Here is a 57,671-nt window from a genome sequence, read left to right as displayed (position 1 = left end):
TGGTCATTAAGACTGAGCAATATTTTTCTTTCTTCATCATCAGTTTTTTATATATACATTATATTTTTTTACACTTACTATGCTATCTTATTTCATTGATTCGTCTAACTTTTTCTATCAATTTAATGATCACTGATCGATGAAGATCGCCAAAGGCTTGTCCTACATCACAATTATTTTTCAACTTTTTTTTAAAAACAGAATTTGATTCATACAAATCAATATGTTCTCCACGAGTATCTAACATGTTGAGTTCATCAATAATTAAATTAACTGCTCTGAGATATTCATTTAACTCTTCAGCCCTCCATCGAATGGTTTCTTGCTTAAGCATTTCTGGATATTGTTTCAATACCTTGATATGCAATAAATATCTTTGAAACAGTAACGATTGCTTAAGTATCAAATCCGATTGAAGTTTAGCAACTTCATCCTGACTATGCATTAGGTAATTATCTACAATTACAGCACATCTGAATAATTGAACACTGGCCGCTTCTAAAGTTTTGCTCATAGGTAAATCGACAGGATTTTGAAGTAATTCATTACTCAGAAATTTAACTTGAATTTCAATATCCATGAGCGCTATCAACGCCTCTTTTCTATCCTTTTCTGCAAGCTCCTTTTTAGCTTGAGCCTTATGCGCAGACACAGTATAAAATGCAACACCTAGAGCAATTAAACCTGCAATCAATGATCCATGGCGATGAATACAATTTTCAATTTGCTGAACGCCAACGGATGGAAACAGAAACATACAAATTAAAAACACGACAATCAGCGCCAATATTATTCCATATATTTTATGACGCCAACATTTTTCACTTTTCATACACCACCGCTTAATTTAGTTATGATGATCAAAATCGCACTTAAGGTTGATTATTATCGATGGTTTGATCATTTAAAACTTTATGGTACTTAAGAAAAATATTAATGAGTACAGTAATGAGTATTTCTAAACGCTAAATATGCAAAAGCCCCATAAAATGGGGCTTTTAACAATCTAACTGGCGGAGAAGGAGGGATTCGAACCCTCGATACGCTATTAACGTATACGCCCTTAGCAGGGGCGCGCCTTCAGCCTCTCGGCCACTTCTCCGTAATCAGGAAGCATGTATTATAAGGGACTTTTTCAAAAAGTAAAGGCAAAAACTGATTAATTAATGATCGTTTTTGCCTTTTGCGCATTACTTCATCAATCGATTGAGACGATTGACGAATTCTGATGGATTTTCAAGCTGTGATCCCTCTAATAATAATGCCTCTTCATAGATCAGCATCGCCAAATCATCGGCAACCGCATTGTCTGTCTCTCTTGCGATGCGTTCAACGAGCGGATGCTTCACATTCACCTCTAACCAAGGTTTCATATTTGGCACATCATGCCCCGCTTCTTTGAGCATTTTCTCAAAGTGACTGCTCAATGCATATTCATTACGCACAAGCACAGAAGCTGAATTGGTCAAGCGTTTAGACACCTTCACTTTTTCCACATGGTTGCCTAACACATGAGTCAATTTATCAATGATGGCCTTCTCTTCATGATCTAATTGAGGTTCTTCATCCTCTTTTTTCTCATCATTGTCTAAATGCACATCACCTTTGGCGATATTGACGAATTTTTTACCTTCAAATTCAGATAAATAACCCATCATCCAATCATCGATCACATCCGTCATGAGGATCACTTCATAACCTTTTTCACGATAAATCTCTAAGTGCGGGCTATTTTTTGCTGTATTGAGATTATCGGTGGTGATGAAGTAAATGTTCTCCTGCCCTTCTTTCATGCGGCTGATGTAATCGGCAAAAGAAACCTGCTCTTCATCCGTTTGCGTGGAAGCAAAGCGCAATAAGCCGGCAATTTTCTCTTTATTGCTGTGATCTTCGCCAATGCCCTCTTTTAAAATGCGGCTGAAGGCTTGATAAAACTGCGTAAATTTCTCTTGCTCCGTATTTGCCAATGCTTCAATCATCGACAATACGCGACGCGTCACACCTTGCTTGATGGCATCTAAGGTTGAAGAGGATTGTAAAATCTCACGCGACACATTCAGCGGCAAATCTGCTGTATCCACCACACCTTTGACAAAGCGCAAATAACGGGGCAACAATTTTTCATTCGCATTCATAATGAACACGCGGCGCACATACAACTGTAAGCCATATTCACTGTTTTGTTCCCACATGTTCTGTGCAGAATGGCTTGGGATGTACAATAAAGATGTGTAAGAGACTTTCCCTTCCACCTTATTGCGTGACCATGTCAAAGGCTTGTCATAATCATGGCTGATGTGTTGATAAAATGCTTCATAATCCGCATCTGGCACATCTTTTTTATCACGCTGCCAAATGGATGTGGCAGAGTTCACTTGTTCAATGGCAACCGTTGTTGTGGTTGTGGGTTCTTCGCCCTCTTTTTCTGCGGGCACTGTTTCCACTTTTTCCACTTCCATCATCACAGGATAGGCAATGTGGTCAGAATATTTGGTGATGATCTGTTTTAAAGACCATTCATTCAATAAGTTACTGTGCTCATCGCGCATGTGTAACACAATCTCTGTCCCTGCGCGCGCTTTTGTGGTGGCTTCTAACGAGAACTCCCCTTCCCCAGCCGATGACCAAATCACCGCGCTGTTTTCAGGCTCGCCCGCTTTACGTGTGGTTAAAGTCACGTGATCGGCCACAATGAAGGCAGAATAAAAACCCACACCAAATTGACCAATCAATTGCGAAGCGTCTTTATCTTCATCGGTTAATTGCTCTAAAAAGGCTTTTGTGCCAGATTTTGCGATGGTGCCGATGTTTTCAATCACCTCATCACGCGTCATGCCAATGCCGTTATCGCTGATGGTTAAAGTTTTCTCGGCTTTATCCATCTGAATTAAAATCTCAGGGTTGCCTTGATTTTCGATCAATGCAGCATTGGTCAAGCCTTCAAAACGGCGCTTATCTAATGCATCGGAGGCATTTGAAATCAGTTCGCGCAAAAAAATCTCATGATTCGAATAAAGGGAATGGATCATGAGTTTGAGTAATTGATTGACTTCTGTTTGAAATTGTAAGGTCTCTTTTTGGCTCATAATGTCTCCAAGTGTCCAATAAATTGAATGTCGATAATTTAACGTCTATCAATATGGGTCGGCTTCTCTTTTTTTCAAGCGAAAAAATTATACATTATGGGCAAAATCCCGTTGCCATGCGCCTTTTGCCTTGTTATTTTTATAACTTTAAATTATATTGATAACTTCACAAGGAGAGTCTATATGCAAAACATTGCCGATCGCATCAATTTATTGATTGATGAACGTAAAATTTCTCAAGAAATTCTCGCCCATGATGTGGGAATTTCTCAAGCTGCCATCTCAAAAATTTGTCAAGGCAGAACAAAGCGCAGCCGCTATTTACCACAAATTGCCAACTATTTTAATGTGCCAGAACATTGGTTATTGTTTGGGGAAGAACAGTTTAGCAGCAAAGCCCCGACAGAAGATGATGACGATGTGCTCATTCCGTTTTATAAAGATGTGCAATTGTCCGCAGGACATGGTGCCACTGAACTTGATGATTATGAAGGGCGCACTATTCGCTTTTCTCGCAGCATGCTCAGAGAAGGTAATGTCTCGCCAAAAGATGCCATTTGCGTCACGGTCAAAGGTGATAGCATGGAGCCTGTGTTTAAAAATGGCTCGACGGTGGGCATTGATTTAACCCATCAAAAAATCATTGATGGCGATGTTTACGCCATTAACAATGACGGCTTATTACAAATGAAAAAACTCAAGCACAAAACCGGCAGCCTCATTACGGTTGAATCCTACAACCGCGAGGAATATCCCGCCTTTGATGTGCCGTTAGAGCAGATCACCGTCATTGGCCGCGTGTTTTGGTACGCGACATTGTTATAACATTCAGGACTCTCCATCCTATTCATTGCCCTCTCATCTCATTGATCAGAGGGTTTTTATTATGTGCTTTGTTGCAATTTTATTGACTTCCTCATAACCAAAGTTATAATTAAGTTATATTTTATAACCCATAAGCTCGAGGTGATTCGATGATTAAGCAAGAACGTTTTTATCAACTTTTTAACTCACTGCCTCAAACTGAGAAAGATAACATTGTGCGCACCGCCATTGAATTGAGTGTGCAATTTCAAAATAGCAGCGTGAGCGATCTCATGCGTGCTTGTCACTATCATGCCACAGAAGCAATGCGCACCTTTCGCTTGAAAAAACAGCGCATTCATCATGCCACACGTTATGCCGCACTGCGTTATGCCATGATGTCTCACCTATCTCGCACGCTGCATGCAGCATAAAATCAACCCCTCACAAAGGGCAATCTCTGCCCTTTTGCTTTTATCGCGCGCAATGCTTATCCCTTTGCCGGCATCGTGTTACAATATTCGGCTTTAACGATCAAATTCACAAGGATTTTCATGCGCTTTGTCCACCTCAATCTACATACGGAGTTCTCCATCAGCGATGGTTTGATCCGCATTAAACCATTATTTGGTCAGCTGAAAGAACAACATGTGGAGTGTGTTGCCTTAACGGACATGGGCAATGCCTTTGCCGCCATTAAGTTTTACGAAACGGCCCTTAAAAATGGCATCAAACCCATCATTGGCGCAGAGTGCCACCTCAAAAATGGGCATGAATACTTAGGACGCATGACGCTCCTTGCGCAAAACTATACAGGTTATTTGAATCTCTCTAAATTATTGAGTGAAGGCTATCGTCACGGGCAAGAGCGCGGCGTGCCTCACATTACCTATGAATGGCTCAATGAATTCAATGAAGGTTTAATCCTCATTGCGGGTAAAGAGAGCCCGATTGGCACAATGCTCCTCACCCTTAAAGAAGAAGATTGGGGCAAATCTTTAGCGCCCTTTGCCGCCTTTAAAGATCGTTTATATTTAGGCTTATCCCGCACTGAGCAAGACAATGATGAAGCCTTCATCCTTGCAGCAAAGCGCCTAGCAATCAGCCATCAATTGCCGCTTGTAGCCGTGAATAATGTGCGCTTTTTACATAAAAGTGACTTTGATGCACATGAAATCCGCACGTGTATCCAAGCTGGCAATGTCATCTCTGACAATAAACGCCCCCGTTTATACAGCCCTGAGCAATATTTAAAGTCCCCTGAAGAGATGATCGCGCTCTTTTCAGACATCCCTGAAGCCATTGAAAATACAGTGGAGATCGCCAAACGCTGCACCGTTGAGCTCTCTTTAGGGAAGCCTTGTTTGCCCAATTTCCCCGTGCCTGAAGGCATGACAATGGATGATTATTTCCGTCATCTTTCCTATGAAGGGCTTAAATACCGCATTGGGGAGAATCACCCACAACAAAAAGCCTATGAAGAGCGCCTTAAAATTGAGCTCGATGTGATCATCAACATGGGTTTCCCAGGTTACTTCTTAATCGTTGCGGACTTCATTCAATGGTCAAAAGATCATGACATTCCTGTGGGACCCGGCCGTGGTTCAGGTGCAGGCTCATTGGTGGCATGGGCACTGAAAATCACAGATTTAGATCCACTCCCTTATGATTTACTCTTTGAGCGTTTCTTGAATCCTGAACGTGTTTCAATGCCGGACTTTGACGTGGACTTTTGTATGGAAGGCCGCGACCGCGTGATTGAATATGTGGCAGAAAAATATGGCCGCGATGCCGTCTCCCAAATTGCCACGCATGGCACCATGGCAGCAAAAGCGGTGATTCGTGATGTGGGGCGCGCCCTTGGCCATCCTTATGGTTTTGTGGATCGCATTGCTAAACTCATTCCTTTTGATCTTGGCATCACTTTAGATAAGGCCTTAATGCAAGAGCCTGAACTCCATGATCTTTATGAAAAAGATGAAGAAGTTAAAGAACTCATTGATTATGCCAAACAATTAGAAGGCTTGACCAAATCCGTTGGGCGCCACGCCGGTGGCGTTGTGATTTCCCCCACCACCATCACTGACTTCTCACCTTTATACTGTGAAGAAGGCAGTGAAGCTTTGGTGGCACAATATGATAAAAGTGATGTGGAATCGGCTGGGCTTGTGAAGTTTGACTTCTTGGGATTACGTACGCTCACCATCATCAACTGGGCCATTCAGAACATCCAAAAAACTCATGGCCTTGAGATCAACATTCTCGACATTCCGCTGGATGATAAAGCGGCCTTTGATCTTTTAAAATCCTGTAAAACAACCGCCGTTTTCCAGCTAGAATCCCGCGGCATGAAGGATTTGATCCGTCGTTTACAGCCCGATACCTTTGAGGACATCATCGCTCTTGTGGCGCTCTTTAGACCGGGCCCGCTAGAATCTGGCATGGTGGAGGACTTCATCAACCGTAAACATGGTCGCGCAGAAATTGAATATCCCTTCCCTGAGCTTGAAACAGTCCTTGCGCCCACTTATGGCGTCATCGTGTATCAAGAGCAAGTGATGCAGATTTCCCAAGTCATCGGTAATTACACCTTAGGCGGCGCGGATTTATTGCGCCGTGCGATGGGTAAAAAATTGCCTGAAGAGATGGAAAAACAGCGTGGATTATTCATGCAAGGGGCAGAAGAATTGGGCTTTGATAAAGAAAAAGCCGGTGCCCTCTTTGATTTGATGGAAAAATTCGCAGGCTACGGCTTTAACAAATCCCACTCTGCTGCGTATGCGTTGGTCTCTTATCAAACGGCGTATCTCAAAGCCCATTATCCCGCTGAATTCATGGCGGCTGTTTTATCTTCTGACATGGACAACACCGAAAAAGTGGTGACCTTCATTGAAGAGTGCGAAGACATGGGGCTCAAAATTTTACCGCCAGATGTCAATCGCTCCCATTATAAATTCACCGTCAGCGACAAAGGCGAGATCATCTATGGCCTTGGCGCCATTAAGGGCGTCGGTGAAGCGGCTGCATTACAAGCCATTGATGAAAGACAAAACAATGGTCGCTTTGTGGATCTGTTTGATTTTTGTCGCCGCATTGATTTATCCAAAATGAATCGCCGCGTTGTGGAAACTTTGATCAAAGCAGGCGCATTAGATGGTTTAGATCCTGCCGTTCAATCAGTGGAGGCGCGCTGTCAATTCCGTGCCGATCTTTTAGAAACCTTGCCGGATGCCATTCATTCAGCAGAGCAGCATCACCGCAATCAAAATTCAGGGCAAGAAGATCTCTTTGGTTTATTTGGCGATGATGCAGGCAGTACTGTGACCATCACAACACCGCTCAAACGTGGTGATGCATGGTCTGAACGCATGTTACTCGAGCATGAAAGTGCCACCTTAGGCTTTTATCTCACCACACACCCCATCAACCGCTACCGCCATGAGATCAAAGCCATCACGAGCCACTCCATCGGTGAAGTGCTCACTATGACGCAGCCCGGTTACCGTGTCGCGCGCGCTGCTGAGCCTGAATGCACCATTGCTGGCATCGTGATTCAAATGCGCACAAAAATCAATCAAAAGGGTCAAAAGATGACATTTGTCACTTTAGATGACCGCACAGGACGCATGGAACTGCGTCTTTATGATGAGCATTTAGAAAATTTAAATGAGCCCTTATCGACAAAAAGCATCTTAGTGGTCAAAGGCTCTTTAATGTGGGATGAATTCAACAATGGCATGCGCACTCGCCCATTGAGCATCGAAACGATTGAAAGCACGAGAAATACAATGGCGCGCGCCTTGATTTTGCACAATAAAACCTCCATTGATGTGGCACGCATCGAACAACTGATCGAAACGGTGGCTAATTTTAGAGCGGCAGAAGGCAAACCCATTTATTTAAAATTTCAAAACCATGACGCCAATATCTTGATAAAATTAGGACCCTCTTGGACAGTGCGCCTCAGTGATGATTTATTGGAAAATGTCACCCGTGCGTTCCATGATGTCTCTGTTAAAGTTAAGTATTAAATAGGATCACGCGTCAATGATAGACCTCAACCAGCTATATTATTTTGCCAAAATCGTAGAACATGGCGGCATTAGCGAGGCGAGTAAACATTTGCGCGTGCCTAAGTCTAAACTCAGCCGTCATTTGGCTGCTTTAGAAGAGGAGTTAGGCGTGCGCCTCATTCATCGCACCACGCGCCATTTTTCTGTCACAGACATTGGGCAAACCTATTACGCCCACTGTCAATCGATGCTCGATAAAGCAGAAATTGCCCAAGCCTCCATCATGGAAGCCCAAGCAAAGCCACGCGGATTGATCCGCATCACCTGCCCCATCACATTGCTGCATCTTTCTGTGGAAGAGATGATCACAAGCTTTTTAAAGAACAATCCAGAAGTGGACATGATTGTCGATGCCACCAACCGACGCATTGATCTGGTACATGAAGGCATTGACATCGCTTTAAGGGTCTCAACCCCACCTTTTAAAGACAGTGAATATGTCATGAAGCGCTTAAGCATGCGCCAACAATTATTGGTGGCCAGCCCCGATCTCATCGAAGAGATCGGCGTGATCAACCACCCAAAAGATCTCTTTCGTTATCCATCAATGGTGCACAGTCAATATCGGGATCGCAATCAATGGGAACTGTTAGACAACCACAATGTTTCTACCCTCATTCCCTTCACGCCTAAATTCATGACCACAGATCTCTCTTTATTGAAAAAAGCCGCCGTCAATGGCATTGGTGCCGTCAAACTGCCTGCAATGATCATTCAAGAAGAGCTGGCGGCGGGTCAATTGGTGCAATTGTTGCCAAACTGGCGCTTTGAAGATGAAGTGGTGCATGCGGTGTATCCATCGCGCCGCGGTGTGATTCCAGCAGTGCGCAGTTTCCTAGACCATTTAGAAAATGAATTCACCGAGCTTGACAAAAACCAACACTGATGCAATTCAATCATTGATTTTAAATATTTTTTCTATATTTTTCAGTTAATTAATAAATAATTCACGCAATGTGTTATTTATTGTAAATTTGTATGTATAATGAAGTCATATATTATATTTATGTAAAGTTGATGAGTATGGCCATGCAAAAATTACACACACTGACACTGCCGGAAAAGATTATGATCGCGATGTTGATCACAATTGTGTGCCTATATGCCACAATTGCCCATCAAAATCGCGAACGCCATTCAGATTTTGAGCACATGATTCGCCAATTGTCCATCGAAGCGCGCGCCCATCATCATTGATCCATTAGGCAGGATAAATCGAGTACTGATAATTAAATGGCAGCGCCTGACAAATGCGCTGCCCATCCACATAAGGCGCTTTGCTCATCAAGCCATGATGTGCCTCTTCCGTAAACGTTGGCAATGGTAAGCGATGATCCACGGCAATGCGCGTATAATACTCATAACGTGTCGGATGAATTGGAGAGACCACATTATAAATGGCACGATTCGGCTCAGCCTCAATGATGGCACAAATGGCGGCAACGGCATCTTTGCGATCCACTAAATTGACACATTGATGCGGACGATCAAACGTATTTTTACGCGCCATCCATGCCATTGGCGTACGTTCACCGCCTAATAATCCCCCTAAACGCACAATGGTGACGGGAATTTTGACGGCCGCTAAAATGGCTTGCTCTGCCTTTAAAACAGCTTTGGCGGACTCTGTGATGGGTAATGTCATGGAAAATTCATTGACCACATCCATATATTGACCATACACAGATGTTGAGCTTGTAAAGATGATCTGTTTTGCGCCGCAATATTCAGCTGTTTTTGCCAAAGCTGCCATAATCATTGGATATTTTGCATGCCCATGATGCCCCGTTGGCGGCAACGTGAGCACGAGTGTATCAACACTGAAGAGAGATTTAACCTTAGGATTGCGCAATGAAAAATCAAGGGTTGTGTTGAACAATTGACACTCAACACCTTCACTTTGGGCCTGTTCTACCCCTTCACTTGAGCTCTTTGAACCTTGCACCTGATGCCCATTTGCCAATAATGCTTGCGCTAAGGGCAATCCTAACCAACCTAAACCCACCACAGAAATTTTTTTCATGCCATGTACTCATCAATTCAAAGGGCGAATTATACACAACTTCAACGCATGCCGTCCGGTGTATTGCGGATCAATTGCACAGTCAATCAGCAATTCGTATAAATTTCTCTCAATTGTCTATCGCAAAATCGGCGGGGGTATAGTACAATGCAATCCCTGATATATATACATTTTTATCCAAATCAGGAACTATTTCATGACTCGTTTTATCTTTGTGACTGGTGGTGTTGTTTCATCACTCGGTAAAGGCATTGCTGCTGCCTCTCTTGGCGCTATTTTAGAATCGCGCAAACTTAAAGTAACCATGATGAAATTGGATCCATACATCAACGTGGATCCTGGAACAATGAGCCCATTTCAACATGGTGAAGTTTATGTGACAGAAGATGGCGCAGAAACTGACTTAGACCTCGGTCACTATGAGCGCTTCATTCGCATGACTGCGACGCGCAAAAACAGTGTCAGTGCAGGTCGTGTGTATTTAAATGTGATCCAACGCGAACGCCGTGGTGACTACTTAGGTGGCACTGTGCAAGTGATTCCACACATCACCAACGAAATCAAAACCTGTATTCGTCAAGCGGCAGGTGATGCTGATATTGCCTTGATCGAAATTGGCGGCACCGTAGGTGACATCGAATCTTTACCTTTCTTAGAAGCGATTCGTCAATTGCGCTCTGAATTGGGTCGTGATCAATCCTTATTCATGCACTTAACATTGGTGCCTTATTTGCGTGCCTCTGGCGAGCTTAAAACTAAGCCCACACAACATTCTGTTAAAGAGCTGCGCTCCATTGGTATTCAACCAGACATTTTGATCTGTCGCTCTGAAGCCCCCATTCCTGAAGATGAAAGAAGCAAGATTGCCCTCTTTACGAACGTTTCTAAAGATGCCGTGATTCAATGTTTAGATGCGCGCACCATTTATGAATTGCCACGCATTTTGCATGAAGAAGGCTTAGATCGCATCGTTTTAGATTATTTAAAACTGTCTGCACCAGCGGCAGATTTATCTGAATGGGATCATGTGGTTGAGAAAATCTTGGCCCCAACGGCACAAATTAATGTGCTCATGGTGGGTAAATACATTGAATTGGCGGATGCTTATAAATCTGTCAATGAAGCATTGTTCCATGCAGGCATTCAAAACTCAGTCAAAGTCAACATTCAGTATTTAGACTCTGAAACATTAGAGACGGCTGAAAATGATGAGCAATTGGCACAATACTTTGAAAACATTGATGCCATCTTAGTGCCCGGCGGTTTTGGTTCACGCGGTACAGAAGGTAAGATCAAAGCTGTGCGTTATGCCCGTGAAAATAAAGTGCCTTATTTAGGCATCTGCTTAGGCATGCAAATGGCGGTGATTGAATATGCACGTAATGTGGCTGGTTTAACAGATGCAAACAGCACAGAAATCCGTTCAGATACGCCGCATCCTGTGATTGGTTTAATCACGGAATTCACCAATGCTGCTGGCCAAACTGAACACAGAACTGCTAAATCTGACATCGGTGGCACCATGCGTTTAGGTGCGCAAACGTGTGTGTTAGAGCAAGATTCAAAAGTGTACAGCATCTATCAAAAAGATGAGATCTCTGAGCGCCACAGACACCGTTATGAATTCAACAATGATTATCTCAATGTGTTAAAACAAGCAGGCCTTCGTTTTGCTGGTTGGTCTAAAGATAAAGAATTGGCTGAATTCATCGAGATCCCTGAGCATCCTTGGTTCATCGCATGTCAAGCACATCCTGAATTCAACTCAAGCCCACGTGATGGCCATCCATTGTTCAACAGCTTCATTGAAGCAGCTGTTAAGCATCACAATAAGGCATCACACTAATTCATAGGACTTTTTATGTTTAAACCCTTCGGAATCACACTGGCGATCATTTGTTTAGCGGGCTGTGCCACACAGAGTAAAGCACCGCCTTCTACAGTGGATTCCGAGGCCTTAAAAACCCTTTGGGAGATGGAAGGCCGTGGACCTGAATGGCACATCAGCATCAATGGTGAGCGTTTCCATGGCTCTTTTCCCGGGCGTTATGAAGGCCGTATGATGGGTTGGTCAGTCACTGAAAAAGGCCACAAAACCACTTTAGTATCTGACAATAAACAAGCAAGCATTGTCCTTAAAGAAGAAGCATGTACGGTTGCAGGTAAAGAGTTTACCCACACAGCCACCGCAAAAATCAATCAGCAAACCTATCGAGGTTGCGCAAAACATAAGTCATAATAATGAGTCGTTTATCCATCATTTTATTTGAGCCTGAGATTCCACCGAATACAGGCAACATCATCCGTTTGTGCGCCAATACTGGGGCAAAACTTCATTTAATTAAACCTTTAGGCTTTGAGCTTGAAGACAAAGCACTGCGCCGCGCGGGTCTTGATTACCATGAATGGGCAGATCTTAAAACATGGGACAGCTTAGATGAGTGCTTAGCCTTCATTCAGCCAAACAATGCTTATGCAATGACCACAAAAGGTACGCGTTCATTTTTTGATGTGAAGTTTTCAGACAATGACGCCTTAATCTTTGGCCCTGAAACCCGTGGCTTGCCCATGAGTTTTTTAGAGAGCCGTCCGCATGAAACCCTCTGCCGCTTACCGATGAGCGGCAATGGCAGAAGTCTCAATTTATCTAATAGCGTTGCCATCTCCATTTATGAAGCTTGGCGTCAGCTCGATTTTACTTCGTTGAGTTAAGACGCTTTTTGCGCTCTGCCCTAATCTTACGGGCTGTTTTCGGATCAATCTGCAATGGGCGATACACTTCAATGCGATCGCCTGCTTGCAGAACATAATCTAAATCCACGATCTGATTAAAAATCCCATACACTGGCGTTTCAATCAATGCTTTTGCCTTTTGATCTAATGCAAAATATGGCAAGGCGGCACCTAATGTCGTCCCTTCATTCAAGATTTGATACTCTTGCGACTGCATCTCTGGCAAAGCAAGCACATACTCAATTTTAATGCTCGCCATAAATCACCTTCGCACGATCTGAAAAGGCTTTAATCATCGAGCCATACATGTTTTCAAAAATGGGACTCAGCATCCCGGACAATAAGCCGATGGCTAAGGTAAAGTCGAGCTCAAATTCAATGCGGCACTCATTCTCATTGATCGAAACAAAGCGCCACTCACCATTGAGTTTTTTAAACGGCCCATTGAGCAATGACATCTCAATGCTTTCATGATCCACCATACGATTGCGCGTGGTGAAGGTTTTATTCACGGGCCCCATCAATACCCCCACAGAGACATCCATCTCTGTGGTTGCGTTGCGTAAAATCCGCACGGTTTTGCACCATGGCAGATATTCTGGGTATTTTTCCACATCATTGACCAGATCAAACATCTGTGCTGCTGAATATGGCACGACTTTACTTTTACGAATAATTGGCAAAGAAAACTCCTGTTACTTCTTCTGTTGTGCTGCCTGCACTGCGGTGATCGCAATTGTGTAGACAATATCTTCCACTAATGCACCACGAGAAAGATCATTCACAGGTTTTGCCAATCCTTGTAAAACAGGACCAATACTGATGAGATTTGCACTGCGCTGCACCGCTTTATAGGTGGTATTGCCCGTATTTAAATCAGGGAAAATAAACACCGTGGCGCGCCCTGCAACCGGACTGTTCGGTAACTTTTGTTTACCCACAGATGGCACATATGCTGCATCAAATTGGATCGGTCCGTCAATCATCAAATCGGGCGCTTGTGTTTGAGCGATTTTTGTGGCTTCTGCCACCGCTTCTACATCCACACCTGAGCCTGAGCTTCCCGTCGAGTACGAAATCATAGCAACCCGTGGCTCAATGTCAAAGGCTTTTGCAGAGTTTGCCGATTGAATGGCAATATTGGCCAACTGTTCAGGCGTTGGATTCGGGTTCACAGCACAATCGCCGTACACATGCGCACCTTCTGGCATCAGCATAAAAAAGATGCTCGAGACGATGGAGGAATTTTGATCTGTGCCCAACAATTGCAACGCAGGGCGAATGGTGTCCGCTGTTGTGTGTACAGCGCCAGAGACCAAACCATCGACATCATCGTTTGCCAACATTAGTGTGCCAAGCACCACGCTGTCTTTGACCTGCGCTTGTGCCTTCTCTTCGGTCATGCCTTTGTGCTGACGGAGCTTCACCAATGTATCCACATATTGATCACACACATTGAGTGGTTCAACAATCTCTAAGCCCTCTGGCAAGGTTAAACCTTCACTTGCTGCCACGGCCTCAATTTTTGCACGCTCGCCCAATAACACACATTGCGCCAATTGACGTTCATGACAAATCAAGGCCGCTTTTAATGTGCGCGGCTCATCACCTTCTGGTAATACAATACGTTGATTGGCTTCACGGGCTTTTTCCATGAGGCGATATTTGAAAAATGCCGGCGTTGTGATCGGATGCTCTACCATCTCATTTAAATGGGCAATCACAGAGTGTAATTGTAAATGTCCTTCAATGAAGCGCACCACATCTTTGACATCCGTGAGCACAGGATTCTCCTCAATCAAGCCAAGGCAAGCAATGCTTTGATCTGTGAGGATTTGGCACGCCATCTCTTCTGTGGTCAACACTTGATCCGCCATTTTGTTGGCGATGTAACCGGCAATCCAATTTTTCAGTGGCGCAAAGCGCTTAATGTAGAGATTCAAATACTCGCCGATTTCACATAAAGAATTGTGCCCAGCATTGCCTGCAAAAATCACACCCGATTGAAAGGTTGAGGCTAAATCTAAGTTGAGCTTTTCTGTAAATGGATTACGTGCATTGAATTCCACCCCTTCGATCACCACAACATCATGATTTTTCTGAGCATCCACCACAAGTTCAATGGACTTTTCTAAAATGGTGTCATAATCATCTTTTAAAATGAGGGCTTCCACCTCATTCATATTCAATGAAATGGGCGCTGTTTCATCAAAAACATATTTATACAACACGGCTGTGTCATGATGGGTTTGACTGATGGGCTTGATGTATCCGACTTTTAAACCTTCTGCCCGCAAAGCTTTGACCAAGGCAAAAGTGATGGGATATAAATGGGTGATTTGTCCAATTGGGCTTACAAATAAAGTTTTCATCAATCTATCCTCAAATCTTATGAATCATGGATCAAGCGACTTATAGGCACGCAATCACATCTAATGTGTCGCGCACAATCATTAATTCTTCATCGGTGCACAATACAAGGGCTTGACCGAATGTCTCACTGGTGGCGATTACGCCTTCAGCGCCGCCGACGGTGGCTTCGTTAGCCGCTTCATCTAGGTGATAACCTAAAAAGCCTAAATGTTCGATCACTTTTTTACGGCTCATAAAGTCATTTTGCCCAATGCCGCCTGTAAAGACCAAGGCATCTAAACGGCCAAGGGGCACGATGTAGGAAACAATTTTCTTCGCTAAACGGTAATTCATCATCTCTAATGCCACTTGCGCACCATGATGCCCTTCTTTAGCCGCCGCCCACAATGTGCGGCAATCATTTGATAATTCAGAGACGCCAAGCAACCCACTTTTGGTGTTTAAAATGTGATCAATCTCATAACTATCAATGTTTAAAATGGTGGAGAGATATTTGACAATCCCCGGATCCACATCACCTGAGCGCGTGCCCATCACCAAACCTTCTAACGGCGTAAAGCCCATGGTGGTGTCCATCGACTGACCATTTTTAATGGAGGCCAAAGATGAACCATTGCCTAAATGCGCACTGATGATGCAGTGATCATTTGGATCTAAACCCAATGTATCGATGGTTTTTTCGGCAATGAAACGGTGGCTTGTGCCATGAAAACCATAACGGCGCACATTGTGATCACGGTATAACTCCATCGGAATGGCATATAAATAGGCCGTCTCTGGCATTGTTTGATGGAATGCCGTGTCAAACACAGCCACTTGCGGTAAATGTGGAAATGCCATTTGTGCAGTTTTAATGCCGATTAAGTTTGCAGGGTTATGCAGTGGCGCTAAAGGCACACACGCTTCGATTTGATCTAACACTTCTTGATCAATCAAGGCTGATGATTTAAATTTATTGCCACCATGCACCACGCGGTGCCCAATGGCTTGGATTTGTTCTAAATAACCTTTCTCTTTTAAGAAGGCTAAAATGTATTCAACGGCTTCTTGATGTCCACTCCCATTGCCAAGAGACGCCACGATTTTATCACCATTGCATTTTGTGGTGATTTCCGCGCCATTGCCGCCTAAGCGTTCGGCTAAACCTGAGAGCTCTACTTTTTCACTGTCTGCATCCATCAATGAGAATTTGAGTGATGAACTGCCGCAGTTGAAAATCAGAATGTAGGACATAAAAACTCCTTTAAATTGTCATCATATTTATTGAATCATTCGTTATTAACATGATACTTAGCTGATTACCTGCGTCAGTATATCAAACCTAAATATCTTCCCCGTCATTTTGTGCAGCGAATGGGCTATAAATCAGAGTCATTTTTGACACACATCCATTATTTTGGGAAAAAGGGTTGTCCGCAACAGCCACTGTCAGCCAAATCCCCCAATCTCTGTCTGGCAATTGCCAAAAAATTTCCTCTTCAGAATCCTCTAGAGTCGGATGATTTAACTTTTTAGTCAAATATTTTTTGTAAGCATTTTGTTGTTTTTGACAATTTTCTGCCTTGCCTGAATAATAATTAAAGCTTGCATCATTGAGCATCCATTGATCAGACAGCTTTAAAAAGCTTGCATCTAACGTGTTTGGCTGACGATTCGCTTGCAATAAAAGCTCCTCATCATTTTCCATCATGATGACAAATTTTTCTGCCAAAATATTTTCATTTGCCATGATTTGTTGTGGTGATGTTGCCACTAATTGTTCATCTAATAAGTAATCGCTGATCTCTTTTAATGTCAACCCATGAGCGGTCATTGATAACCACATCACCCCAATCACACTCATTTGACTTGCGCTTTTTATCTGCATAACCGAACCTAAACTGTGCCATGAATCCTCAAAGTCACCATCTTAACAACAAAAACGCCGCCCTTCGAGTTTGATGCATTTATGAACAATATTTATTTTAAATAAAGCGTTTGGTTTTCGAAAATATATCGGTTATACTTGCTTTTCAGACTTTTTAGGAGCCAATCTCAATGAAGAATCATTCTCATATAAAAACAATCGGTCTCACAACATTGGTCGCTTTCTCTACGCTCTTTAGCACAGCGTTTGCTAAAGAACCATTTAAAGTGGCCACCACCTTCACCATCATTCAAGACATGGCGCAAAATGTGGCCGGCGATGCCGCAATTGTCGAATCCATCACCAAGCATGGCGCAGAAATTCATAATTATCAACCCACGCCAAAAGACATCATTCGCACACAATCGGCTGACCTCATTTTATGGAATGGCTTATATTTAGAAAATTGGTTCGAGCGCTTTTTTGAAAACATGAAAGATGTGCCCTCCGTTGTGGTGAGCGATGGCATTGAGCCTTTATCCATCACTGAAGGTGAATACAATGGCATGCCCAATCCACATGCGTGGATGAGCCCAACCAATGCCCTCATTTATGTGGACAATATCCGTGATGCTTTTGTCAAATATGATCCTGACAATGCGGACACCTACAAAAAAAATGCGGAAGATTATAAAGCAAAAATCAAAGCCCTTGATCAACCTTTGCGTGATCGCTTAGCCAATATTCCTGAAGATCAACGCTGGCTCGTTACGAGTGAAGGCGCATTTAGTTATCTTGCCAAAGATTATGACTTTAAAGAGCTCTATTTATGGGCCATCAATGCAGAACAACAAGGCACGCCGCAACAAGTGCGCAAAGTGATCGATACCGTTCGTGCGAACAACATTCCTGTGGTGTTCAGTGAAAGTACGGTGTCTGATAAACCTGCCAAACAAATCAGCAAAGAAACCAATGCCGATTATGGTGGCGTTTTGTATGTGGATTCCCTCTCTGAGCCCAATGGCCCTGTACCCACGTACATTGATCTATTGAATGTGACGGTGGAAACCATCGCTAAAGGGTTCAAACAATGAGTGAGCCCTTCTCTTTATGCGTTGAGAATCTAACGGTGACCTACAACAATGGTCATACCGCCATTCGCGATGTCAACTTCACCTTAAAAGGTGGCACCATTTGCGCCCTTGTGGGCGTCAATGGCGGCGGTAAATCCACGCTTTTTAAAAGCATCATGGGCATGGTTAAACCCACAAAAGGCTCTGTCACCATCAATGGTGAAAGCGTCAAAGCTGCATTAAAACAGAACATTGTGGCTTATGTCCCTCAAACTGAAGAGGTGGATTGGAGCTTTCCGGTTTTGGTGTCCGATGTGGTGATGATGGGTCGCTATGGCAAAATGAACTTTTTGCGCATCCCATCGACCCATGATAAACAAAAAGTGATCGAAGCCTTAACCCGCGTCAGCATGGAGAGTTTAGCCCATCGTCAAATCGGCGAGCTGTCCGGCGGGCAAAAAAAGCGCGTCTTTCTAGCCCGCGCATTGGCACAAGAGGGCAAAATCATTTTGCTCGATGAACCCTTTACGGGCGTGGATGTGAAAACAGAAAATGCCATTGTGGCACTGCTTCGCACCTTGCGAGAAGAGGGGCATTTGATTTTAGTGTCCACCCATAACTTAGGCAGCGTGCCTGAATTTTGTGATCAAACCCTATTCATCAATCGCACCATCATTGCTGCGGGCCCGACAGAAACCACCTTTAACCATCATAACTTAGAGAAAACCTTTGGCGGCGTATTGCGCCACATTCACATTGATGGCGATGAACTCCATGATGATGAAGATCCGCGCCGCGTGACTGTGCTCACCGATGATGAGCGCCCTGCCGTCTTCTACGGCACGCATAAAAATGAACCTGCGCGTAAAAGTAAAAGTTTGCCGTGCCAAAAGGAGCGTTATTGATATGTGGGAACTCTTAACTGAACCCTTCACCTATGAATACATGCGTAAAGCCATTTGGGTCAGCGGATTGGTGGGGGGAACCTGCGCATTTTTATCAGCGTATTTAATGCTCAAAGGTTGGTCCTTAATGGGCGATGCCCTTTCCCATTCGGTGGTGCCGGGCGTTGCTGGCGCATATGCGCTGGGCTTACCTTATTCGATTGGTGCGTTTTTCTCAGGTTTATTGGCGGCATTTTCCATCACCATCATTCGCCATTTTACGCGCCTAAAAGAGGATGCCATCATTGGCTTTATCTTCTCCACGTTCTTTGCCATTGGCTTATTCATCGTGTCACTCAATCCCACTTCTGTGGATGTGCAATCCATCATTTTTGGGAACATTTTGGCCATTGCCGACAGCGACATTTTACAAGTGAACATCATCATTGCCGTCTCACTTTTGGTGTTACTCGTGATCTGGAAAGATTTATTGGCCGTATTTTTTGATGAAACCCATGCACGTTCTGTGGGGCTATCACCTTTAAAACTTAAAATCATCTTTTTTACGCTCTTAAGTGCATGTACAATTGCCGCCCTACAAACGGTGGGCGCCATTTTAGTGATCGCAATGGTGATCACACCCGGCGCAACCGCCTATTTATTGAGTGATAAGTTTTCCCACATCATCATCATTTCCATGATCATTGGCACCGTGAGCAGCGTTGTCGGTGCTTGGCTCAGTTACTATTTAAATGGTGCAACAGGCGGCGTGATTGTCTCCCTACAAACGGCGCTTTTTTTACTTGCTTTTGTGTTTGCGCCAAAATATGGCTTCATCGCAACGCGCCTTAAAATCCGCAAAGGAGGTCAATGATGGACAGTTTCATCACCTTCTTCACTGAACCCTTTCAATTAGAATTGATGCGCCGCGCGCTGTATGCGGCCATTGTGATTGCCATCATCTGTGCGCTCTTTTCCTGCTTTTTGGTGTTAAAAGGTTGGTCTTTGATTGGCGATGCCATCTCACACGCCGTATTGCCGGGCGTTGTCATCTCATTCATCATTGGCATTCCCTTCATCGTTGGCGCTTTTTTCTCAGGCATTTTTTGTGCCTTTGCCACAGGATTCATTAAAAACAACTCCCGCATCAAGGAAGATACCGTCATGGGCATTCTCTTCTCGGGGATGTTTGCCATTGGTTTAGTGATGATCACAAAAGTGGAGAGCAACATTCATCTTTCCCACATTTTGTTTGGGAACATTTTGGGCATCACACACGCTGAATTTATTTTTACATTGGTGATGAGCGGCATCATTGGCATCATTTTGTTAATGAAGGTCAAAGATCTCATTCTCTTCTGCTTTGATCCGATTCAAGCAAAAGTTGTGGGTTTACCCGTAACATTGATGCATTATCTCCTATTATCCATGCTCTCTTTAACCATTGTCACCGCGCTACAAGCGGCAGGCATCGTGCTTGTGATTGCAATGTTGATTGCCCCTGGCATCACTGCATTTTTACTCACCAAACGTTTTGAGTATATGTTATTGATCGCGGTGATCGCCTCTGTCAGTGCTTCAGTGATTGGCACCATCATCAGTTACCATTTAGATGCGGATACAGGTCCATCAATTGTCATTGTGCAAGCCATTCTCTTTGCTTTAGCGTATGGCGTGAGTTTACTCCTTCGCCCTTCAGCAACAAAAACGCCGCATCAAGCTTGATGCGGCGCTGCCGTTGAATCTAGATTCATCCGTTAAACTAATGCTAGCCCACTTGCTCAGCCGCTTGCACTAAGAGATCACTCAAGAACCAATACGCAAATGAGAAGTAAATCACCACGCCTAAAAAGTCCATGATGGATGTGAGCATCGGTGAGCTCAATGTGGCTGGGTCAATGTTAAATCGTTTGGCAATGAAGGGCAGCAAAATACCGATCAAACCACCCACAAATGTCACAGTAATCATGGACAATGCCAAAATCATCAACACTTGAATGCTGATGCCATCTTTAAAGAAGTATGCCAAAATCACTTCCACCGTTGCCACCGTCACACCGAGCATCAAGGCGACCGGAATCTCTTTTTTGAAGATGAACCACACATCTTCCCATTTCAGCTTAATGTCACCGAGCGCCATTGAACGAATCACAAGCGTTGCCGATTGACTGCCCGTATTCCCGCCCATGTCCACAATCGGTGCTAAGAACGCTGCTAAAATGATCACTTCAGATAAAATTTCCTCTTGTTTGGCCACAAAGCTACTGGTGAAGACGCCAAAAATCGTCAAAATGATCAACCAGAAACCACGCACGGTGAGCATGCGCCAAAAACCTGAGTATTGATAATCCAGCTCTGGCCCACTCATCGGCACGTTGCCCCCAAGCTTGGCAAAGGAGTCCGCAGCGGATTCACGTAAGCGTTCCATCGCATCATCAACTGTGACAATCCCGATCAAATGCCCATAGTTATCCGTCACAGGTAATGCATCAAAGTCATAGCGCTCAATCAGTTCAACCGCCACCGTATCTTTATCTGAGGCGCGTGCTTGAATGATGTCGCTCACCATAATGTCCTTCATGCACACATCATCATCGCGCAGCAATAGATCCTGAAAGGAGAGTACGCCCACTAAATGGCGAAACTCATCGGTCACATAGATCATGGAGAGCGAATCTTTATTGCGCGCTTCACGGCGGATTTGTTGCCAAACATCGCTGACGGTGGCATTGGCCGAAACATTCACATAGTCGGCACTGGTCATCGCGCCCACCGTGCCTTCAGGATATGATGAAAGCTCTAAAATGGCATCGCGCTCACCTTTGTCTAACGATGGAATGATGGAGTTGCGCTGCACTTGGCTCAGCATCACAAATAGGCTCACCTGCTCATCTGATGGCAATGCCTCAAACAAGCGCTTTAACGCTGCGATGGACAGATGCGGCACAAAGCGCACCTTCTCTTCCTCTTCAAACTCCTCAAAAAGATAGGCTAAATTCTCGGCATCTAATTGTTCAAGGAGGGCGACGACATCTTCTGTGGCAAATGCTTCGACAGCATCCGCTAAGTCGATGGCTTTGGTATTTTGAATCAGTTCAATAAAACGCTCAACATCACGCGTTTGAATGATGGGCTCTAAATGAAAATAAAGATTAGATTTATGATAAACACTCATTAAGTTGCTCCCTTTTTTAATGATGAATTAGGAGAACCATGGTTTCAGACCATTGCAATCTTCAGCTGCCCTGAAGATTGTGGATTTCAGGACTCAGCTTATTGTATTGTGGTGTAAGATCGCCATATCGGCACGATCGAGTCATCATCCATGGAAAGTTTCCCTCTGTTAAAATTGTCGCCATTATACATGTTCAGTAAACAGTTGAATGTTAAATTATCTAAATGATTATTTTTGTCCTTTAAAAAATTGCTAACTTTTTAATTATTAAGCACTTTTTTATTTATGCATTTGATCATATAATGCCAAATCGCAGGAGAGTGAGTTTAATCTCTGCCGAAGGCGCAAACTCCCATAAACGCTCAGGCTCATGGACTGCGAACAACGATATTAATCGCCAACTGGAGAGAGAGATGTGAATCTCCACCGAAGGGGCAAGCAATTTAGGTTGCGTAAACTCTCAGGTAAAAAGGACAGAGGGAGTGGCAAAACTCAATCGATTAGGAGTTTTTGTGCTTTTTTACATCTATATTGTGGCCATTACGGCTGAAGCCATGTCTGGCGCGCTCGCAGCGGGACGCCGTAACATGGACATGTTTGGCGTGGCACTCATCGCCTTTTTAACAGCCCTTGGCGGCGGCACCATCCGCGATATCATTTTGGGGAATTATCCCATTTCTTGGACGCAGCATCCGACGTACATCTATCTCACCATTTCCGCAGGTTTATTGACCATGTTGGTGGCACGCTTCATGCACCGCTTAAATCGTATCTTTTTGATTTTAGATGCGATGGGGCTCATTGCATTTACCATCATTGGTTGCAATGTGGCGCTGCGTTTAGAGCCACAATTTCATTACAGCACCATTGTGGTGATCATGGCAGGCATGATTACAGGTGTGGGCGGCGGCATTTTACGCGATGTGCTCTGTAATCGCACGCCACAAGTTTTGCGCCATGAGCTCTATGCCAGTGTCTCTTTATTGGTCGCCCTGCTCTATTTAGGGTTAAAATACTTTCATGTGGATGAAAACATCAATATGAGCCTCTCCTTTGTGGTGGGTTTGAGCATTCGCTTAGCCGCCATTCATTGGAATTTGTCTTTGCCTGTTTTCTCCTATTCACCCAATAAATGGAAATGATCCCATGAATAAGGAGTTATTATGATCCGTTCGTTGATACTCTCAACCCTCTTACTGCTGCCAAGCGCTGCGTTTGCTGTGAATGCACAATCTTCTGACCGCTGCGTCCTGCTTGAAGATGGCGCAGAGTTGTGTTTAAAATCCCCCAAACAATCCACAGATGCTAAACCTAATCCCAAAGTGGTGGCAGAAGCCTTAACGCAATTATTGGCCTTGCCTTCGGATTATGAGCCTTCCCTACAAGCGGGCTTAAATTTATTGTCTAAAAAAGATCCCTCTGAAATCGATGTGGTGACGCTTGTGAATCAACTGCTCACAGCAAACGATGTGCCAAGCGAAATTGGCAATACATTGCAAAGTTACGTCAGCATGATTACGCAAGATTCCCCAGAAGCTGAGGATCAATTTTTAAAAGCGGGCACAGGACTATTAAAACTCATCATTCAAGCTTCTAAAGATACGGATGAGGAATAAAAAAGCGCCCTAGGGCGCTTTTTCATCTTAATTACGGCGTGACTTCTGCGGCTTTCGCGCCGCCTTCATCCGGCAGCGTCACAAAGCCAATGTTGCCAAGCCCTACTTTACTCAATGCGGTGATGGTTTTCGCCACCACTTCATAAGGCACCTTCACATCCACATGCAATTGCACCAGCGGATTGTGTTCAGGATTATTTGCTGTGGCATCTGCCTTTAATTTTTCAAGGGTTGCGAGCACCTCTTCATCATTGGGCATCAAGGCTTCATTGATGTGCACCTCTGATTGCTCATTGATGGCAATGATGATGGGCTGATTTTCCATCTGATCTTGCTTCGGCTGCTCTTTAATGTCCACCGCTTCTGGCAATTTCAACTTCACCGATTGCGTGACTAAAGGCGCCGTGAGGATGAAAATCACCAGCAGCACCAACATCACATCGATGAGTGGCACCATATTAATCTCTGCCCGAGCCCGAGAATTTGTCCCACGTAAACGTCCAAAGGCCATGCTTATGCTCCCTGTTTTTTCGCTTTATCGTGGCAATCGTTGTTGCAGCCTGAGCAATCGCCGCCCAATAAGTTCAATAATTCAAAGGCAAAAGAGTCAAGTGCACCCATGGTCACTTGATTGCGACGTGTCACCCAGCTGTGTGCTAAAACCGCAGGAATCGCCACGGCTAAACCCACGCCCGTCATGATCAAAGCTTCACCCACAGGACCGGCCACTTTATCAATGGTGCCTGCGCCTGTTGAACCAATTTCAATCAATGCATGATAAATACCCCAAACGGTTCCAAATAAACCCACAAATGGCGCAGTTGCTGACACTGCGGCCAATGCAGTGACGCCATTTTCACAGCGCAAATGGATTTCATCCAATTTCGTGCTCAAAGCACGCGTGATCACTTCACTGAGTGAGCCACTGTCACGCAATGAATTGCCATGTGTTTTTTGATAGCGCTGCACGGCATGAACACCCGCATCTGTTAAAATTTCATGATAATTGTTTGGCGTGTGCTCGGCTAAATAGCCATCAATGTCTTCAACGGATTTCGCGCTCCAAAACATTTTTAAGAATTTTTTCGTGCGCACGCGCTCTGATAAACCTTGCAGCGCTTTTAAAATGATGATGAGCCAAGACACCACAGACATTAAAATCAAGATGCAAAAGAGCACCTTACTCACCATGTCGGCTTGCCCAATAAAATGTTCAAATCCCATACTCGAAACTTCTGGTTGCATTGTCTTTCCTTTTCTTAATTGAGGCTTAAAATTTTAATTGATATGGGATGCGAACGGAAAAGCTTTGTGCTTGTCCATTGACCATATACGGCTTGAGGCGAACTTTATAGCCAGCTTTTTCAGCGGCTTTGTCGATCTGTTCATTGCCTGAGGATTTTTCAATCTTAACGGACATTGCATGCCCTTTTTCATTAATTTTGATGAGCAATACGGTTGTGCCACCAACACGGCGCATGATGACAGAACGCGGATATTGTGGTGAAGGTTTTGCGAGCACAGACACTTCCTGCATATTGAGCACACGATGATCAATGCGCTTAGATTGACGTTTATTTTCGGGTTTAGCCTCTTGCTTCTTAGGTTGAGGCTTTGGCTTTTTCACCTCTTTTTTCGGCTGCTGAATTTTTGGCGCATCAGGCGTTGGCTTTTTCACCGCAACAATCTCTTCTTTAGGCGGCTCAATGACAGGCTCAGGCTCAACCACTGGTTCTTCGATTTTTTCTGGCGTCTCCTCAATCGGCTCAGATTGCTCCACCACAGCTTCAACCGCTTCAGAGGGCTGATCCTCATCATCGTGTTGATTCGTCACCTCTTTTGCGGTATCGACCCCGGCTAAGGTGATCTGACTCATGGTCATGGTGGGCTCAACAAACTCAATGTGCATCTCTTGGCCGCGCCCTGCATATGTAATGGCGTAAATCAGGCCACCATGAAGTAAAAACACCCCGATCAATGCAGTCACAAAGATCATAAAATTTGTTTTGTCATGCAATAATGGCACAGCGCTTTCCCAATTGATTGATGTGTAAATAAAAGATGTACGGAGCAGTGACCGTCAACAGCGGCCTTCTTCCTTGGAATTATTCCTATTTCCGGTTGAAATGTCAATACAAATGCTATTTATTCTCATTTGATAAATTTAAGCAAATGCTTGTGACTCGGGTTAAGCTGATCTTTATCCACAAAAAAAGAGAGCCGAAGCTCTCTTTTTGATGCATGATCAATGATGATTAATGACCTGCCGTTCCTGCCCCACGACTCGATTCATACAAGAACCAAGTGCGACGTTCCGCTTGATCGATCCATTCATCTAACAAACTTGTGGTGGCAAAATCATCGTACTCATCACAAACTGTATGAACGGCACGCAATTCTCTCACTAATTGCTTATTGTCTTCCACCAACTCAGCAAGCATATCTGCGGCTTCCACATAATCGGCAGTGTTTTCAGCCAAACGGGATTTTGCGGCAATCTCACCAATTGAACGCAAGGTCGTGTGACCCAGTTTACGCACACGCTCCGCGCAATCATCCACCATGGTCAATAGCTCTGTGGCTTGTTCATCTAATAATAAGTGATAATCACGAAAATGTGGGCCACTGACATGCCAATGGAAGTTTTTCGTTTTCATATATAGGGTAAAAATGTCTGCCAATAAGGCATTCATACCGCCGGCAATCTCGGCTGCACCTTTCGCATCAATGTCTGTAGGGGTTAATAAAGCGCTTTTACGGATTTCTTTAATTTTAGCTGGCATAATGAACTCCTTTGCATATTTATGCATTTAGTGTGTTGATTTCATAGAATATTTCCAAACAACACATTCATTATAGCAACTCTATTTTTAAAATCCATTGAATCCTAGTTATGTGGATCATTGTGAATTTTTATGGCATCCATCTTTGAATTGCGCAATTTGAATGCACATTAAATTACCAAAAGTAACATTTATTACAAAAAGGCGTTATAATGAATGTCTCCTACTACTGTTGTTTCACATTTGTTGAATTTTATTAATTGAGGAACTCAAAATGACTGATTACAAATTAGCCGCAAAGCAACTCAAAGAAGAACGCGCATTTTTAATGAAAGAGAATAAAGCCATTGGCCAATCAATGTATGCATTGCACACAACGGCCATTAAAGACGGCGTGATTTCTGCTAAAAATAAAGAATTGATTGCCCTTGGCATTGCCATCAGCACTCAGTGCGAAGGCTGCATGCTTGCACACATTGAAGGTTTGATCTCTATGGGCGCAACCTTAGAAGAGATCTCAGAAACTGTGGACGTGGCCATTTTAATGGGCGGCGGTCCGGCAGTGACGTATGGCGGTAAAGCCATCGCAATGTATAAAGCTCTAAGCGCATAATTCACCCTCCCCCGAATTTATGCCAATAAAAAACCCTCTCATTTGAGAGGGTTTTTACTGTTTGTATCAGTCAATCTATAAGCCGGGTTCTGTCGAGAATTATCATTCATCTAGGAGTGGAATCACTTCCACCCTCAAGCAACCTACCCGAACACAGCGCGGATCACGCTATCAGTGTTCCTATTTGGTCTTGCTCCAAGTGGGGTTTACCTCAGCTACACGAAGTCACCTTGTGTACGGTGCGCTCTTACCGCACCTTCTCACCCTTACCGAGACTTGCGTCTTTAGGCGGTTTAATTTCTTCAGCACTTTCCATCGGCTCGCGCCGTCTAGACGTTATCTAGCACTTTGATCCGTGGAGCCCGGACTTTCCTCGAATGATTACTCACTCGCGATAATCCAATCAACTGATGCATGGATTATCCCGATTTTAAGAAAAATAACAAGCTTTTTCGTGAATTTCTTTATAAGAAGAAAATCAAAGTGAGCAGAATATACACCGGCACTAAAATCAGCACAGACCACTTCATATAACCAAAGAAGCTTGGCATATTCACACCTGCTTGCGTTGCAATGCTTTTAACCATAAAGTTTGGTGCATTCCCGATGTACGTCATCGCACCCATGAACACAGAACCCATGGAGATTGCCAATAACGTCGGACTTAAATCACCCATTAAATGGTGCGCATCGCCTGAGGCTAAGTTAAAGAAGACCAAATAAGTCGGTGCATTGTCTAAGAAGGCAGAAAGTGCACCGGTCATCCAAAAGTACATGGCATTAATCGGTGCGCCTTGTGTGTCATGCACCATCGTCACAACGCCAGACATTGAGCCCATTGAGCCTGCTTTTAAAATCTCTAGCACAGGCGCAATTGTAATGAAAATACCGGCAAAGAGTTTGGCCACTTCTAACACAGGATCCCAACCGAATTCATTTTTCTGATGAATCTCTTTAGCTGTCACTTTTAAAGATAAAAATGCCATCACCAATAAAATCACATCACGCACAATGTTTTGTAACTCAACTGGCGTGCCTAAAACGGTAAAGGAGATGCCAGGCTTCCAGAAACCTGAAATCAATACGCCCACAATGATGCCGGCTAAGAAGATAAAGTTCACCTTGCCATCAATGCGAAACGGTACTTTTTCTTCGCTGGCATCCACTGTAATGCCCTCTTTTTTATAGCAATAGCTGTCTAACACAAAGAAAATACCAAGCACGATCACCGTTGTGATGAGCAAAGGCAATAACATGTGTTTCATGGTCCAGAAGAAATCTACACCTTTTAAGAAGCCCAAGAATAAGGGTGGATCACCCAATGGCGTTAAACTGCCGCCAACGTTGGCCACTAAGAAGATAAAGAAAATCACAATGTGCACGCGAGATTTACGGTTTTCATTCGCACGCAATAGCGGACGAATGAGGAGCATTGCCGCCCCCGTTGTGCCCATAAAGGAGGCTAAAAACGTCCCGATCAATAAAATGGTGGTGTTGAGTAACGGCGTACCTTTTAAGCTACCTTCTAGATAAATCCCGCCTGAAACGGTGAACAGGGAGAAAATCAACACAATGAACGGAATGTATTCTAACAGCATCGCATGGGCGATCACTTCTGTCATCTCACCGATGCCAAAGACGATGATGAATGGGATCATGAATCCTAAGCACCACAGCGCGGTGATCTTACCAAAATGATGGTGCCAGATGTTCACGGCCACCAGTGGAAAAATGGCGATGGACAATAAAATCCCTGCAAAAGGAATGATCCACAGTAAACTTGCATTAGCGCCATCAAAACCAGCGGAAAAAGCTGCTGACGATAGACTCAGCGCCACTAGCAATAAAGATGTTAACTTCTTCATATCTACTCTTTAAGTTTATTCAAACAAGGATAGATACTACAATAATCAAATGGCCAAAGCTACAAAAAATCTACCTCTTTGCCCATTTTTCCTTGAGTTTATGCCCATAAAAAAGCCAAATTTCCTGAAAAATTTGGCTGGATGTTCCACTAAAGTACTGTACTACGATCGTATTTAAGCACCAAAGACTCTAAAACGCTCACTGTCTAACATATGCGCTTTTTCTGCCGGCATTCCCTCAATGGAACCAAAAGGCATTTGTCCAAGCAATTGCCATGACTCAGGCAATTGCCACGCTTGTTGCACGGCTTCATTGATGAGGGGATTGTAATGCTGAATGCTTGCGCCAAGGTTGTGTTCTGTCAACATGAGCCACACTGCATATTGTGCAATTGCCGTGGATTCTTGTGCCCATTTCGGAAAATTATCCGCATACAACGCAAAGCGTTCTTGCAGTTCTTTGACCACATTTTGATCTTCAAAGAATAAAATGGTGCCAAATGCCGCCCGAAAACCATCTAAACGCTGTTGTGTGGCAGCAAATTGTTCCGCGGGCACGATTTGACGCAAAGCGTCTTCGGCAATCGACCACACACGCTGATGGGCTTGACCATAAAGCACCACAACGCGCGAGCTTTGTGAATGGAAGGCAGAAGGCGCTTCTCTCACGGCATGCTGAATCATCTCTGTTAAAGTGTCTGTATCGATCGCCACTTGATTGCCCAATTGATAAATGCTGCGACGCTTTGCCAATAATGCTTGAATTTGACTCATAAAATCCTCGATTCATTCGATAAAATGGATGGTGTGTGAAGAATTATAAGGACTTATTGGCCAAATGCGAATGATTTTCCTTTAACAAACTATTCTAAAAATAGAACAATAAAAGCATTGAAATAAAAAATTTAGAACAATTGTAACTCCGTGTGATTTCTCCCACCATTTTCAGTATAATGTGCGGACCATTTCTCCAACATTCATTTAAGGAATTAAAATGTCATCAATTGAGCAAAAAAGCGCCAATGCCATTCGTTTTTTAAGCATGGACGCGGTACAAAAAGCGAACTCAGGTCACCCGGGTGCACCGATGGGTATGGCCGAGATGGCTTATGCGCTCTGGCACAACCATTTATCTCATAACCCAAGCAATCCTAACTTCTTTAACCGTGATCGTTTCATCTTATCGAACGGCCATGCGTCTATGTTGTTGTATTCATTGCTTCATTTAACCGGTTATGATGTATCGATTGATGATTTGAAAAACTTCCGTCAATTGCACTCAAAAACAGCCGGTCACCCTGAACATGGCTACATTGCCGGCATTGAAACCACCACAGGTCCATTAGGTCAAGGCATCAGCAATGCGGTGGGTTTTGCATTGGCAGAAAAAATGTTGGCCGCGCAATTTAACAAAGATGATTTAGCGATTGTGGATCACCACACGTATGCATTTTTAGGCGATGGCTGCATGATGGAAGGCGTTTCTCATGAAGCCTGTTCATTGGCAGGTACGTTAAAACTCAATAAATTGATCGCATTGTATGATGACAATGAAATCTCCATCGATGGCAATGTCACCGGTTGGTTCACTGACAATACTAAACAACGCTTTGAAGCGTATCAATGGAATGTGATTGGCCCAATTGATGGCCATGACATTGATGCAGTCTCTCAAGCGATTGCAGATGCAAAAGCGCAAACTGAAAAACCAACATTGATCATCTGTAAAACTAAAATTGGTAAAGGTTCTGTGTCTAAAGAAGGCTCAGAAGCCACACATGGCTCACCACTTGGCCATGACGAAATTGCAGCCATCCGTGAAAAAATGGGTTGGACTGCAGCTGCATTTGAAGTGCCTGAAGATGTGGCAAGCCATTGGGATGCCAAAGCAAAAGGTTTGACCACAGAACAAAACTGGTCTGCCCTTTTTGCACAATATGAAAGCAAATATCCTCAATTGGCTAAAGAATTCTTACGCCGCATGCATGGTGATTTACCACAAAACTTTGATGAAATCATCAAAGCTGCCATGACAGACGTTGTGGCCAAAGGTGAAAGCATTGCAACGCGCGTTGCCAGTAAAAATGCCTTAGATGCATTGGCATCCCATTTACCTGAAATCGTGGGCGGTTCTGCGGATTTAACGCCATCAAACAACACATTCTTTAAAGCAAGTGTTGATTTAAACATCACCACAGGCGAAGGCAACTATGTACATTATGGCGTGCGTGAATTTGGCATGAGCGCCATCATGAATGGTTTAGCATTACATGGCGGTTTCATTCCTTATGGCGCAACATTCTTAGTGTTCAGTGATTATGCACGCAACGCGATCCGCATGAGTGCATTGATGGAACAAAAAGTGATCTACGTGATGACGCATGACTCCATCGGCTTAGGTGAAGATGGCCCAACCCATCAACCTGTTGAACACGTTGAATCATTACGCTTGATTCCTAACTTACGCGTATGGCGCCCTGCCGATACGGTGGAAACCATGGCAGCATGGGCAGCGGGTTTAACCTCTAGCAAAAACCCAACATTGTTGGCATTGTCTCGTCAAAAACTCCCGTTCTTAACCCGTGATGAAGCAACGGTTGCTGACATCAATAAAGGTGGTTATGTATTGAAAGAAAATGACAATGCAAAAGTGACATTGATCGCCACCGGTTCAGAAGTTGAATTGGCGATGAAAGTGGCCGCAACACGTGATGATGTACGTGTTGTCTCCATGCCTTGCGTTGAAATCTTCCGTGAAAATGACAAAGCTTATAAAAATGGCGTATTAGGTGATGCACCTGTATTGGCCATTGAAGCGGGCACAACACGCGGTTGGTATGAATTTGCAGATGACGTTGTGGGCATTAACACCTTTGGTGCTTCTGCGCCTGCGGAACAATTATTTGTTGAATTTGGCTTCACTGTGGACAATGTGAATCAACACATTGAGCAATTAATTCAAAAATAATGCAAAATTAGTGCTTCAGTGCGATTGAATTTTGAACATTCAGTCGCATTATGAGATAACATCTTTTTATTTTGGAGTTACAAATGTTAAGAACTTTACTTTTATCCTTGGCAGCAATCACTTCTTTATCTGTGGCAAATGCACAGGCTCAACCTGCAGCAGGCGGCGACATGACAAGTACATTCATCTTGATTGCCATTATGGGTGCAATGATGTATTTCATGATCATTCGTCCACAAAAGAAACGTCAAAAAGAGCATCAACAATTGATGGCTTCATTAAAAATTGGCACAGAAGTGATCTCAACTGCAGGCATCGTGGGTAAAGTGACTAAATTAGAAGACAACTTTGTACACGTTGAAATTGCCCCAAATGTTGTGATCAAATTCCAACGCGCAGCCATTGTCAACATGGTACCTAAAGGCACCATCCAAGACGGCAGCGACAAAAAGGGTAAGAAAGACGACAAAAAAGACGACGTTGTCAAAACTGAAGGTTAATCCCGCACACTTTATGTAACGAAATCGATGGCAAGTGATTCACTTGCCTTTTCGCTTTTCATCAACAACGAAGAAATAATTATGCTAAATCGTTATCCACTCTGGAAAAACTTACTGATCATTTTGGTGTTGGCGATCTGTACATTATTAGCGCTGCCCAATTTATATGGTGAGGATCCTTCTGTTCAAATCTCCCCGACACGCACAACGCAAGTGGATGATCAACTCATCAATAATCTTGAAGGTTTGCTCAAAGAACAGAACGTGCCCTATAAGCGCATCGAGCGCCTAGATGATCAAGTGTTGGTGCGTTTCAACGATACCGAAACACAATTAAAAGCCAAGGATCTCATCGCGCGCGATCTTGGCAATGGCTATATGACCGCCTTAAACTTAGCGCCAGATATGCCACAATGGTTAGAAGACCTTGGCATTCGCCCCATGTATTTAGGGCTTGATTTACGTGGTGGCGTGCATTTCTTATTAGAAATCGACATGCAGTCACTCATCACGCAGCTCACAGAAAGTTATGCCGATGAAATCAAAGCGGCTTTGAGCGAACACAAAACACCGTATCAATCTGTCACTGTCAATGGCGAAACCATTGAAGTGCGCTTTAAAACCGATGCTGAAGCGGCCAATGCCCGCAACTCCATCACCATCAACAAACCGAATTTGATGCAGCTTAACTGGAGCATCAACGGCAATCAATTGATCGCAAAACTGTCATCTTCTGAAATCACTGAACGTAAAAACAATGTGGTGGCACAAAACATCGTCACATTGCGTAACCGTGTCAATGAGCTAGGCGTCGCTGAACCTGTGATCCAACGCCAAGGTGCTGAACGCATCGTGGTGCAATTGCCAGGCGTGCAAGACACCGCACAAGCCAAAGAAATTTTAGGCACAACCGCCACATTAGAGTTCCACATCGTTTATGAAAACAGCGCGATGGAAGCACCTCAAGTGGCACAAGGCTTGAAAAAAGCGCCCCTTGGCACAAAACTCTATCATTGGCGTGACTCTGATCAACCGATTCTCTTAAAGCGTCAAGTGATGCTAACGGGTGAATCGATTGTCAATGCTGTGGCGCAAATTGACCCAGAAAATCGCCGTCCTTTAGTGGCCATCACGTTAGATTCACAAGGTGCGGATAAGTTCTCTGTGGCCACAAAAGCCAACGTTGGCAAACCAATGGCGACAGTGTTCATTGAGCATAAAACTGAAACCGTCATGGAAAATGGCAAAGAAGTGAAGCGCAACATTGTGACCGAAGAAGTGGCCAATGCAGCCACGATTCAACAGCAGCTCTTTAAGAACTTCGTCATCACCGGTTTAGATTCATTGGATGAAGCCAATAAATTGGCCATCACATTACGCTCAGGCGCCCTAGCCGCTCCGATCCAAATCATTGAAGAGCGCACCATTGGCCCAAGCGCAGGTAAAGACAACATCCAAAAAGGGATGAATGCTGCCCTTTATGGCTTAATCGCTGTGATGGCATTCATGCTCATTCGCTACAGTGCTTTTGGTTTGATTGCCAACATTGCATTGTTTGCGAACTTAGTGCTCATCATTGCCTGTTTATCTTTATTGCAAGCCACTTTAACATTGCCGGGGATTGCCGGGATTGTGCTCTCCCTTGGGATGAGTGTGGATGCGAACGTCTTGATCAATGAGCGCATTCGTGAGCTCTTACGTAAAGGCGTGAGCCCGCAAAATGCCATCAATGATGGTTTTAACCGCGCATTTGCCACCATTATGGATGCGAACTTAACGAGCTTATTTGCAGCTGTGGTGCTCTTCCTTATTGGTTCAGGTGCCATCAAAGGCTTTGCGGTGACATTGACCATCGGGATCATCACTTCTGTCTTTACCGCGGTCTTTATGAACCGTGCAATTGTGAATGCCATTTGGGGCGGCCGTCGCCTTAAATCGATTCCGATTGGTGGCAAAGAATTGCTCCATATTTTCAGTGGTGACACCACCTATGACTTTATGAAGTATGCCAAAGCATGGGTAATTTTCTGTGTGTTTGTGATTGTGGCTGCCATTGGTTCTGTGGGTGTGTTTGGCTTTAAATATGGTCTAGACTTCACAGGCGGTACAGAAGTGGAAGCGGTGTATCAAAACAGCATCGAAACAGATGATGTGCGTAGCGCCATTGAACACGCGGGCCTTAAAGATGCAGAAGTGCAACACTTTGGCTCAAGCCGTAATGTGCTCATCACTTTGCCGATCATTGAAGGCCTGAATGAAGCTTCAATTTCCACCAATGTTCTCAATGCGTTAGAAACCTTAGATCCCAATGTGGAAATCAAACGCGTGGACTTTATTGGCTCAAAAGTGGGCGATGAATTGGTCACCGGCGGTGTTCTTGCCTCCGCGATTGCCATTTTGATGATTCTTGCTTACATCTGGATGCGCTTTGAGTGGAAATTGGCCGTCAGCACCATTTTATCCACCTTACATGATGCGGCATTTATCCTAGCGGTCTTTGCCATTTTAGGCATGTATGGACACCTGCAATTTGATCTGACCTCACTGGCCGCGATTTTAGCCGTCATCGGTTACTCGGTGAATGATACGGTGGTTGTGCTCGATCGCATCCGTGAGAACTTCCGCGCATCTCGCACCGGCACGCCAAAAGAGATCATTGATCAAGCCATCAATCAAACACTGTCTCGTACCATCATGACATCGGTGACCACATTGTTGGCCTGTTTATCCTTGTACTTATTTGGCGGTGAAGCCATTCACACCTTCTCTTTCATCATGTTGATCGGTATTTTAGTGGGCACATACTCTTCGATTTTCATTGCCTCCTCATGCGCATTGTTGCTTGGCCTCAAGCGCGAAGACCTCTTACCTCCTAAAAAAGAGAAAGAAGATCAACCTGAACAAGAGTCCATGACTTATTTCTAAATAGTCAAAGGTAATCAACTCTCTACAAGCCCCACTTCCCGTGGGGCTTTTTAGATTTTGCGGTTTATGTGATAATATCATCTCCCTCGTTGATCAGATTTTAGGTATAACATTTTGAAACAAGCCATTCGCAGGCAGCCTATCGAAAACATTACGCAAGATGCGCCGCATAAAGTCACCTCTATGATTCACTTAGTGATCGTGGGTGTTGTCGTTTTTATTGCATTGTTGATGCTCTTAAGCTTAGTCTCTCATCATCCGGATGATGCCGCATGGAGTAAAACCATGGGAGATTTGCACGTCAATAACTGGCTCGGTGCAAAGGGTGCATATTTTTCTGACATTTTATTCAATGCCATTGGTCGCGCAGCGTGGTTATTACCGCCCGCGATGGTTGCTTATGCATATGTCACCTTGATCAAAAGCGATTGCACCACCATTGACATCGAAAACTTTGCCTTTAAAGCGTTGGGCGTCATCGTTTTTTTAATGGCCGCAGCGACCTTGTTAAACTTTTATCACCCCGATGCCAGCATCCTAAAACGTGGCGGTGTGATTGGGCAAACATTGGCCTCACTTCTCAATGCCACCTTAACCTATTTGCCGGGCATTGAAGCAAGTTCTGCCCTTTGCACCACGCTCAGTAAAGGCATTTTGCTCACATTACTGGTGATCACTGGCAGCTTAGCCACAGGCACAAGCCCCCTTTCATGGATTGATGGCTTAGGTGCCATGATTCTTTCAGTCATTGGACGTGCTCGCGGTTTTTTCTTCAATCGCGATGAGGACCAAATTGCCCCACAAGCCGTAGAATCTGAGCTTGCTTCTGTGGCACATTTGATGGAGCCCGATCCGCGTGACAAAGATCCTCGTCCGAATCTTTTATCCATGATTAAGGATAAATTGACAACCTTACGCAGCGAAGTATTCGCGAAAAAAAGCGAACCTAACATTGATGCCACCGCTGATGAATACTACTTCAACGAGCAACCTGATCTCATTGAAGCGCTCGACACCGATGCACACATCGAACCCACTTTTGAGCCTAAACCTAAAAAAATCGCCAAAAGTGATGAGAAAATTGAGCCTTCCTTGACGCTCCCACCCATTTCGGACATTGCGCCATTCACCACACCGAAAGCAGCCCCGATTGACACTGCGCCAAAAGCCGTTGCACCTAAAGCTACATCTTCTGAAACGCGCATTGAGCCTGCGTTTGAAGAAGCCGTCAATCCTCATGCGCCCATTCATGGACAAAATGGCGAAATGCTGACGCCAAAATTTGAACCAAAATTTGATAAAAATGGGCAGCTGAAAATCCCCACCATCTTCAGAAAACCCTCCACAAAAATGTTGCCCACCGATGATGAAGACAATGTCATTGATGACAGCATTGAAAAGCTCAAAGCCTGGGTCAATGAAGATGCTGCCTTAACGCCACAAGCGGCCAACATCGTCAATCCTGTCATCAATGCCATCAAAGCACCGATGGCAGCAGCAAAAGAAGATGCGAAGGCAGCTGTCAGCTCCCTCTTTCACAGTGAACCTGTCACCGCAGGCAGTGAGGCTACCCTAAAAGCAGAGGCAACAGAAGATTATGATGCATTGATCGAAACATTAGAAAAATACAATGCACCGAAATACTCCATTGATGCATTGCCCACCGCCCTTTCAGAGGCTGTCACAACAGCCACAGAATCGGCAAGTGAAGCCATAGAGAGTGTCAAAGAAGCGGTCAGAGAGGTCATTGAGCCCATCGAAGATCCTTTTGTGAACCTGCCGAAAGTTGAAATCCTCAGCGAGCCCATGCTCCCTGAGATTGAAAGCATTGCGCCAGAACCTATGATGGCTGCACCTGTTGTGGCAACGCCTGCCATCGAGGCACCCATCATTGAAGCGCCCAGCATTGAAACACCCACTTGGCAATGGGTGCCAGACCCGACACCTGAACCTGTCATCATTCCAAAGACGCCTGAGGTTCATATTGAACCGGCACCGGTTGAAGCAATTGCGCCAGTCATGCCCAGCATGCCAACTGAACCCGCTGTTCCGATCGAGCCTGCCCTAACATATGATGATTTTGAGGACAATGCCCCTGAGATTCTCCCGCCGGATGATCTCATTGTACCAACACCCAACATCATCATGCCAAAAGTGGCCGTGCCAGAAGAAGATCCGAATCGCCGCGCAGAACTCTTAAAACATTTCCCGATGGCTGGACAATTGCCAAGCTTAGACCTCCTAGCCGATCCCCCCACCGTGGTGGATCAATACAATGATGAAGAGCTCGATTACCTTGCCCTATTGATTGAAGAACAACTCAGCCATTTCTCCATTAAAGTTGCCGTGGCAAACATTGAACCGGGCCCCGTCATTACGCGCTTCTCATTAGAGTTGGCGCCCGGCGTTAAAGTCTCTCAAATCAATAATTTAGAGAAAGACATTGCCCGCGGATTATCCGTCACCAGCGTGCGCGTGGTGGAGATCATTCCTGGCACTAGCTATGTGGGGCTTGAAATTCCGAACCGTAAGCGCGAAATCGTTTACTTTAAATCTGGCTTAGAGTCTCAAGAATACCAAGACGAGGCGCATCCATTGACGCTGATCCTCGGGAAAGACATCTCCGGCAATACAGTCACCGCTAATCTTGGCAAAATGCCCCATGTATTGGTGGCAGGGACGACAGGTTCTGGTAAATCTGTGGGCGTCAACACCATGCTTTTGAGCATGCTCTTTAAAGCGCTGCCTGAAGATTTACGCCTCATCTTAATTGATCCGAAAATGCTCGAACTTTCGGTTTATAACGACATCCCGCATCTATTAACCCCTGTGGTGACGGACATGAAAGAGTCCGCAAATGCCCTGCGCTGGTGCGTTGCGGAAATGGAACGCCGCTATCAGCTCATGAGTCAATTAAAAGTGCGCAACATTGCAGGCTTTAACCAAAAGATTGAAGAAGCCATTGCAGCCGGTGAACCCATCATTGATCCTTTATGGCGAAGAAGTGCGCATGTTTCAGATACAGAGCGCCCACCTTTATTAGAAAAATTACCCTTCATTGTGGTGGTGATTGATGAATTTGCCGACATGATGATGCTCGTGGGTAAAAAATGTGAAGAACTCATTGCCCGCCTTGCCCAAAAAGCGCGAGCTTCGGGGATTCACTTAATTTTAGCCACGCAGCGCCCATCGGTTGATGTCATCACTGGCCTCATCAAAGCCAACATTCCAACGCGCATCGCTTTTCAGGTGTCGAGTAAAATTGACTCACGCACCATCATTGATCAACAAGGGGCGGAAACCCTCTTAGGCCATGGCGACATGCTCTATATGCCACCTGGCAATGGTTTACCAATCCGTGTGCACGGCGCATTTGTGGAAGATGCAGAAGTCAATAAAGTGGTGGAATTTTTAAAACTCACAGGTGAACCTGATTATGTGGAAGACATTTTGCATGAACCCACCGAAGCCATCCCAGGCTTAACGCCAGAAGCCGCCGGCGTAGCCGCCACACCTGCTGAAGAACAAGACCCATTATTTGATGAAGCAGTGAAAATTGTCGTAGAATCTAGACGAGCAAGCATCTCCTACATTCAACGAAAATTGCGTGTTGGCTATCAAAGGGCAGCGCGCTTAATGGAAGAGATGGAAGAGTTACGCATCGTCACGCCGCCTCAAGCGAATGGCAACCGAGAGGTGATCCTCGCGGCTGACAAAGACGATTATTGATGATTCACAAAGGAGAACAACATATGATTCATGAATTACTGATCAACGCCCCGGCCTCTGTGAAAACTGTGCCGATCTATTTGTATCATCAGTTGTCTGACGTGGATTTGACACCCTTTGAACACAATTGGGTGCATCAAGCCGCCAGTCGCCAACCCGATGTCTTGCCCATTCCTGATGAAACAGGCGCCCTCAGTAAAGTACTCGTGCGCTTTGATGCACATGAAGAGATGTTCTCCCTTGGCAGTTTTTACACCACAGCCCCGCAAGGCATTTATTACATCGCCAATGATGATCTATCCGATGAAGCGATCTATCAATTATTGCTAGGTTTTGCTTTAGGGGCTTATCAATACAATGAGTTCAAAGCATCCACGGCGCCAAATGTGCAATTGCTCTTCCCTAAAACCCTCGATCGTCAAAAGCTACTCAACGAAATTGAAGCCCATTACATCACGCGCACCTTGATCAATCGCCCACCGAATCATTTGAATCCTGTGGGTTTAACGCAATACATTCAAACGCTGTTTGACAATCAACCGGTCACTGTTAAAGTGATCGAGGGTGATGATTTATTAACAGAAAATTTCCCATTGATTCATCATGTTGGCAATGGCAGTGACGCTGCACCACGTTTAGTGGAGATCACCTATGGCGATCCGATGCATAAAAGCTTAACGCTCATCGGTAAAGGCGTGACGTTTGACAGTGGCGGCCTTGATTTAAAACCCGCGAGCGGCATGCGTTTGATGAAAAAAGACATGGGGGGTGCCGCACATGCCATTGCACTGGCCCAATGGATCATTAAATCAAAATGGCACATCCATTTACGTGTGTTGTTGCCGATTGTGGAAAACTCTGTTTCAAGCACAGCAATGCGCCCAGGTGATGTCATCAAAGCGCGCAATGGCTTGACTGTAGAAATTGACAACACAGATGCAGAAGGCCGCCTAATTTTAGCCGATGCCATCAGCTACGCAAGCGAAGTGCCCACCGATGCCATCGTCAACTTTGCCACCTTAACGGGTGCGGCACGCGTTGCCCTTGGCCCTGAAGTGCCTGCCTTATTTGCCACAGATGATCCGTTAGCAAATGCCATTTTAGAAGATGGGCAAACGCATGATGATGCCCTTTGGCGCATGCCTTTGCACACGCCATACAATGAGTGGATTGAATCGAAATATGCTGATATCTTAAACTCATCAACACAACCCTACGGTGGATCAATTACGGCGGCTCTTTTCTTAACGCACTTTTTAAGTGATAATGTGCCGTTTGCTCACATTGATGTAATGGCATGGAATGTTCGTAATCGCAAAGGTCGCCCGATGGGTGGTGAAGCTATGGGACTGCGCGCAACCTACTATGGGTTAGCGCATCACTTTGGAATGAATGTATGACTATGATACAAAAAATTATGATGTTGGTAATGCTCTCGATCCTCGCAAGCATCGGTGGCGCTGCCTTTGCATACACAGGCTTTTCCGCATTGGTCATTGAACCAAAAACGGGAAAAGTGATCTATGAGCACAATGCCACAGAGCGTCGCTACCCGGCTTCATTGACAAAAATCATGACGCTGTACATTCTCTTTGAAGATCTCTCTAAAGGGAAAATCAAGATGAATCAACGCATGCCGATTTCTCAGCGTGCGGTTAAAGCTGAATGCTCTTGCCTACGCCCAAAGGCTGGCACATCCATTACCGTGGAAACGGCTGTTAAAGCATTGATTGTACAGTCAGCGAATGACGTTTCCATCGCGGTGGCTGAATTCATTAGCGGCACGGAAGCAAAATTTGTGGAGCGCATGAATAAAACTGCTAAACGTTTAGGCATGACCAATACACATTTTGTGAATCCCAATGGTTTGCCAAATGACAATCAATACACAACCGCACGTGACATGGCAACCCTCGGCGTCGCCATTTACAACCATTTCCCCAAATATTATCCGCTCTTTCAAACGGAGAGCTTTTACTTCGATGGCAGACTGATCAAAGGTCATAACCGCGTCAACAGCATGCTTGCAGGTGCTGATGGCATCAAAACCGGTTATATCCGTAAATCAGGTTCGAACTTAGTGACCAGCGCCCAGCGCGGGAACACCCGTTTGTTTGGCGTCGTGATTGGCGGTCGCAACACCCAATCTCGCGATAATATTATGGTGGACATCATGGAGCAATCTTTTGAAGCATTGCAGCGCAATCATCGCAATCCTTCAATTTCGCCCATCATCACAGAAGATTTGCTGGTGGGTTATGACCCTCAGAAAAACCCTAAACCCAAGCAAATTGTTGCCACTAACCACAAAAACAAAGTCAACATTGTCTCTAATGACGCGCCTCAAACCATTCCAACCATTAAACTCATTTCTAATCATAAAACCATTGCCAGCACAACGAATTCTAAAAAAGCCGCGGCAATACAAGTGGGCGCCTATAAAAGTCGCAAATCTGCACAAGACAGAGCGCGCATGGCACATCGTAAATTACAACAAGGCAAAATTGATGTCGTCTTAATCGACAACTTATACCGCGCGCGTTTATCAGGCTTTAGCTACGAAAAAGCAACCTTAGCCTGTCATCAGTTAAAACAAAGCGGCAATGACTGTATTGTGATTGCTAAATAAGACGCGTGTTTTCTAAAACAAACCGATTAAACCGCGCAAAGCCACGTGATGCAGTGGCTTGCGCGCTTAATTTAAGGAGATTATGGGGGTTATTACTAATTTAAAAAATGACGTTTTTTACACACCATTTTTACGGTAACTGTTTGGAGTGATTAACCCTTTTGCGTTAAGCACATGTTTGATGCGTCAAACATTCCAAATAATCGTGTTATCATTGAAGCAATTTTTCTGCTCAGCAGATCAATTTTGTAATAATCAAAATCAACAATTATTACGATCACATTATTTCAAATAGGTGAAAATATGAGCGATTTAAATACTATTCAAGATATCGATCCAATCGAAACCCAAGATTGGATTGCCTCCATTGAAAGTGTCATCAAAACTGAAGGCAAGGAACGTGCGCGTTATTTGCTTGAACGTGTCATTGAGCGTACTCATCGCGATGGCATCGAAGTGCCTTTCTCTGGTACAACGGAATACATCAATACCATTCCTGTTCACGAACAACCGCCATACCCTGGCAACTCCGATATCGAACATAGAATCCGTGCATATAACCGCTGGAATGCCATGGCAATGATTGTGAAAACCAATCTAGCAGACTCATCCCTCGGCGGCCATATCGCAAGTTATGCCTCCCTTGCCACGATGTGGGAAGTGGGCTTTAACCATTTTTGGCATGGCCCTGATGGTGATGACCATGGCGGCGACTTAGTTTTCTTCCAAGGCCATTCAAGCCCAGGCATTTACGCGCGTGCATTTTTAGAAGGCCGCATCACAGAAGAACAAATGCTCAACTTCCGTCGTGAAGTGGATGGCAAAGGTTTGCCATCGTATCCACATCCTTGGTTACAAAATGACTTCTGGCAATTCCCAACGGTATCGATGGGCTTAGGTCCAATGCAAGCCATTTACCAAGCGCGTTTCTTAAAATATTTACATGCGCGTGGTTTAGCAGACACCTCTAAACGTAAAGTTTGGTGTTTCTGTGGGGATGGCGAGATGGATGAACCAGAATCTTTAGGTGCCATCTCTTTAGCGGGTCGTGAAAAACTCGACAACTTGATCTTCATCGTCAACTGTAACTTACAGCGCTTAGACGGTCCGGTGCGCGGTAACGGCAAAATCATCCAAGAATTAGAATCGAATTTCCGTGGTAACCACTGGAATGTGATCAAATTGATCTGGGGCAATGGTTGGGATGCACTCTTAGCACAAGATCACAACGGCATTTTACGTAAGCGCATGATGGAAGCGATTGATGGTGATTATCAAACCTATAAATCGAAAAATGGCGCGTATGTGCGTGAACACTTCTTCAACACGCCTGAATTGCGTCAAATGGTGGCTCATTTATCTGACAATGATATTTGGCGCCTCAACCGCGGTGGCCATGATGAAAACAAAATCTACGCCGCTTACGATGCTGCCGTTAAGCATGAAGGTCAACCTTCTGTGCTCTTGGTTAAAACCATCAAAGGTTACGGCATGGGTCAAGAAGGTGAAGCACAAAACACCTCTCACCAACAGAAGAAAATCAGTATTGATGCCCTTCGTCAATTCCGTGATCGCTTTGAAGTGCCTGTCACAGATGAAGAGATTGAAGAGTTGAAATTCATTCGCCCAGCGGAAGATTCACCTGAGATGAAATATCTCCGTGAACGCCGCGAAGCATTGCATGGCTATTTACCAAAACGCCGCCTTAAAACGGACAATCCATTGCCAGCACCGCAATTAGATGCCTTTAAAGCACAATTGTCTGCCACGCAAGAAGGCCGTGAAATCTCCACAACCATGGCATTTGTGCGCATGCTCAATACAATCTTAAAAGATAAAGCCATTGGTAAAAATGTGGTGCCAATCGTGGTGGATGAATCCCGTACATTTGGTATGGAAGGTTTATTCAGACAATTGGGCATTTGGTCACAAGCGGGACAAAACTACATCCCACAAGATGCTGATCAATTGATGTACTACAAAGAAGCAAAAGATGGCCAAGTGTTACAAGAAGGCATCAATGAAGCCGGTGCTGTGAGTTCGTGGATTGCTGCGGCAACTTCTTACTCTGTGAGCAACGTGCCGATGATTCCATTCTTCGTGTGCTACTCCATGTTCCAATTGCAACGTTGTCTTGACTTAGTGTGGGCAGCAGGCGATCAACGCGCACGTGGTTTCTTAATGGGTGGGACCGCCGGTCGCACAACATTGAACGGCGAAGGCTTACAACATGAAGATGGCCACAGCCACATCTTAGCGCAAGTGATTCCAAACTGTGTCTCGTATGACCCAACGTTCCAATATGAATTGGCCGTGATCATGCAAGATGGTTTAAAACGCATGTATCAAGATCAAGAAGATGTGTTCTACTACATCACCATCATGAACGAAAACTACAGCCATCCTCAAATGCCTGTGGGCGCAGAAAAAGACATCCTTAAAGGCATGTACTTGTTCCAAAAAGGTGAGAATGCAGAATCTAAAAAACGTGTACGTTTATTGGGTTCAGGCACCATCTTCCGCGAAGTGATTGCAGCGGCTGATCTATTGAAAGAAGATTGGGGCGTGGATGCAGACATCTACGGTTGCCCAAGCTTTAACATCTTAGCGCGCGATGTTCAGGACACTGAACGCCACAACATGCTTCATCCACTTGAAAAACCACGTGTGTCTCATGTGGCAGAATTGCTCAATGATTCTGAAGCGCCTGTGGTTGCTGCAAGTGACTACATCCGTTTATTTGGTGATCAAATCCGTGCCGCCATTAAAGCCCCTTACAAAGTATTGGGAACCGATGGTTTTGGTCGTTCAGATACCCGCGGTAAATTGCGTGAATTCTTTGAAGTGAACCGTTATTACGTCACTGTGGCAGCTTTAAAAGAGCTTGCTGATCAAGGCGTGATTGAACCAAGTGTTGTTGTGGACGCCATCAACAAATATGGCATCGATGTACACAAGAAAAACCCCATCACACTTTAATTTTGACTGAATAAAGAAAGGATAAAAGATTATGGCATTGACAGATATTAAACTGCCTGACATCGGAAACTTTGATGAAGTGGATGTGATTGACATTGCTGTAGCGGTCGGTGATACCGTCGCTAAGGATGACTCTTTGATGACCCTTGAGTCAGACAAAGCCTCCATGGATGTGCCTGCCGAAATGGCAGGTGTGATCAAAGAAATTTTGGTTAAAGTCGGCGATAAAGTAAAAGAAGGCGATTTGGTCTTTCGCATCGAAGCTTCTGATGCAGCACCTGCTGCTCCAAAAGCACCTGAACCCAAAGCAGAAGAAAAACCTGTAGGCGCACCTAAAGCGGAAGCCCCAAAAGCAGCACCTACACCAGCACCTGCTCAGCCTGTGCCCGTTGCCAATACAGCCAATCAAGCGGCATTGGATTTTTCAGGTGCACACGCTTCCCCATCTGTGCGCGCATTTGCCCGTGAATTAGGCGCTGACCTCAATCAAGTGAAAGGTTCTGGCCCTAAATTACGCATCATGCGTGAAGACGTTGTGGCTTATGTCAAAGGCATGATGACAGGCGCTGGTAGCGTCGGTGCAGTCGGCACCACCAATGGTGGCGGCTTGAGCTTATTGCCTTGGCCAAAAGTGGATTTTGCCAAATTTGGTGAGATCACACGTGAGCCAATGTCCCGCATTAAGAAAATCTCTGGGGCAAACTTAGCGCGCAACTGGGCGATGATTCCTCATGTGACTCAATTTGATGAAAGTGATGTCACAGAGCTTGAAGCATTCCGTAAGCAGCTCAATAAAGAGAATGAGAAATCTGGTCAAAAAGTGACCATGCTCGCATTTTTAGTCAAAGCGTGTGTGCATGCACTGAAAAAATTCCCAGAGTTCAACAGCTCATTAGATGGCGATGATTTGATCCTCAAAAATTACTACCACATCGGCTTTGCGGCAGATACGCCCAATGGCCTTGTGGTGCCTGTGATTCGTGATTGTGATCAAAAAAGTGTATTGGAAATTGCTGCAGAAATGGGCGAGCTTGCCAAATTAGCGCGTGAAGGCAAATTAAAGCCCGATCAAATGCAAGGCGGCTGCTTTACCATCTCCTCATTAGGTGGCATTGGCGGCACAGCCTTCACGCCGATCATCAATGCCCCTGAAGTTGCGATTTTAGGCGTGTCTCGCACAGACATGAAACCTGTGTGGAATGGTTCAAGTTTTGAGCCGCGCTTAATGTTGCCACTGTCATTGTCCTACGATCACCGCGTGATCGATGGCGCAGCCGGTGCACGCTTCATTGTGCATTTGAATCAGTGTTTAACGGATATGCGTCGCATTTTAGTGTAAGGAGAATTCATGGCGATTGAAATAAAAATTCCCAACATTGGTAATTTTGACGCCGTTGATGTCATTGACGTTCTTGTGAACGTCGGTGACGTTGTCAGCGTTGATCAAAACCTTTTGACCTTAGAGTCTGATAAAGCCTCGATGGATGTGCCTTCGGATCAAGCCGGTAAAATCACTGAAATCCTCGTGAAAGTGGGCGATCAAGTGAAAGAAGGTGACACCATTGCAATGATTGAGCCTGAGGCTTCTACAGAGGCACCAAAAGCTCAAGACACTGCAGCATCTGCCGCACAAGAAGTTGCACCAAGCACTTCCACAAACGTGATTGACATCATCATTCCTAACATCGGTAACTTTGAAGCTGTCGATGTGATTGATGTGGCCATTAACGTGGGGGATGCCATTCACAAAGATCAAAACTTAGTGACGTTAGAGTCTGATAAAGCCTCGATGGATGTACCTTCTGAAATTGATGGCACCATCACAGAAGTGTTGATCAAAGTCGGTGATCAAGTCAAAGAAGGCGTGGTGATTGCCAGAGCTCAAGTGGGCGCAGCGCCAACAACAGCACAAGCGGCACCGAAAGCTGAACCTAAGGCCGAAACCATCGTTGAACCTGCCACAGCAACGGCTGCGCCAAGCAATGTGGATTGCGATGTTGTGGTCATTGGTGCAGGTCCTGGCGGTTATTCTGCAGCCTTTAGAGCGGCAGATCTTGGCTTGAAAGTTGCATTGATTGAACGCTATTCGACCCTTGGCGGCGTGTGTTTGAACGTGGGTTGTATCCCATCAAAAGCGCTCTTACACGTGGTTAAGGCAAAAGAAGAAGCAGAAAAGCATTTAAAACATGCCGGCATCTACTTTGATGCACCGCGCATTGAATTGGATGAAATCCGCAATTACAAATCCTCTGTGGTGAGTAAATTAACGGGCGGATTAGCAGCGATGGCAAAAATGCGTAAAGTGGACGTGATTCAAGGCGTGGCAACGTTTAAAGATGATCACCATTTAACCATTCAATTGAGTGAAGGCGGCGAGCGCACTTTATCTTTTGATAAAGCGATCATTGCCGCCGGTTCACGCGCCATTCATTTGCCATTTATGCCAGAAGATCCACGCATCATTGATTCAACCGGTGCTTTAGAGCTTCGCGAAATCCCTAAACGCATGTTGGTGATTGGCGGCGGCATCATTGGTTTAGAGATGGCAACGGTTTACTCTAACCTTGGCGCAAATGTGGAAATCGTTGAATTTACTGAAGGCTTCATTCCAGGGGCGGATCGTGATTTAACGAAAATCTTTGAAAAATATAACAAAGATCGCTTCACAAAAACCATGTTCAAAACCAAAGTGGTGGGTGCAGAAGCATTACCAGAAGGCATTAAAGTGAGCTTTGAAGGTGACAATGCCCCAAGCGAACCACAAGTGTATGACTATGTGCTCGTCGCCATTGGCCGTGCACCAAATGGTTTGACGCTCAATGCTGAAAATGCTGGCGTAAATGTGACAGACCGCGGCTTTATTAATGTTGATAAGCAAATGCGCACCAATGTTGGCAATATTTTTGCCATCGGTGACATTGTCGGTCAGCCAATGCTTGCCCACAAAGCGGTGCATGAAGCCCATGTGGCTGCTGAAGTGTGTGCGGGTCACAAACGCTTCTTTGACATCAAGCAAATCCCATCTGTGGCATACACAGACCCTGAAATTTCATGGGCGGGCTTGACGGAAACGGAAGCGAAAGCACAAGGCATTGCGTATGAAAAAGCTGTCTTCCCATGGAGTGCAAGTGGTAAAGCCCTTGCAAGTTCACGTGAAGAAGGCATGACGAAGCTCATCTTTGATCCTGAAAGTAAAACCATTTTAGGGGGTGCTGTTGTGGGGATCAATGCCGGTGACTTAATTGGCGAAATTGCCTTAGCGGTTGAAATGTGTGCAGATGTGACAGACATCGCCCACACCATTCACCCACATCCGACTTTAATTGAGTCTGTGGGCATGGCGGCAGAAGTGGCGGAAGGTGCCTGTACCGATTTGCCTCCTGCTAAGAAAAAATAGATCATTCATCTTGATTCAATGAGCAGCCTTCGGGCTGCTTTTTTATGCGGGTCATTTAGGCAATCGATGTTAAGTATCAGATCCCATTGAAGATATGATTCGGCACTCGTCAAAAGGCTTTGATCATGCTAGAATTCCGTAGTTTATCGATAAGTTTTATCTACAAAGGGATACCATGTCAGAAGAAGTGATTCGTACCAACTTTATTCGTCAAATTATTGACAATGACTTAAGTACAGGTAAGTACAAAAGCCCATCAGATGTCCACACTCGCTTCCCACCCGAACCGAATGGTTATCTGCACATTGGGCACGCTAAGTCCATCTGTTTAAACTTTGGTATCGCAAGAGATTATCAGGGCAAATGTAACTTACGCTTTGACGATACGAATCCATGCAAAGAAGAACAAGAATTCGTTTCTGCCATCAAAGCTGACGTTGAATGGTTAGGTTTTGAGTGGAATGAAGAGTGCTATGCCTCTGACTATTTCCAACGTTTTTATGAATGCGCTGTGTTGTTGATCAAAAAAGGCTTAGCGTATGTTGATGATTCCACCGCAGAAGAGATCCGTGCGATGCGTGGCTCTTTAACAGAAGCCGGTCAAAACTCCCCATATCGTGCGCGCTCAATTGAAGAGAACTTAGCACTGTTTGAACGCATGAAAAATGGCGAATTTGGCGATGGTGAAAAAATCCTGCGTGCAAAAATCGACATGGCATCCCCAAACATGAACTTACGTGATCCTGCCCTTTATCGCATTCGTCACGTTGAACACCATCAAACGGGGAATGAATGGTGCATTTACCCAATGTATGACTTTGCGCATGCCTTAGGTGATGCATTTGAAGGCATCACGCATTCCATTTGTACATTAGAATTTGAAGATCACCGCCCATTGTATGATTGGTGCGTTGAGCATTGCGGCATTGAACAAAAACCGCATCAATATGAATTCTCTCGCTTAAGCTTACAATACGCCATCACCTCTAAGCGTAAATTAACGCAATTGGTGACCTCTGGCACAGTCACAGGCTGGGATGATCCACGCATGCCCACCATTTCAGGCTTGCGCCGCCGTGGTTGCCCACCTGAAGCATTGCATCTATTCTGTGAACGCATTGGCGTGACAAAATCAGAAAACTCCATCGAAATGGAGCAATTTGATCAATGCATGCGCGATGTGTTAGATGATAAAGCGTCTCGCCGTATGGCAGTGCTTGATCCAATTTTAGTGACCCTCACAAACTTTGATGAGCGCGTTGAATTAGAATTGCCAAATCATCCAAAAAATGAAGACGCTGGCAAACGCATTGTGCCCTTTGCAAAAGCACTCTACATTGATCGCAATGACTTTGTATTAAGCACAGAAGATAAAAAATTCAAGCGTTTAATCTTAGGCAATTATGTGCGTTTACGCGGTGCATACATCATCAAAGCAACAGATTATAAAGCGGACAATGATGGCAACATCACAGAAGTGATTGCAGAAATCGTGCCTGATACTTTAGGCAAAAATGCAGAAGGCATCAAAGCAAAAGGCGTGATTCACTGGGTTGCGGCAAAAGATGCCGTGGATGCACAAGTCAATTGCTATGAGCGTTTATTCACAGTGCCTCATCCTGATCGTGAAGAGGGTGAAATTTTTGACTACGTCAATCCTGATTCCCTCACCATCAAACAGGCGAAAGTGGAACCTGCTCTTCTCGATGCCCCTGCTGAAGTGGCGTATCAATTTGAGCGTGAAGGTTACTTCGCCCGTGATCGCAAAGAAGATGGCTTAGTCTTCAATCGTGTTGTAACTTTAAAAGACAGCTTCGGAAAGTAACCCATGTCATTTTTTAATGCAGTTGCAGAGCAGTTCGATTTAGTACTGCTCTATAAAAACATATTGTGGGATGGCTTTATGCTCACAATTGAACTGGGGTTATGCTCGTTGATGGTGGCCATTGTTTTGGGCACCTTCGCGGCGTTAGGCTCTTTTAGTGAATCTAGATTTGTGCGTGGCACGGTGACCGCGTACACCACCATCATTCGCGGCATTCCAGACATTGTGCTCATCTTTTTGTTCTACTACGGGATGCAAACCCTACTGAACAAAACGATGGAAGCCATGGGGCTTGAGATCTATCACATCAATCCATTTGTGGCAGGTGTCATCACCATTGGCTTTATGTTTGGCGCCTTTATGGCGGAAAGTTTCCGTGGGGCTTTATTAGCCGTGCCTAAAGGTCAAAAAGAGTCTGCCCTTGCCCTTGGCATGTCCCCTGCTCGCGTGTATTTTAAAATTGTGATTCCCCAAGCGATGCGCTTTGCACTCCCTGGGCTGAACAACAACTGGCTCGTTTTATTAAAAGCCACCGCATTGGTCTCTTTAATCAACTTGCAAGACTTTTTAGCGATCGCGGTCAAAAGTGGACAATCGACCCGCGCGCCCTTCACCTTTTTGATCACTGTTGCCATTGGTTATCTACTGTTAACGACAGTTTCCATCATTGTGGTGAAATGGTTAGAAAAACGCTTCTCAAAAGGCGTCGTACGAGGAGCATTTTATGAATAATTTATGGGCCGAATACACGCCACTCTTTGCCAATGGCGTATGGGTGACATTGCAGCTCACCTTCATTTCTTCCTTGATTGGTTTAGCCTTTGCCTTGCCGTTAGCCTTTGCAGCTTTATCAAGAAACCCGCTCTTTTCTGCGCCCGTTTCGGCGTTTAGCTACTTCTTTCGTGGCACGCCGCTCTTGGTGCAAATTTATTTGCTCTATTATGGTTTAGGGCAGTTCTCTGCTGAATTGCGCCAAATCCCTTGGCTTTGGAACATTGTGAAGCAACCTTACTGGTGTGCAATCATCGCCTTTAGTTTAAACACATGTGCTTACACCATAGAGATTTTTAAAGGTTCATTTAGAAACACCGCCAAAGGTGAGATTGAAGCGGCCATTGCCATGGGCATGAGCCAATGGCAAATCTTTTACCGCATCATTTTCCCATCGGGCTTTCGCCGTGCGCTGCCTGCCTATAGCAATGAAGTGATCTTCATGCTCCATGGTACCGCTCAAGTCTTTGTGATCGCACTTGTGAACTTAGACATTTTAGGGGTTGCCCGCAAAATGCAGCGCGCCACCTTTTATGACTTTACACCGTATTTAATCGCCGCCTGTTTGTACTTATTGATCACCTTCTTACTCGTCTTCATTTTCAAAAAATGCGAGAAAAGATGGCTCTCCTATTTACAAACTGCCCATTAGCGCGATAATACAGTCATTGATAAACCACCAAAGGACACTGACATGATGAATCTTCCAAATTTATTGACACTTTTTAGAATTTTTGTCATTCCGGTGTTGGTGTTGGTCTACTTTTTGAAGATTGACACCATGGTTTACCATGTGCCATTGAAGAATATTTTGCTCTGCTCGCTCTTTGCGCTTGCGGGCATTACCGATTATTTTGATGGCTACTTGGCGAGAAAACTCAAAGTTTCTTCCCCTTTTGGTGCGTTTTTAGATCCTGTGGCAGATAAATTGGTGGTGGCGGTGGCTTTAGTGATCATCGCGGTGAGTCAGCCACACTCTGCCATCATCACCTTATGTACGATCGTCATCATTTGCCGTGAAATCACCATCAGCGCACTGCGTGAATGGATGGCATCTTTAGGGCGCCGCAATTCTGTGGCGGTCTCCTGGATTGGCAAATGGAAAACCACCTTTCAAATGGGTGCGATCGGCTGCTTATTGTTTGAATCTGACTTCATTGGCTTACCGATCTTTCTCATTGGCGAGATTGGCTTGATCATCGCATCGGCATTAACGCTCTACTCGATGATCGATTACCTATTGCTCGCCTATCACAGTGAGAAAAAGCACCAAAACGAAAACCGTTAAGCGCTTAAACTTTGTCCGCTCTCGCGGATGAATTTTTCAATGACCATCACCAAACGCAACTCATTTTGAGGGGCGTTTTTTGTTTCCATCACATCTGTCATTCTAAAGTTTTCCCATGCACTCAAATCATTGCCACGTAAATGGGCCGCCGCTTCATTCATGAACCATAAAATAAATGGTGTGGCTTGTAGTTTGATGGATAGATGCGTCACCTTTGAACCGTCATGTTTTAAGTCTAACCCGATCACCACATCATTGCGATCTAACTCAAAAGAATGCGTAGGGGTAAAATCTTGTGGATGAAGGAGTTTTAGATGAATGTCACTGCCCTTTTGATGCACCACAGGCAACACAGTCGCACAGCGCTCGCCCTTAGCAATGTGCTGAAGCTGGGCAATGGCTGTACCAAGATCATTGAGGGCACGCTGAAAATCAAAGGCCAAAAGATAGCGACCTAAACTGATGCGCACACTTTCTCGGGCATGCTTTGTGTCATAACCTAGCTCTGTGAGGACATGTGATGGTAAAGTCTCATCGCTGTTGCATGCCGATCCCCTCGAAAAACAGAGCTGAGACACTGCCGCCATCAATGTTTCGCCATAAATATTCGGCACATGTAAATTGATGATGGCTGGCGTTAATTTCGCTTCCTTGCCATTACGCGTCACGCCATACGGCGCAAGATGATCAAGCAATGCCGCTAAGCGCTGCTCACTGTGTTGATGCTCTGTGGCGTAATGACCCGGCAACAACTGCACTGCGCGCGCTAATCCCATGATTTGATGATTCGCCAACGTACCCACATGATGCCCAAGCTCTGTTTTTGCGCCATCGATCACCGCCACCATCGGAATTTTAGGAAAATCCCGCTGATACAATACGCCAATGCCTTTTGGCCCATAAATCTTATGCGCCGTAAAACTCGCCAAATCCACCCAAGAAAAATCTGGTTTAAAATGCGGCATCGCTTGCGTGGCATCGACATGCAATAACACTTTATGACGGCGCGCCACTTCGCTAAAGCCCTCAATGTCATAAATCTCGCCCGTTTCATTGTTCACCCATAAAGATGTGATGATGGCGGTTTCCTCATGAATGGCCGCTTCCACCATCTCTTTGGTGATTTGTCCGGCTTCATTTGGGGCAAGAAAGGTCGCTTGATAGCCCTCTTTCACCAACGCTTGCACCGTGTTTAACGTGGCTTTGTGCTCCGTTGTGATGGCAATGATGTGCTTTTTACGCTGTGCGCGCATCACGCCTTTTAATGCCAGGTTAATGGACTCTGTGGCGCCACTGGTTAAGGTTAAGGTGCTTTGTTCAACATTGAGAAATTTTGCCACCACAGACAAAGCCTCATCAATATGACGATGGGCAGCATGACCTAAAATGTGCTCACTGCTTGCATTGCCCCAGATCTGAGACAATCCTAAGGTCATCTGTTCAACCACCTCAGGCGCAGGCGGTGTTGTTGCCGCATAATCTAAATAGATAATTTTCTTATTCATACTTTTCCTCGTTCGATGAACAGATGGGACAGGTGGGATTTTTGCTGAATTTGAAGGTTTGCCATTCACACGTTGCCCCATTGTAAACACGCAAACGATTGATCATCACAGGCATCCCCACAAGAATTTTTAAAGCCTCTTGCGCTTGCATCGCGCCAATGATCTGTAAAATGGGGGCAAATACGCCAAGGAGCGCACAATTGCCATCATCGCTGTGGGCACCGTCAAATAGGCAGTGATAACAACCACTTTCGGGCGATCTAAAATCATACACCGCCAATTGCCCTTCCATGCGCACTGCAGAACCTGAGATGAGTGGAATGAGATAATGATGCGCAATGCGATTGTTCGCTTGGCGAATGGTGAAATTGTCCGTGCAATCGATGATCATGCCCACATCTTTAGCGAGCGTCATTAACAGTGCATCATCCGCCTTTTGTGCGATGGCATCTATCCACACTTCAGGGTTCAGTGCCTGCATGTGCGCTTTTAATGCATGAGCTTTTGAATGGTTTAAATCCGCTGTTGTGAAATGAATTTGGCGCTGCAAATTTGAAAGATCCACCACATCGTGATCCACAATGATCAAATGCCCAACGCCCGCCGCCACTAATAACGGAATCACCGCATTGCCTAAGCCACCACAACCGATCACTAATATTTTTGCAGACTTGATGGCAAGTTGCCCCTCTAAATCAATTTCAGACAGCAGGATGTGGCGCGAATAGCGCAGCAATTCATGATCAGTTAGCATCGATAGGAATATTCAGCAAAAGAAAGATCCATTATAATCTTATGACCCAAAAAATGGTAGAATGCTTCATTTATTGGCTTTTAATCCTTTGTTGTTTTAGGTAGATCATGACTCAATCAGTTCCGGTTTCACAGAAAAAATTAGAAAAACGTTTACGCCGCTTAGTGGGCACCGCCATTATGGATTATCAGATGATCGAAGATGGCGATCGCATCATGGTGTGCTTATCTGGGGGCAAGGACTCGTATGCGATGCTTGATCTCCTCTTAAAACTTAAAGAGAAAGCACCTGTGAATTTTGAAGTCTTTGCGGTGAATTTAGATCAAAAGCAGCCGGGCTTTCCTGATCATGTATTGCCAGAGTATTTAAGTGCCCTTGGCGTACCTTTTGACATCATCACGCAAGATACTTATTCAGTGGTTAAAGAGTTGGTGCCAGAAGGCAAAACCACATGTAGCCTCTGCTCACGCCTTCGTCGTGGGATTTTATACCGTTATGCCAAAGAAAATGGCTTTAATAAAATTGCCCTTGGCCATCACCGTGATGACATTGTGGAAACTTTGTTCATGAACATGTTCTTTGGCTCAACACTCAAAGCGATGCCACCAAAATTACAAAGCGATGATGGGGACAACATCCTCATTCGTCCATTGGCGTATTGTGCGGAAAGTGATTTACAGAAATATGCAGACATCAAAGAGTTTCCCATCATTCCGTGCAATTTATGTGGCTCACAAGATGGTTTACAAAGACAAACCACCAAAATGATGCTACAAGAGTGGGAGGAGAAATATCCCGGACGCATTGAGAACATTTTCCGTGCCATTAAAAATGTGCGCCCTTCTCAACTTGCTGACACAGAGCTCTTTGATTTTGTGAACTTCACCGTCAAAGAGGATCAAAAGACCGAAAACGCCACCCCGAATTGGTTGGCATCATAATGACACAATAACCCTAAGGAGACAGCCCATGAAAGCAATGGTGATTACAGAATTTGGTGACTCTTCAGTCCTTAAAATCGAATCGCGCCCCATCCCCGATGTCAAAGCCGATGAAGTGTTGATTAAAGTGAAAGCTGCCGGCATTAACCGTTTAGATGTCAGTCAGCGCAAGGGCAATTATCCTGTTCCTGAAGGCATCATTGCAGACATTTTGGGCTTAGAAGTCTCTGGCATCATTGAGGCGGTGGGCAGCAATGTCACCGATTGGCAAGTGGGCGATGCTGTGTTTACCTTATTGACAGGTGGCGGCTATGCTGAATATGTCACAGCGCCAAGCGTGATGTGCATCCGTAAACCCGATAATCTCTCTTTCATTGAGGCGGCCTCTTTACCAGAAACGTTATACACCGTGTGGAGCAATGTGTTTGACCGCGGACAACTTAAAGCCGGTGAAACCTTTATGGTGCACGGTGGCACCAGCGGCATTGGCATCACCGCCATTCAATTGGCGCGTTTATTTGGTGCCAAAGACGTCTTCACAACGGTTGGCAGTGATGCAAAAAAAGCCTTTTGTGAATCTTTAGGTGCAAAAGCTGTGAACTATAAAACGGAAGATTTTGAAGCTGTCTTCAATCATGTGGATGTGATGCTTGACATCATTGGCGGTGATTACTTTAATAAAAACCTCAATGTGCTCAATGTTGAAGGACGTTTGGTCTACATCAATGCCATGAAGGGCTTTAAGGTTGAATGTAATTTGCTCAAAATCATGGGTAAACGCTTAACTTTAACGGGCAGTCAATTGCGTGCCCGCGACATTCCTTTTAAATCAGCAATCACCGAGGCATTAAAAGAAAAAGTGATGCCACTGGTGGCAAACGGTGAATTTAAACCCGTCATTCATGCCGTTTTCCCATTAGAAGAAGCCGGAAAAGCGCATGATTTAATGGAATCGAGCGAGCATATTGGCAAAATTATGCTAGAGATTCAATGAACTAATAGATATGGCTAATTAATGTGCGATTTAAAAGCTTGCTACTTTGAAAAGTAACCGATATAATCACACCCCTATTTACTCATAGGCATATAGCTCAGTTGGTTAGAGCACCACCTTGACATGGTGGGGGTCGATGGTTCGAATCCATTTATGCCTACCATATCTCTTGGGCCTTTAGCTCAGTTGGTTAGAGCGCTCGACTCATAATCGAGTGGTCGTTGGTTCAAGTCCAACAAGGCCCACCATCTTGAGTCGCCCTGACAATACATGCTGCAATCTCCCTCATTTATGTTTATAATGCCTTTCCTTTAGGTCACGAACATTAAGGAATAGAATGCAGCTACGTCAATCTCTCATCCCCTTATTATCCCTCACCCTTCTGTTGACATCTGCCCATGCGCAAAACAATGTCAAATATGTGACGGATCAATTACAAGCACCTATTCGCTCTGCAGCTAATGAAACCAGCCGCATTGTTAAAATGCTCACTGCCGGCGAAAAACTCACCATTGTGGGCGAAAATCGTCAGCACTATGATGTCATTTATGGTGACAACAAATCCCGCGGATGGATTCATAAAAGCTTTGTGATGGATGAACCGGCCGCGCGTGAATTTGTGGAGATGGCCAAAGAAGAGTTTGAACCCCTACAAAAAAAGATCAATGCCCTACAAAAAGAGACCGAAGAGAAAGATCATCTGATCAATGCCCTCAAAGAGAATCAAAAGAAACTTGAGCAAGCTTTAGATGTGCAAACCAATCGTGTCACTTATTTAGAGCAGATCAATAAAAATGCCGTGGACATCGACAATGATAATCAAGTGCTCACCGAACGCAACATGCAACAAGCCCTTGAATTAAAACAACTCAAAAGCGAAAACTTTACCCTCAAAGAGAACAAACGCAGCGATGAATGGTTAAAAGGCGCGAGCATCTTATTTGCGGGCATTGTCCTTGGCACCTCCATTTTACCGCGCCTATTGCGCTATCGTAACCAAAAACGCAAATGGAGCCGTTACTAATTCATTTTAAGGAAGCCGTATGAGCAACAATCTTCGCATTCGTCCTTTAGAAAAAGAGGACCTTCGTTTCATCCATCATTTAGACAATAATGCCTCCATCATGCGTTATTGGTTTGAAGAGCCCTATGAATCATTTTTAGAGCTCTCTGACCTGTATGATAAGCACATTCATGACAAAAGTGAGCGCCGCTTTATTTTACAATTGGCCGATGAAGAGTCACGCATTGGCTTGGTTGAATTGGTGGAAATTGACTACACCCATCGCCGCGCAGAATTTCAAATCATCATTGCTCCAGGACATCAAGGCAAAGGTTATGCGCGCCATGCCACAAAATTGGCCATGGATTACGCATTTTTCACCCTCAATTTATACAAGCTCTATTTAGTGGTGGATGAGGCGAACGAAAAAGCCATTCACATCTACTCAAAATTGGGGTTTAGTATCGAGGGTACATTGCGCCATGAGTTTTTCTCAGCCGGCGCCTATCGCAATGC

The 57,671-nt window shown here is 44.8% G+C and carries 50 protein-coding genes, 3 tRNA genes, 1 other RNA gene and 2 riboswitches (2 of these 56 running past the window's edge); of the genes, 34 read left to right on the top strand and 20 right to left on the bottom strand.

The genetic code is table 11. The features are described 5' to 3' along the window. The 4 genes from B143_RS0101850 to htpG all read right to left on the bottom strand — a co-directional run. Positions 1–40 carry the 5' end (the start) of a hypothetical protein gene (locus B143_RS0101850; RefSeq protein WP_155964842.1) on the bottom strand. 590 nt of this gene lie to the left of the window's left edge, so 40 of the gene's 630 nt are visible here — the first part of the coding sequence; it begins with the start codon at positions 38–40; its stop codon lies beyond the left edge, outside the window. A 42-nt stretch (positions 41–82) separates the two neighbouring features. Continuing rightward, positions 83–832 (bottom strand): hypothetical protein, encoded by a 750-nt coding sequence (locus tag B143_RS0101845; protein ID WP_018121951.1) that lies wholly within the window; start codon positions 830–832, stop codon positions 83–85. Positions 833–1,011: 179 nt separating this feature from the next. Further along, a tRNA-Ser gene (locus tag B143_RS0101840) sits at positions 1,012–1,102 on the bottom strand. 88 nt (positions 1,103–1,190) lie between these two features. Then, on the bottom strand, positions 1,191–3,086 hold the full coding sequence (gene htpG, locus B143_RS0101835; protein WP_018121950.1) for a molecular chaperone HtpG: 1,896 nt from the start codon (positions 3,084–3,086) through the stop codon (positions 1,191–1,193). A 183-nt stretch (positions 3,087–3,269) separates the two neighbouring features. Here htpG and B143_RS0101830 point away from each other — a divergent pair, with 183 nt between their 5' ends. The 5 genes from B143_RS0101830 to B143_RS09965 all read left to right on the top strand — a co-directional run bounded on the left by B143_RS0101830 (position 3,270) and on the right by B143_RS09965 (position 9,160). Next, positions 3,270–3,911: an XRE family transcriptional regulator gene (locus B143_RS0101830; protein WP_018121949.1), complete on the top strand. Its 642-nt coding sequence runs from the start codon at positions 3,270–3,272 to the stop codon at positions 3,909–3,911. A gap of 149 nt (positions 3,912–4,060) precedes the next feature. Then, entirely contained in the window at positions 4,061–4,324 is a 264-nt protein-coding gene (locus B143_RS0101825; RefSeq protein WP_008314949.1) for a hypothetical protein, read from the top strand. A 120-nt stretch (positions 4,325–4,444) separates the two neighbouring features. Then, a complete protein-coding gene (gene dnaE, locus B143_RS0101820) occupies positions 4,445–7,921 on the top strand; it encodes a DNA polymerase III subunit alpha (protein WP_018121948.1) in 3,477 nt (1,158 codons plus the stop codon). 16 nt (positions 7,922–7,937) lie between these two features. Further along, positions 7,938–8,849: a LysR substrate-binding domain-containing protein gene (locus B143_RS0101815; protein ID WP_018121947.1), complete on the top strand. Its 912-nt coding sequence runs from the start codon at positions 7,938–7,940 to the stop codon at positions 8,847–8,849. 143 nt (positions 8,850–8,992) lie between these two features. Further along, positions 8,993–9,160 carry a hypothetical protein gene (locus B143_RS09965; protein WP_169328681.1) on the top strand — a complete coding sequence of 56 codons (168 nt, stop codon included), beginning with the start codon at positions 8,993–8,995 and terminating at the stop codon, positions 9,158–9,160. A gap of 4 nt (positions 9,161–9,164) precedes the next feature. Here the strand turns inward: B143_RS09965 and B143_RS0101805 are convergent, their stop codons facing one another. Beyond that, entirely contained in the window at positions 9,165–9,986 is an 822-nt protein-coding gene (locus B143_RS0101805; protein WP_018121945.1) for an NAD-dependent epimerase/dehydratase family protein, read from the bottom strand. Positions 9,987–10,182: 196 nt separating this feature from the next. Here B143_RS0101805 and pyrG point away from each other — a divergent pair, with 196 nt between their 5' ends. The 3 genes from pyrG to trmL are packed head-to-tail and all read left to right on the top strand — an operon-like array spanning position 10,183 to position 12,698. Further along, on the top strand, positions 10,183–11,832 hold the full coding sequence (gene pyrG, locus B143_RS0101800) for a CTP synthase (RefSeq protein WP_018121944.1): 1,650 nt from the start codon (positions 10,183–10,185) through the stop codon (positions 11,830–11,832). A 15-nt stretch (positions 11,833–11,847) separates the two neighbouring features. Beyond that, entirely contained in the window at positions 11,848–12,225 is a 378-nt protein-coding gene (locus B143_RS0101795) for a hypothetical protein (protein WP_018121943.1), read from the top strand. Between the two features lie 2 nt (positions 12,226–12,227). Continuing rightward, the gene (gene trmL / locus B143_RS0101790) at positions 12,228–12,698 is read left to right on the top strand and encodes a tRNA (uridine(34)/cytosine(34)/5-carboxymethylaminomethyluridine(34)-2'-O)-methyltransferase TrmL (protein WP_008314959.1); all 471 of its coding nucleotides are present in this window, start codon (positions 12,228–12,230) and stop codon (positions 12,696–12,698) included. Here trmL and B143_RS0101785 read toward each other — a convergent pair. From B143_RS0101785 to B143_RS0101765, 5 genes are all read right to left on the bottom strand, one after another. Further along, positions 12,682–12,978 (bottom strand): RnfH family protein, encoded by a 297-nt coding sequence (locus B143_RS0101785; protein WP_018121942.1) that lies wholly within the window; start codon positions 12,976–12,978, stop codon positions 12,682–12,684. The genes trmL and B143_RS0101785 overlap by 17 nt on opposite strands. Continuing rightward, positions 12,965–13,402 (bottom strand): type II toxin-antitoxin system RatA family toxin, encoded by a 438-nt coding sequence (locus B143_RS0101780; RefSeq protein WP_018121941.1) that lies wholly within the window; start codon positions 13,400–13,402, stop codon positions 12,965–12,967. Before B143_RS0101780 ends, B143_RS0101785 begins: the two co-directional genes overlap by 14 nt. Positions 13,403–13,414: 12 nt before the next feature. Then, positions 13,415–15,091, bottom strand: a complete 1,677-nt coding sequence (gene pta, locus B143_RS0101775) for a phosphate acetyltransferase (protein ID WP_018121940.1) — start codon at positions 15,089–15,091, stop codon at positions 13,415–13,417. Positions 15,092–15,131: 40 nt separating this feature from the next. After that, a complete protein-coding gene (locus tag B143_RS0101770; RefSeq protein WP_018121939.1) occupies positions 15,132–16,325 on the bottom strand; it encodes an acetate kinase in 1,194 nt (397 codons plus the stop codon). Positions 16,326–16,413: 88 nt separating this feature from the next. Further along, entirely contained in the window at positions 16,414–16,959 is a 546-nt protein-coding gene (locus tag B143_RS0101765; RefSeq protein WP_018121938.1) for a hypothetical protein, read from the bottom strand. A gap of 170 nt (positions 16,960–17,129) precedes the next feature. On the opposite strand from B143_RS0101765, the gene B143_RS0101760 reads away from it, so the two are divergent. From B143_RS0101760 to B143_RS0101745, 4 genes are read left to right on the top strand one after another with little or no spacing between them, the layout of a single operon-like run. Continuing rightward, complete coding sequence (locus tag B143_RS0101760) at positions 17,130–18,032, top strand: metal ABC transporter substrate-binding protein (protein ID WP_018121937.1); 903 nt, start codon at positions 17,130–17,132, stop codon at positions 18,030–18,032. Beyond that, positions 18,029–18,916 (top strand): manganese/iron ABC transporter ATP-binding protein, encoded by an 888-nt coding sequence (locus B143_RS0101755; RefSeq protein WP_018121936.1) that lies wholly within the window; start codon positions 18,029–18,031, stop codon positions 18,914–18,916. The genes B143_RS0101760 and B143_RS0101755 overlap by 4 nt, the downstream gene beginning before the upstream one ends. A 1-nt stretch (position 18,917) precedes the next feature. Next, the gene (locus B143_RS0101750; protein WP_018121935.1) at positions 18,918–19,769 is read left to right on the top strand and encodes a metal ABC transporter permease; all 852 of its coding nucleotides are present in this window, start codon (positions 18,918–18,920) and stop codon (positions 19,767–19,769) included. Further along, complete coding sequence (locus tag B143_RS0101745; RefSeq protein ID WP_018121934.1) at positions 19,769–20,620, top strand: metal ABC transporter permease; 852 nt, start codon at positions 19,769–19,771, stop codon at positions 20,618–20,620. The genes B143_RS0101750 and B143_RS0101745 overlap by 1 nt, the downstream gene beginning before the upstream one ends. 43 nt (positions 20,621–20,663) lie before the next feature. On the opposite strand, the gene mgtE is transcribed toward B143_RS0101745, so the two are convergent. After that, positions 20,664–22,070, bottom strand: a complete 1,407-nt coding sequence (gene mgtE, locus B143_RS0101740) for a magnesium transporter (RefSeq protein ID WP_018121933.1) — start codon at positions 22,068–22,070, stop codon at positions 20,664–20,666. Between the two features lie 303 nt (positions 22,071–22,373). Further along, positions 22,374–22,458: riboswitch (glycine riboswitch) on the top strand. A gap of 3 nt (positions 22,459–22,461) precedes the next feature. After that, positions 22,462–22,557, top strand: a riboswitch (glycine riboswitch). Positions 22,558–22,582: 25 nt separating this feature from the next. Between mgtE and B143_RS0101735 the strand changes: the two genes are divergently transcribed. Both B143_RS0101735 and B143_RS0101730 read left to right on the top strand, forming a co-directional pair. Next, positions 22,583–23,212, top strand: a complete 630-nt coding sequence (locus B143_RS0101735; protein WP_018121932.1) for a trimeric intracellular cation channel family protein — start codon at positions 22,583–22,585, stop codon at positions 23,210–23,212. 21 nt (positions 23,213–23,233) lie between these two features. Next, on the top strand, positions 23,234–23,686 hold the full coding sequence (locus B143_RS0101730; RefSeq protein ID WP_018121931.1) for a hypothetical protein: 453 nt from the start codon (positions 23,234–23,236) through the stop codon (positions 23,684–23,686). A gap of 31 nt (positions 23,687–23,717) precedes the next feature. On the opposite strand, the gene B143_RS0101725 is transcribed toward B143_RS0101730, so the two are convergent. From B143_RS0101725 to B143_RS0101710, 4 genes are all read right to left on the bottom strand, one after another. Next, entirely contained in the window at positions 23,718–24,197 is a 480-nt protein-coding gene (locus B143_RS0101725) for an ExbD/TolR family protein (RefSeq protein ID WP_026165669.1), read from the bottom strand. Between the two features lie 2 nt (positions 24,198–24,199). Beyond that, positions 24,200–24,931: a MotA/TolQ/ExbB proton channel family protein gene (locus B143_RS0101720; RefSeq protein ID WP_008314984.1), complete on the bottom strand. Its 732-nt coding sequence runs from the start codon at positions 24,929–24,931 to the stop codon at positions 24,200–24,202. A 25-nt stretch (positions 24,932–24,956) separates the two neighbouring features. Continuing rightward, positions 24,957–25,682, bottom strand: coding sequence for an energy transducer TonB (locus B143_RS0101715; protein ID WP_248647499.1), 726 nt, complete (start codon positions 25,680–25,682; stop codon positions 24,957–24,959). A gap of 259 nt (positions 25,683–25,941) precedes the next feature. Then, positions 25,942–26,469, bottom strand: coding sequence for a Dps family protein (locus B143_RS0101710; RefSeq protein WP_008314987.1), 528 nt, complete (start codon positions 26,467–26,469; stop codon positions 25,942–25,944). Between the two features lie 274 nt (positions 26,470–26,743). Here B143_RS0101710 and B143_RS0101705 point away from each other — a divergent pair, with 274 nt between their 5' ends. Further along, positions 26,744–27,082, top strand: coding sequence for a carboxymuconolactone decarboxylase family protein (locus B143_RS0101705; RefSeq protein ID WP_008314988.1), 339 nt, complete (start codon positions 26,744–26,746; stop codon positions 27,080–27,082). A gap of 62 nt (positions 27,083–27,144) precedes the next feature. Here the strand turns inward: B143_RS0101705 and rnpB are convergent. The 3 genes from rnpB to B143_RS0101690 form a co-directional block, all read right to left on the bottom strand. Further along, an RNA gene (rnpB, locus tag B143_RS09815) (RNase P RNA component class A) lies at positions 27,145–27,493 on the bottom strand. Between the two features lie 53 nt (positions 27,494–27,546). Further along, positions 27,547–28,947: a sodium:proton antiporter gene (locus B143_RS0101700; protein WP_018121928.1), complete on the bottom strand. Its 1,401-nt coding sequence runs from the start codon at positions 28,945–28,947 to the stop codon at positions 27,547–27,549. Positions 28,948–29,121: 174 nt separating this feature from the next. Next, entirely contained in the window at positions 29,122–29,721 is a 600-nt protein-coding gene (locus tag B143_RS0101690) for a nitroreductase family protein (protein ID WP_018121926.1), read from the bottom strand. Positions 29,722–29,941: 220 nt separating this feature from the next. Here B143_RS0101690 and tkt point away from each other — a divergent pair, with 220 nt between their 5' ends. The 13 genes from tkt (at position 29,942) to pgsA (ending at position 51,958) form a co-directional block, all read left to right on the top strand. Continuing rightward, positions 29,942–31,915, top strand: coding sequence for a transketolase (gene tkt / locus B143_RS0101685; RefSeq protein WP_018121925.1), 1,974 nt, complete (start codon positions 29,942–29,944; stop codon positions 31,913–31,915). 83 nt (positions 31,916–31,998) lie between these two features. Next, positions 31,999–32,415: a preprotein translocase subunit YajC gene (gene yajC / locus B143_RS09655; RefSeq protein ID WP_008314995.1), complete on the top strand. Its 417-nt coding sequence runs from the start codon at positions 31,999–32,001 to the stop codon at positions 32,413–32,415. Between the two features lie 81 nt (positions 32,416–32,496). Then, complete coding sequence (locus B143_RS0101675) at positions 32,497–35,340, top strand: protein translocase subunit SecDF (protein WP_018121924.1); 2,844 nt, start codon at positions 32,497–32,499, stop codon at positions 35,338–35,340. Positions 35,341–35,454: 114 nt separating this feature from the next. Further along, a complete protein-coding gene (locus B143_RS10075; protein WP_018121923.1) occupies positions 35,455–39,069 on the top strand; it encodes a DNA translocase FtsK in 3,615 nt (1,204 codons plus the stop codon). Positions 39,070–39,092: 23 nt separating this feature from the next. Continuing rightward, positions 39,093–40,469 carry a leucyl aminopeptidase family protein gene (locus B143_RS0101665; protein ID WP_018121922.1) on the top strand — a complete coding sequence of 459 codons (1,377 nt, stop codon included), beginning with the start codon at positions 39,093–39,095 and terminating at the stop codon, positions 40,467–40,469. Next, positions 40,466–41,698 (top strand): D-alanyl-D-alanine carboxypeptidase, encoded by a 1,233-nt coding sequence (locus B143_RS0101660; protein WP_248647493.1) that lies wholly within the window; start codon positions 40,466–40,468, stop codon positions 41,696–41,698. Before B143_RS0101665 ends, B143_RS0101660 begins: the two co-directional genes overlap by 4 nt. Positions 41,699–42,001: 303 nt before the next feature. After that, on the top strand, positions 42,002–44,677 hold the full coding sequence (gene aceE / locus B143_RS0101655) for a pyruvate dehydrogenase (acetyl-transferring), homodimeric type (protein ID WP_018121920.1): 2,676 nt from the start codon (positions 42,002–42,004) through the stop codon (positions 44,675–44,677). A 31-nt stretch (positions 44,678–44,708) separates the two neighbouring features. Further along, positions 44,709–46,016, top strand: coding sequence for a dihydrolipoyllysine-residue acetyltransferase (gene aceF, locus B143_RS09650; RefSeq protein ID WP_018121919.1), 1,308 nt, complete (start codon positions 44,709–44,711; stop codon positions 46,014–46,016). A 9-nt stretch (positions 46,017–46,025) separates the two neighbouring features. Further along, positions 46,026–48,074, top strand: coding sequence for a dihydrolipoyl dehydrogenase (lpdA, locus tag B143_RS0101645; RefSeq protein WP_018121918.1), 2,049 nt, complete (start codon positions 46,026–46,028; stop codon positions 48,072–48,074). 175 nt (positions 48,075–48,249) lie between these two features. Next, positions 48,250–49,899, top strand: coding sequence for a glutamine--tRNA ligase/YqeY domain fusion protein (locus B143_RS0101640; protein ID WP_018121917.1), 1,650 nt, complete (start codon positions 48,250–48,252; stop codon positions 49,897–49,899). Between the two features lie 3 nt (positions 49,900–49,902). Beyond that, entirely contained in the window at positions 49,903–50,631 is a 729-nt protein-coding gene (locus tag B143_RS0101635; protein ID WP_008315014.1) for an ABC transporter permease, read from the top strand. Continuing rightward, the gene (locus tag B143_RS0101630) at positions 50,624–51,322 is read left to right on the top strand and encodes an ABC transporter permease (protein WP_018121916.1); all 699 of its coding nucleotides are present in this window, start codon (positions 50,624–50,626) and stop codon (positions 51,320–51,322) included. The genes B143_RS0101635 and B143_RS0101630 overlap by 8 nt, the downstream gene beginning before the upstream one ends. Positions 51,323–51,364: 42 nt before the next feature. After that, positions 51,365–51,958: a CDP-diacylglycerol--glycerol-3-phosphate 3-phosphatidyltransferase gene (gene pgsA, locus B143_RS0101625; protein ID WP_008315018.1), complete on the top strand. Its 594-nt coding sequence runs from the start codon at positions 51,365–51,367 to the stop codon at positions 51,956–51,958. Here the strand turns inward: pgsA and B143_RS0101620 are convergent. Then, positions 51,955–53,463 carry a cysteine desulfurase family protein gene (locus B143_RS0101620; RefSeq protein WP_018121915.1) on the bottom strand — a complete coding sequence of 503 codons (1,509 nt, stop codon included), beginning with the start codon at positions 53,461–53,463 and terminating at the stop codon, positions 51,955–51,957. The two genes, pgsA and B143_RS0101620, sit on opposite strands and share 4 nt — an antisense overlap. Then, positions 53,456–54,217, bottom strand: a complete 762-nt coding sequence (locus tag B143_RS0101615) for a HesA/MoeB/ThiF family protein (protein ID WP_018121914.1) — start codon at positions 54,215–54,217, stop codon at positions 53,456–53,458. Before B143_RS0101615 ends, B143_RS0101620 begins: the two co-directional genes overlap by 8 nt. A gap of 107 nt (positions 54,218–54,324) precedes the next feature. Between B143_RS0101615 and ttcA the strand changes: the two genes are divergently transcribed. The 6 genes from ttcA to speG form a co-directional block, all read left to right on the top strand. Next, the gene (gene ttcA, locus B143_RS0101610) at positions 54,325–55,158 is read left to right on the top strand and encodes a tRNA 2-thiocytidine(32) synthetase TtcA (RefSeq protein ID WP_008315023.1); all 834 of its coding nucleotides are present in this window, start codon (positions 54,325–54,327) and stop codon (positions 55,156–55,158) included. Positions 55,159–55,186: 28 nt separating this feature from the next. Beyond that, positions 55,187–56,152 carry an NAD(P)H-quinone oxidoreductase gene (locus B143_RS0101605; RefSeq protein WP_008315025.1) on the top strand — a complete coding sequence of 322 codons (966 nt, stop codon included), beginning with the start codon at positions 55,187–55,189 and terminating at the stop codon, positions 56,150–56,152. An 86-nt stretch (positions 56,153–56,238) separates the two neighbouring features. Next, positions 56,239–56,315, top strand: a tRNA-Val gene (locus tag B143_RS0101600). Positions 56,316–56,323: 8 nt separating this feature from the next. After that, positions 56,324–56,400 (top strand) — tRNA-Ile (locus B143_RS0101595). Positions 56,401–56,489: 89 nt separating this feature from the next. After that, on the top strand, positions 56,490–57,176 hold the full coding sequence (locus B143_RS0101590) for a TIGR04211 family SH3 domain-containing protein (RefSeq protein WP_008315026.1): 687 nt from the start codon (positions 56,490–56,492) through the stop codon (positions 57,174–57,176). Between the two features lie 19 nt (positions 57,177–57,195). Continuing rightward, a protein-coding gene (speG, locus tag B143_RS0101585) for a spermidine N1-acetyltransferase (RefSeq protein ID WP_008315028.1) crosses the window boundary here: on the top strand, positions 57,196–57,671 show its 5' portion. Its footprint extends 49 nt past the window's final position; 476 of the gene's 525 nt are visible here — the first part of the coding sequence; it begins with the start codon at positions 57,196–57,198; its stop codon lies off the right edge, out of view.

The organism is Wohlfahrtiimonas chitiniclastica DSM 18708, from assembly GCF_000375345.1.
In the GTDB taxonomy this organism is placed as follows: Bacteria; Pseudomonadota; Gammaproteobacteria; order Cardiobacteriales; family Wohlfahrtiimonadaceae; genus Wohlfahrtiimonas; species Wohlfahrtiimonas chitiniclastica.
Note: the sequence above shows the minus strand (reverse complement) of the source record. Positions and strands in the feature narration are given on the sequence as shown.

Coding starts and splice junctions, on each gene's coding strand:
- B143_RS0101630 (WP_018121916.1), top strand. CDS start 50,624: ATGAATAATTTATGGGCCGAATACACGCCACTCTTTGCCAATGGCGTA.
- B143_RS0101730 (WP_018121931.1), top strand. CDS start 23,234: ATGATCCGTTCGTTGATACTCTCAACCCTCTTACTGCTGCCAAGCGCT.
- B143_RS0101745 (WP_018121934.1), top strand. CDS start 19,769: ATGGACAGTTTCATCACCTTCTTCACTGAACCCTTTCAATTAGAATTG.
- mgtE (WP_018121933.1), bottom strand. CDS start 22,070: ATGAGTGTTTATCATAAATCTAATCTTTATTTTCATTTAGAGCCCATC.
- B143_RS0101690 (WP_018121926.1), bottom strand. CDS start 29,721: ATGAGTCAAATTCAAGCATTATTGGCAAAGCGTCGCAGCATTTATCAA.
- B143_RS0101750 (WP_018121935.1), top strand. CDS start 18,918: ATGTGGGAACTCTTAACTGAACCCTTCACCTATGAATACATGCGTAAA.
- B143_RS0101725 (WP_026165669.1), bottom strand. CDS start 24,197: ATGGCCTTTGGACGTTTACGTGGGACAAATTCTCGGGCTCGGGCAGAG.
- B143_RS0101700 (WP_018121928.1), bottom strand. CDS start 28,947: ATGAAGAAGTTAACATCTTTATTGCTAGTGGCGCTGAGTCTATCGTCA.
- B143_RS09965 (WP_169328681.1), top strand. CDS start 8,993: ATGCAAAAATTACACACACTGACACTGCCGGAAAAGATTATGATCGCG.
- B143_RS0101720 (WP_008314984.1), bottom strand. CDS start 24,931: ATGCAACCAGAAGTTTCGAGTATGGGATTTGAACATTTTATTGGGCAA.
- B143_RS0101785 (WP_018121942.1), bottom strand. CDS start 12,978: ATGGCGAGCATTAAAATTGAGTATGTGCTTGCTTTGCCAGAGATGCAG.
- B143_RS0101635 (WP_008315014.1), top strand. CDS start 49,903: ATGTCATTTTTTAATGCAGTTGCAGAGCAGTTCGATTTAGTACTGCTC.
- B143_RS0101770 (WP_018121939.1), bottom strand. CDS start 16,325: ATGTCCTACATTCTGATTTTCAACTGCGGCAGTTCATCACTCAAATTC.
- tkt (WP_018121925.1), top strand. CDS start 29,942: ATGTCATCAATTGAGCAAAAAAGCGCCAATGCCATTCGTTTTTTAAGC.
- B143_RS0101605 (WP_008315025.1), top strand. CDS start 55,187: ATGAAAGCAATGGTGATTACAGAATTTGGTGACTCTTCAGTCCTTAAA.
- B143_RS0101765 (WP_018121938.1), bottom strand. CDS start 16,959: ATGCAGATAAAAAGCGCAAGTCAAATGAGTGTGATTGGGGTGATGTGG.
- B143_RS0101620 (WP_018121915.1), bottom strand. CDS start 53,463: ATGAATAAGAAAATTATCTATTTAGATTATGCGGCAACAACACCGCCT.
- ttcA (WP_008315023.1), top strand. CDS start 54,325: ATGACTCAATCAGTTCCGGTTTCACAGAAAAAATTAGAAAAACGTTTA.
- B143_RS0101640 (WP_018121917.1), top strand. CDS start 48,250: ATGTCAGAAGAAGTGATTCGTACCAACTTTATTCGTCAAATTATTGAC.
- B143_RS0101665 (WP_018121922.1), top strand. CDS start 39,093: ATGATTCATGAATTACTGATCAACGCCCCGGCCTCTGTGAAAACTGTG.
- aceF (WP_018121919.1), top strand. CDS start 44,709: ATGGCATTGACAGATATTAAACTGCCTGACATCGGAAACTTTGATGAA.
- htpG (WP_018121950.1), bottom strand. CDS start 3,086: ATGAGCCAAAAAGAGACCTTACAATTTCAAACAGAAGTCAATCAATTA.
- pta (WP_018121940.1), bottom strand. CDS start 15,091: ATGAAAACTTTATTTGTAAGCCCAATTGGACAAATCACCCATTTATAT.
- B143_RS0101715 (WP_248647499.1), bottom strand. CDS start 25,682: ATGATCTTTGTGACTGCATTGATCGGGGTGTTTTTACTTCATGGTGGC.
- trmL (WP_008314959.1), top strand. CDS start 12,228: ATGAGTCGTTTATCCATCATTTTATTTGAGCCTGAGATTCCACCGAAT.
- pyrG (WP_018121944.1), top strand. CDS start 10,183: ATGACTCGTTTTATCTTTGTGACTGGTGGTGTTGTTTCATCACTCGGT.
- B143_RS0101705 (WP_008314988.1), top strand. CDS start 26,744: ATGACTGATTACAAATTAGCCGCAAAGCAACTCAAAGAAGAACGCGCA.
- B143_RS0101615 (WP_018121914.1), bottom strand. CDS start 54,217: ATGCTAACTGATCATGAATTGCTGCGCTATTCGCGCCACATCCTGCTG.
- aceE (WP_018121920.1), top strand. CDS start 42,002: ATGAGCGATTTAAATACTATTCAAGATATCGATCCAATCGAAACCCAA.
- B143_RS0101675 (WP_018121924.1), top strand. CDS start 32,497: ATGCTAAATCGTTATCCACTCTGGAAAAACTTACTGATCATTTTGGTG.
- pgsA (WP_008315018.1), top strand. CDS start 51,365: ATGATGAATCTTCCAAATTTATTGACACTTTTTAGAATTTTTGTCATT.
- B143_RS0101795 (WP_018121943.1), top strand. CDS start 11,848: ATGTTTAAACCCTTCGGAATCACACTGGCGATCATTTGTTTAGCGGGC.
- B143_RS0101760 (WP_018121937.1), top strand. CDS start 17,130: ATGAAGAATCATTCTCATATAAAAACAATCGGTCTCACAACATTGGTC.
- B143_RS0101825 (WP_008314949.1), top strand. CDS start 4,061: ATGATTAAGCAAGAACGTTTTTATCAACTTTTTAACTCACTGCCTCAA.
- dnaE (WP_018121948.1), top strand. CDS start 4,445: ATGCGCTTTGTCCACCTCAATCTACATACGGAGTTCTCCATCAGCGAT.
- B143_RS0101815 (WP_018121947.1), top strand. CDS start 7,938: ATGATAGACCTCAACCAGCTATATTATTTTGCCAAAATCGTAGAACAT.
- yajC (WP_008314995.1), top strand. CDS start 31,999: ATGTTAAGAACTTTACTTTTATCCTTGGCAGCAATCACTTCTTTATCT.
- B143_RS0101805 (WP_018121945.1), bottom strand. CDS start 9,986: ATGAAAAAAATTTCTGTGGTGGGTTTAGGTTGGTTAGGATTGCCCTTA.
- lpdA (WP_018121918.1), top strand. CDS start 46,026: ATGGCGATTGAAATAAAAATTCCCAACATTGGTAATTTTGACGCCGTT.
- B143_RS0101590 (WP_008315026.1), top strand. CDS start 56,490: ATGCAGCTACGTCAATCTCTCATCCCCTTATTATCCCTCACCCTTCTG.
- B143_RS0101830 (WP_018121949.1), top strand. CDS start 3,270: ATGCAAAACATTGCCGATCGCATCAATTTATTGATTGATGAACGTAAA.
- B143_RS0101755 (WP_018121936.1), top strand. CDS start 18,029: ATGAGTGAGCCCTTCTCTTTATGCGTTGAGAATCTAACGGTGACCTAC.
- B143_RS0101710 (WP_008314987.1), bottom strand. CDS start 26,469: ATGCCAGCTAAAATTAAAGAAATCCGTAAAAGCGCTTTATTAACCCCT.
- B143_RS0101845 (WP_018121951.1), bottom strand. CDS start 832: ATGAAAAGTGAAAAATGTTGGCGTCATAAAATATATGGAATAATATTG.
- B143_RS0101660 (WP_248647493.1), top strand. CDS start 40,466: ATGACTATGATACAAAAAATTATGATGTTGGTAATGCTCTCGATCCTC.